The sequence below is a fragment of the Gaetbulibacter sp. M235 genome, assembly GCF_043876835.1.
Taxonomy (GTDB): Bacteria; Bacteroidota; Bacteroidia; order Flavobacteriales; family Flavobacteriaceae; genus Yeosuana.
The window spans coordinates 403,700-461,370 of record NZ_JBAWJZ010000003.1 but is presented as its reverse complement, the minus strand read 5'-3'; the positions used below and the strand labels follow the sequence as shown (position 1 = coordinate 461,370).

Sequence of the window (57,671 nt, the reverse complement as noted above, 5' to 3'; positions counted from 1 at the left end):
AATATAAGAACTTAAGTTTTCAGAATTCACTATATCAATCGGTAGCAGCTTTTGATTTGGAATGTCTTTATTAAAAAGAAAATGTTCAATTAAGTAGGTTAATCCAAGATAGGTTTGAGCTTTTGGACTTTGGTGTATTAAAAATGATATAATATTTTTTTTTAAGAAATTAATATTTTCGTTTAATAAATCGTAACCAATAACTTTAATGTTTTTATAGTTGCTTTCCTGAAGTATTTCTACTACATTAAATGCCTTAGAAGTTGTTACAAATATACCTGAAACATTATCTTTTGACTTTAAAAATTTGTTGAGTGATTTATTTAGATTTTCCTTATTAACATTAATGGTTAATATACTATATTCTAAATCACCTACCTCTTCAAAGTAATCCCTAAACCCTTTTTCTTTTCTCTGCATATGGATAGCATTATTAAATGTCTCATCAATATGGCAAATAATAATATCTGATTTCTTAGGTAAAATCATATGCATCAATCGAGCGGCAACTCTACCACTTTGGTGCAAATCTTGTCCAACAAAACTAACAATTTGTTCTAAATCTATTTGATTATTAAATGTACTTACAATAATACCGGCAGATTTATAATTATTGGCAACCAGAATACTTTCTTTATAGAAAAGAGGTGTTAATAAAACAGCATCAGGTGACAAATCTAATACTTTATTGTTTACATCTTGAAATGATTTTGTGCTATTAGGGCTATAAAAAAACAATTTTATATCAACCAAAAAAGATTTAAATTCTTGAATAGCCTGATTTACTCCATTAATACAAGGTTCCCAAAAGCTGTCCTCTTCGGGGTTTGGTAATACAACACAAATTTTGTATACTTTATTGTTTTTTAAGTTTCTAGCCATTGGATTTGGTTGGTAATCAATCTCCTCAAGCAGTTTTTTCACTTTATCTAAGGCTTTTTGTGATACCTTTCCTCTATTATGTATAACTCTATCAACAGTTCCTTTTGAAACTCCAGCGAGTTCGGCAATATCTTTAATTGTATACTTCTTCATAATAGGCAAATATATAAAAACTAAAGTTTAATATTAAAAAAATGTGCTCGAAAACATTTTTTTTGTGTGTTCGAGCACATTTTTTTGTGTTTTTCTTTTTTTATTAAAAATAAATAAATACATTCGCTAAAACACATGATATAAAATTGATGTTTTTTCAATAAATCAATAACACAAAATCAATTTTAATAAAACACTATTTGCACTTTAAATGAGAAAAATAATATCATTAGCACCGGGAAGAACATGTTTATTTGGCGATCATCAGGACTATTTAGGATTGCCTGTTATTGCATGTGCTATAAGCAGAAATATTAAACTTACAGCAATTGAAAATGGATTGCGAATTTTTAATATAAACAAACCGGATATAAACCAAAAGAGAGTTATTAATTTTGATGAAGAAGTTCATTCTATTGAAAAAGGAGATCATTTATTATATGCTCTTAAAGTATTAAAACGATATGGCTGTACACCAAATAAAGGTTATGATATTGAGATAAAAGGAAGCTTACCTATTAACGCTGGGACATCTAGTTCTTCAGCGGTTGTTGTATCATGGGTTAATTTTTTAATTGAAGCTTTTGGAATTAATATTGATGTATCTCCTGAAGTCATATCACAAATTGCATATGAATCTGAGGTTCTTGAACAAGGAGCACCAGGAGGTAAAATGGATCAGTATAGTATTGGATTAGGAAATATAGTATATATAGAGACTGGAGACGACTTTTCGTATCAGGTAATTAATACACCTTTATGTGGTGTTATAATTGGCGAATCAGGTATTCCAAAGGAAACAGTTGGTCTTTTAGGTGAATTAAGAGAAAAATCATGGTCAGCTATACTAAGTGTTAAAAAAGACATCAAAGATTTTGATATTAAGCACGCAAAAAAGGAAGACTTAAAAAAATACTTAAATTATGTCCCTGATGATTTGCAGTCTTATCTGTATGCAGCCATTATAAACCATGATATTACTCAAAAGGCCTTTTTGGAATTCACAAAAAAACAACCTGATTTTAAAAAGATTGGTCATTTAATGAATGAACATCATAAAATATTAAAAGATGTTTTGAAAATTACTGTGCCTCGAATTGACAATATGATAGATGGAGCTTTAAATGCGGGAGCGTTTGGAGCTAAAATTGTAGGCTCTGGAGGAGGAGGTAGTATTGTTGTTTTAGCTCCCAAAGGAAAAGAACAAAAAGTTATAGAAGGTATAAAAAATGCTGGAGCTAAAGATGCCTATCAAGTGACAGTAGATCCCGGTGCAAGAATACAAACGGAACAAGCAAAAATTAAGTTATAAATAAAAAACTACAAACAATTAATTACTAATACTAATAAAAAATGAAATATGGAACAACAATTCATGCTAAACAAAGCTTAAAAACCGAAAAATGTTGCAGCATTTTCCGGTTATAATAAGTGACTTAATTTAATCTCTAATTAATAAATCACCAACAAAAATATGAAAAAAAATATGAAACTACTCGGCAAAGAGAGTCCTAGGTCAAAATTTGAATTAAAAGTGAAACTAATTTTAATAATAGTGTTAGTCTTTTTATTCAAGACCAATGCGAATGCTTATTCGCTGAACTCCACTATTTCTTTAGATGCACTGAACGTCAAAACTCAAGAGAAAATAGTTACTGGCATGGTAACAGATGAAGCAGGAATTTCGCTTCCTGGTGCTACAGTCTTGATAAAAGGTACAACAACTGGAACCTCTACAGATTTTGATGGTAAATATAGCATATCGGTTAAAGAAGGTGCAACATTAATTTTTTCCTATTTAGGTTTTGTTGCTCAAGAAGTGTTAGTTGGTGGAAATTCAACTATCAATGTTTCTTTAATTACAGATAATACAAGTTTGGATGAAGTTGTTGTTGTTGGATATGGTACACAAAGAAAGAAGGATATCGCTGGTGCTATTTCTACAGTTAAAACAGAAGAATTGGTATTGTCGTCTTCGCCCTCAATTGGAGATGTACTTAGGGGCAAAGTCTCTGGCTTACAAATTACTCAAAATAGTGCACAACCAGGCGGAGGATTAGATATTCAAATTAGAGGAGCAGGATCAATTAACGCTTCAAACGCTCCTTTAATAGTTGTGGATGGTTTTCCTATCACAGATTTTCAACAACCTGGAACAGGAAACAGATATGATGGTGGAACACAAAGTATTTTAAATTCTTTCAACCCTAATGATATTGATTCAGTTTCAGTATTAAAAGATGCTAGTGCAACATCCATTTATGGTGCAAGAGCAGCAAATGGTGTTATTTTAATCACCACAAAAAAAGGTGCAGCTGGAAAAGTACAAGTTGCCTATTCAGCATCTTATTCATATCAGGCATATAACAATAGCTTTGATGTATTGAGTTTACAAGAATGGATGCAATTAAGAAATGATGCAGCGTATGAAAATTGGACCTTTCAAAATAGAGTGTACCCTTATAGTAATAAAACCTTAGAGGAAGCTATTGCAAATCCCGTAAATGGTGTTCCATTTAAAAGGTTTTATTCAGATGATCAAATAAATAATGCAGGTAAAGGAACCAATTGGCTGGATCTAGTAACAAGGGACGGTAGTACACAACAACACAACCTTTCTTTAACTGGAGGAACAGAAACAACAAAATACTACTTGTCAGGTAACCTGTATAAGCAAAATGGGGTTTTGAAAAATTCAGCTTTTGATAGAGCTTCCCTAAGATTTAATTTAGATCAAAAGCTAAACGACTTTTTAAGTGTTGGTATGAATCTTACTATGAGTAGAATCAATAATGAAAATAGCCAATTGGGTGGAGATCAATATGAAAATTCTGGAATCATCAGATCGGCGTTACAATATGGTCCACACATACAAGCTATTGATGAGTTTGGAAACTATCCCATTAATCCAGACAATGCACAGGAGCCTAATCCATATTCATTACTTACTATAACAGATCAAGGTGTTATTGATAGAACTTTAACAAACTTTTTTATGGAAATTAAACCTTTTTCAGGTTTAGTAGCTAGGTTACAAGCAGGTATAGATCAAGGTTATACAAGTAGAAACACTTATTTGCCAAGAACGACTTTGTGGGGTGCCTTAGAAAACGGTAAAGCAACAATTGCAAACCAGAAAAAGAATGATGCCTTGTTTGATTTTACATTAAATTATTCTAAAATTATTAATGACGACCATAATTTAAATTTTTTGGTTGGATATTCAAGACAAAAATATAGATCAGAGGGTGCTTCTTCAGGAAATAGTGATTTTATAACAGATGCTTTTTTATGGAATAATATTAATGCTGGTGCAGGTACAAAAGTTATAGCCTCTTCAAAAAATGAAGATAATTTAGTGTCTTATTTTGGTAGAATAAACTATGTTTATAAAGGCAGATATATTTTATCATCAACCATTCGTAGAGACGGTTCTAGTGTATTCTCTAAAAACAATAGGTTTGCCATTTTTCCTTCAGTAGCTGTTGGTTGGGATATTGCTGGGGAGCCTTTTATAAAAAACATAAGTGATAATATTTCGCAATTAAAACTAAGAGTGGGTTATGGTGAAACTGGAAATGCTGATATTGGTTCTAATGCTTATGCTGCTTATTACGCACAACCGGCATATTTAAACCCCGATGAATCTATACTAATTGGTGTATTTCCTTCAAGATTAGAGAATCCAGATTTAAAATGGGAAACAACAAAAGAAACTAACATTGGTCTTGATTTTGAATTCATCAAAGGAAGACTATCTGGATCTGTTGAAGTTTATAATAAAGAAATTTCAGATTTACTACAATTAAAACCAATCAATTCATATAATGAAATAAATACGGTTTGGGCTAATATTGGAAGCACCCAAAGTAGAGGAGTGGAACTTACTTTAAATACTGTTAACGTTGATACAGAAAATTTTAAATGGAAAAGTACTTTAACGTTTTCTAAATTTAAAGACAGATGGAAGGAAAGGGCCGCAGATTGGAAGCCTGCTATTTATCAAAATATAGATGATCCCATACGTGCTCAATACTCATATTTATCTGATGGTGTGATGCAAATAGGAGAGGTGGTTCCAGCACAACCAGATTTATTTCCTGGTCAAATAAAGATTAAAGATGTCAATGGTTTTTCAAGAGATGGTTCAGGAAATCCATTAGTTGACGAAAATGGAAGATTTATAGCAACTGGCGAGCCAGATGGAAAAATTGACGAAGCTGATATTGTACTATTAGGATCATCGGATCCAGATTTTATTGCAGGTTTTAGCAATAGTATTAGCTATAAGAACTTTGAACTTAACTTTCATTTTAATAGTATGTTTGGAAGACAGATAGCAGATCAGACAGATGTTGCTTTAGGTATTTCTGCTGATGGCGTTTGGCAAAATGGACGTAATGCCTTAAGAAGTATCTATGGTAGATGGACACCAGATAACCCAACAAACTCAAGGCCAGCTTCTCATTATGGATATACTCAATATAGTTCTGGAAATTTTTTCTTACAAGATGCTTGGTTTATAAGACTTCAAAATTTATCCTTAGCATATAATATACCATCCAAATGGATAGGGAAAGTTATAAATACTGCAACAATTAGACTTGATGCCCAAAACCTTTTCGTTATTACCCCATATGATGGTGTTGACCCAGAAACTGATGCTTATGTAGCTGCATATCCTAACGTTAAGACTTATACTATAGGTATTGATTTAAAATTTTAAAAAACTAATAATTATGAAAAAATTAAAATTGATAATACTAGGGTTATTAATGCCCTTAACATTTGGATGTAATCCAGAGCTGGAGTCTATTAATTACGATGAAATAAATCCTGCTATCTTTCCTGCATCAGAAGCTGATGTAGAAGCTTTAGTAGTAGCTGCATATTATCCTTTAAGAGGTTCTTGGTGGGATGGTATACATACTACATCGGAAAATGGAATTATGTTTATTAATGATGCCTCAACCGAAATTCTTCAAGGTAATTATGGCGTACAGCAACTAGCAACATTACATAGTTATAATCCAACAAATGAATCAGTCACAAGATATTATGACCGGTTTTATAATAGAATAAGTTCTAATACATTAAGTATAGATAGACTTGAAAAGTCTAGTGTTAATGACATTATAAAAAAGAAGGGTATTGCTGAACTTAAGTGCGCTAGAGGCTTTTTATGCTATGAACTTTTTGATATGTACGGTCCTTTGGTAGTAGCACCATTAGAAGTATTACAAAATCCATTGACAGAAACCCCATTGGCAAGACTTGGTTATGATGAAATGGTTAGCTTTATTGAAAAGGACTTATTGGATGCTGCTGCAGATTTACCATCGCCTGCTGATGCAGCGTATGGACGATTCAGTCAAGGGTTTGCGAGAATGTTATTAATTAGATTATATCTACATGAAAAAAGATGGGCAGATGTTGAAGCACAAGCAAATGCCATTATGGCCATGAATTATTATGAATTAAACCCTGATTATGTGGATATGTTTAGTACGGCATCACAAGAAGATAATAAAGAAGTCATGTTTGCTGTCCCTGCAGATTATGCTGGAACCAGCGAAAATCAATGGCAAATGATGGTTTTACCATCTAACTATCCAGAAAGAGGAGGTTGGGCAACCATTCAAAGTTCTTGGAAATTTTATGATTCATTTGAAAGTAATGATGTTAGAAAAACAAATTTGATAGCTGAATATACAGGAACAGATGGTGTTACTTATAACAGATCTAATCCAAGTAACGTAATGCAAATGGGACCTCTTCCATTAAAAATTGCTACCGATGCTGCCAGAAATACAGCGTTAACAACTGTTGACATTATTTTATACAGATATGCTGATGTAATTTTATCGAAGGCAGAGGCCATAGCTAATAAAAATGGTGCTCCAAACCAAGAGGCCATTGACTTAGTGAATTTGATAAGAGAAAGAGCAAATTTAGACCCAATTCTATTAGCTAATTATGCTAGCATAGATAGTTTTAACGAAATGATTTTGTTAGAAAGGTCTCATGAATATTGGTGCGAAAACGGACAGTACCGTGCAGATTTAATAAGACATGGTAAATTCAGTGAGCATAATATAGATTTAAATGGTGCTTCAAGCCAAACAGCTCCATACAAAGTTCTATATCCTTTTTCTCTTGAAAGAATAAGCGAAGGGAAAGGTGCTTTTCTACAAAACCCGGGTTATAATTAGTTTAGTTTAGTTGAAAGGGCTGAGTGGAATATTTTTTTCAGCCCTTTGATTAAATCATGTAATCAATAAATCATATAAAATATTATGGACTCTAGAAGAGACTTTATAAAAAAAGCAGCAATAGTCGGCACAGGTATCTCATTAATGCCAAATTTCACTTTTGGAATCAATAACAAATTAGATAAATTAAAAATTGGAATGATTGGGGTGGGTTTACGTGGTACAAACCACTTAGAAAATTTATTGTTAAGAGATGACATAAATATTACAGCAATTTGTGATATTGATCCAAGTAGAACAAAGCTAGCTGTTGAAAAAATCATAAACAAGGGACATAAGAAACCTTTAGTCTTTGGCAAAGATGAATATGATTACAAAAATCTTTTGAAATTAGATAATGTAGATGCTGTTATAATTTCCACACCTTGGCTTTGGCACACACGTATGTCAAAAGATTCAATGACAGCAGGTAAATATACTGCTGTTGAAGTTTCTGCTGCCAATACAATGGAGGAATGTTGGGATTTAGTAAATACCCATGAGCAAACAGGGTCACATTTGATGATTCTTGAAAATGTAAACTACCGTAGAGATATTATGGCGGTCCTAAATATGGTAAGACAAAATGTTTTTGGAGAATTAGTTCATTTTAGATGTGGATATCAACATGACCTCAGACATGTAAAATTTAATGACGGAAAAACCGCATATGGGCCAGGAGTAGAGTTTGGAGAAAAAGGCATATCAGAATCTGCTTGGAGAACAAACCATTCACTTCATAGAAATGCTGATATATATCCAACCCACGGTATAGGCCCTATTGCAACCATGTGCGATATTAACAGAGGTAACAGGTTTATGTCTTTAACCTCTAATGCTTCTAAAAGTGTTGGACTACACGACTATATTGTTAAAACAGCGGGTGAAAATCATCCTAATGCTAAACTAAAATTTAAACTAGGCGATATTGTAACTTCAACCATAGAAACTGCTAATGGAGAAACCATTATTGTAACCCACGATACAAACTTACCAAGACCTTATTCCTTAGGATTTAGGGTACAAGGAACAAACGGATTATGGGAAGTTGATGGAAACCGTTTATATATAGAAGGTGTTTCCAATTATGATGAATGGGATGTTGCGGATAAATGGTTGAAAAAATATGACCATCCTTTATGGCAAAAATATGGCGAACATGCTAATGGAGCAGGACACGGAGGTATGGATTTCTTTGTAATTCATGCATTTGTTGAGTCTGCCAAACTAAATGTTGCACCGCCATTGGATGCTTATGATGCAGCTGCTTGGAGTGCCATTACGCCATTGTCTGAAGCTTCTATTGAGAATAATGGAGAACCTCAAGATTTTCCAGATTTTACAAGAGGTAATTGGATGAAAAGAAAGCCTTATAACTGGATTAAAGGCGATTATTAATCGCTTTTAATCAAAAAAAATAAATTATGAAATACAATTTAATAACCTTATTCTTTTTAAGCGCAATTATAAGCTGCAGCAGTGGAGACAATGGAGAAGACCCCATAGATCCAATAGATGATACCGTAAATAATATTACTTATGATGCTTCAAGCGAGGTGATTTCAAATCCAGAACGTGGATTTATGCACTTATGGAGTGTTACTTCTGAGGGATCACCACTTAACTTGACAACATTGCAAAATTTAAAAAACGAAAATGTGACTATTATAAACCGTGTCTATTATTTAGAGGCGTTTAAAGATTCTGATCTAAGTACAGCTGAACTAGATTTGATCTCAACAGATTTTGAAATGTTAAGAACTACAGGTATAAAGTGTGTTTTGCGTTTTGCTTATAACAGCGATCCTAATGATACCGATGCTCCACTTAACATTATTGAAAGACATTTAGATCAGCTTAAGCCAATTTTTGTTGCTAATGCAGATGTTATTGCATTCGTTCAAGCTGGTCTAATAGGATCTTGGGGTGAGTGGTATTATACCACCAATAATTTAACTACACTTGAAAATAAAACCGCAGTGGCAAATAAATTGCTAGAAGTATTTCCAAAAGAAATTAAAATTCAAGTAAGAACACCACTTTATAAACAAGAAATATTTAACTATTCAACACCTATAGATGCAACGGTAGGCTATGGTACCAGTGATATTGCCCGAGTAGGGTTTCATAATGATTGCTTTTTAGCTAGTGCAAATGATTATGGCACTTATCAAAACGTAAGTGCTGAAAAAAGTTATATTAGCAATGAGGCTCTTTTTGTACCTACAGGTGGCGAAACCTGTCCCCCAACTGATGTTCCAATAGCTAGTTGCTCAACAGCTGAATCAGAAATGAAATTATTGAAATGGACCTATCTAAATCTTGATTATTATGGACCAGTACTTCAAGAATGGAGAAATAATAATTGTTTTACAGACTTCCAAAGAAAATTAGGATATAGGCTTTTACTAAAATCTGCTACGTTAAAAAAAGAAGCAACAACCAATAGTAACTATCTATTGAATGCTGTTTTACAAAACAAAGGCTTTGCACCTATATATAATGTCAAAAATTCATTTTTAGTATTTAAATCTGTTACCGATGCCACTATGTATAAGAAGGCTTTAAGTTTTGATGTAAGACGAATAGCGCCAAATACAGATTTTGAATTAAAAGAATCCATAAGCCTTTCTGGAATTCCAGCAGATAAATACGAGTTGTTTTTAAAAATAGAAGATAGTTACGAAACACTATCAGAAAGAGTGGAATATTCCATTCAATTGGCAAACTCCAGCACATGGGATGCTAATACAGGAATGAATAAACTATTGCACACATTAACAATTAATTAAAAAACTAATCTCTAAATTAATAAATCATGAAAAAATTAAGATTTTTCTATTATCTAATAGCTGTTTCACTACTTGCAGGTTGTGGATCAGACGACCCTACTAGCTCAGAGAGCAGTATAACGCCAGACTTCTCTTTTACAAATGATGGAAGTACTTTTACATTTACAAATTTATCACAAGGTGCAACAACCTACAGATGGGATTTTGGAAACTTAAGCTTTTATTGTGAAAAAGAAAACCCAACTTATACATATGTCACAGTAGGAGGAGAAATTGATGTTACGCTTACAGCCATTAATGACTCTGGAGAGGAGGCATATGTGACAAAAACCATAACTGCTCCAGAGGTTATAAACACAGAGATAGAAATTGATGGCAATTTTGATGATTGGGCGGAAGTTCCTGTTGTATATGAAGAAACGGATGGTGTATCAATACAAAAAATCAAAATTTGGGGTAAAGGGGATAATATAAATGTGTACTTAGAAGGAAACACGGCTATGCAAATGGAGTTAGTGGATATGTATATTAATTCAGATGGTAATTCATCTACTGGATTTTTAAGCTGGCAATGGCCAAATGGCTCTGGTGCAGATTTTCTATTTGAGGGACCTCTTTTAAGCAATTCTTGGGGAGCCTTTTATCAGCACGCCGATCCCAATGGCGGATGGGCCTGGAATTGGTTAGGAGCTAGCGAAAATATGATTTCCTCTGGTATTGTAAGCGTAGATGCACAGACAAATGCTATTGAGTTTAGTATTCCTAAAACACAATTAGGTTCACTTGGTAGCTCTATTGGTTTTGCCTTTTCTGAATTAACAAGTGGTTGGGCAGCTGTGGGCAACTTTCCAAAAGTAACGGCAACGAGCAGTTTTGTTACTTATGAGCTTCCAATAGAAACTGTAAGTCTGTGTGAATAGAATATTTTAAATTAATGTGTTCAGCTATTACTCCAATTAAGGATGAATAATAGTTGAATGCATTTAAGTTGCTAACACAAGAATTCTATTTTCAAAGCTTCAATCGATTTTAATGCAAATCAAATATTTTTATAAGCTAGCATTTGATATAAGTGAGCATTTTTGTTTAAAAATATTGTAGATAACAGAATAACTATAAAAGCTTTAAAATTAATAATTGGCAAGAAAATCCCTTAAATTTTTAATAAAACTTAAAGAACATGGACAAAATTAAAGTGGACAATCGCTTGCTTTCATTGGATTTTTACAGAGGGCTTACCATGTTTTTACTAATTGCTGAATTTTCAAGTCTGTTTGACTTTATGGTTTCTCCAGAACTTCATGTCAGTATTATTCATACTATTGGGGAGCAATTTCATCATGTAGATTGGAAAGGTTTGCATTTTTGGGATTTGATACAACCTTTTTTCATGTTTATTGTTGGGGTTTCAATGCCACTATCTTTTTCAAAAAGGTTAGCAAAAGGAGATTCATATAGACAACTTAAAAATCATGCAGTCAAGAGAGCACTTTTGATGTTGGTTTTGGGATGGGCGTTATATTGTATCGAACCTGGAAGAATTGTTTTTAGATTTCAAAATGTTCTATCCCAGCTTGCAGTAACCTATATTTTAGCCTTTTTTATTATTCGTAAAAAACCGATAATTCAAATAGGTTTTTCGGTATTACTAATTCTAATAAGCGAAAGTCTTTATAGATATTTTTCAGTTGAGGGTTTTAATCATGCCTTTGTGCCAGGTCAAAATTTTGGTGCATGGTTGAATATTTTGATTTCTGGTGAAGAAGATTCAGGTCATTGGGCAATGTTTGATGCTATTCCAACTGCTGCACATACCATTTGGGGAGTATTGGCAGGTCAGTTATTGGTAAGTGAAAGGACAAATAAGAAAAAGATTCAGGCTTTGGTTATTGCCGGAATTATAGGATTAGTCATTGGCTTTGGGTTTAGTTATTTCACTCCGATCATAAAACGGATTTCAACTAGTACATTTGTTTTTGCCAGTGGTGGTTGGTCTTTATTGGCACTAGCCTTTTGCTATTGGTTCATAGACGTTAAGAAATATCAGAAAGGAGTACTATTCTTTGCGATTGTCGGAATGAACCCATTATTTATTTATTTGTTAGCCCATGTAGGTGGTGCAGATCTTATTCGAAAAATATTTTTACCATTCACTAATGCTTTATTTAAATGGACTGGAGAGCTAGGTGCTAATATAACGTTGAGTATTATAGTACTTTTATTCATGTGGTACATTTGTTTTTGGATGTATAAAAAGAAATTATTCATAAGAATATAAAATATAATGTTAAACCAAATAGTCAAAATTAGAATGAAGAAAACAAATTTATTTATTATAATCACTTTGTTTCTTGGAATGATACATTGCTACAGCAATGATTTTGAATTAAAGAGTTCAGAGAAGACTAAAAATGATTTTCATGATTCTTTGACTTTTCATAAAAACATTAAAGAAAAGGATGGTATTTCTTTAATAATCAACAAGGATACAACCTCTATTTATGTTGAGTATGTTGAAATTGGCAAAACAAATAACACTTTTATTAGACTTCCAAAATATGATGTTAATATTACTGAAAACGCAAAAATCACACTATTTAAAAACGATCTTTATCAAGTTGTAATTAATGAAATTGATAGGGGAAGTTACACTGAAATCAATGGTGAATTGGAACACCTTTCTGGTGGAAATTCATGTATTACACTTCGAATTATTCTCCCTTTATACGGAAACAAATGGAAATGGTTTAGTGGGTTAGAAAAATCACATATAATGAGTAAAGATTCAATTTATTTAGATACCAAGGAAATTTCTACCATTCCACCTCCTGATGGTGCATTCAACGGACAGAAATTATCTGATGGTGGTTATGGAGATTCAGTAGGGATAGGCACTATGTCATTTTATCCTCTTGGTGCGGTGAGTATTGATAATACTGGAGAAGGTTTAGGTATTGATATGTCCCTCCCAATAATTTATCGTTTAGGTGGTGAAATAAATAAAGGATTAATAGCTGAATTTGATTTAGCAACTAGCCCGTTAACTGAGAAATTTCCAAACCGTGCTTTTTTCAAATTAAGCCGTTTTAATTTTAATTCCAATTGGGGGATGCGTGCAGCTCTAAAAAAATATTATTCCATATATCCTGAATTTTTTAAAAAGAGGGTTACAACAGAAGGTATTTGGCTTCCTTTTACGCCACTTAGGTCTATTAAAAATTGGAATGACTTTGGGTTCGCTTATCATGAATTGTCATGGAATAGTTTTGATATTAAAGATGGAAAGAGTGTACCCAGTATTGCATCAGATAAAGGTACGGGTGTCTTAAGTTTTCAATACACAGAACCTTGGGATATTCAATTGCCAATACTTACAAAGAATATTCCATATGATACAATTATTTCAAGCAAAATGGTGCCACTAGCACATCAGCTATACTTGAAAAATAGTGCAACAGATGATAAAAATGGGCTTTGGCAAACCCGTCGACTTGAAACACCATGGTTTACTTCTGGTTGGGCTGTTAGTATTACTACTAATTGTGATCCAGATTTAGAAGGCATTAACCGGTACCAATATGTAAAACAAACAGAAATAACACCTGCAATTAAAATGAATGTAGATGGGGTTTATTTTGATTCAATGGAATGGAACTGGCATCATGATTTGAATTACCGAAGTGAACATTTTAAATATACAGATTATCCATTATCATTTTCAAAAAATGTGATTGAACCTGCTATTTGGAATTTTGTTTCAGAATTTGAGTTTATGAAAAAAATTGCTGATGAGATGCATTCTCAGGGCAAACTGGTTATGGGCAATGGTCATGGCTGGAATCCGTTTGCAGCTGGTAATCTGGATTTGTTTGGGGCAGAATTAAGTTGGTATTCATCTGATGACCATAACTCAGAGGCTTTAGATTTTAAACGAGCTATTTCATTTCAAAAACCCATAGTTTTTCTTTTGAATGAAGGCTTGAATGATAAAGCTTTTACCGATTACCCTTTCGAAGGATACCAAATCTATTTTGAGAAACTTTTAGTTTATGGCTTTTTTCCATCGTTTTTTAGCACAGATGCATCTAGTGACCCCTATTGGATGGACTCGATTAAAATTGAAAATGGTCGCCCATTCTTTAAAAAATATATCCCAATAATAAAACAAATTTCAGGAGCTGGTTGGGAGCCTATTACCAATGCTGTATGTAATATTGAAACAGTACGAATAGAGCGTTTTGGTGAAAGTGGAGAACTCTTTTTTACGGTTAGGAATAATGGAAATAAGGATATTCAGTGTCAGGTATCAATTGATATAAATGAACTGAAAATCAACAATAATTTTTCAGCCTTAGAATTAGTGAACAAAAAACCAATAAAAGTTAATAAGAACAAGTTGTATCTTTCTATTCCTGCATTTCGAACTCTAGTTATAAAAATTATATAATTAGTAATAACAAAATAAAAATTTAATCTCTAAATAATCAAATTATGAAAAATCACTACAATTTTATTAAATACATTCTTAGGAGCAAGTTATTTAATGCTTTCAAAGAATTTAATATACCTCTGCAAAATAGGTTAAACATACTTGTTGTTATGCTACTATTGAGCGGAATTGGTCAATGCTTTTCACAGACACGTCCAACAGTATTATATGTTGATGCAAGCTATACTGGAACAACAACATCTGACGGTTCTGAAGAGTTTCCGTTTACAACTATACGTGCAGCACTCGATTATAGAGGGAATGTAATAGGGCTTACAGGAATGGTATCTGACGAAAAAATTATAGTTAAAGCAGGAACTTATATTCCGACAGATTCTGAAAGGATTTTTATAACCAGTACAAATGGTGGGAAGGAAGGCTTTTGGTTCACTCTTGAAGCTGAAGGCAATGTCTATATAGATGGAACTAATTTATATACTACCAAGTTTGCCTCTTTAATAGCAATTACATCGGCTGCTCTAAATGTTAAGGTTAAAGGTTTTAAGCTTAAAAGCTTACGTAATAATCAGAGTTTAGCATCCACTGTAAATGGAGTATTTGTAAAAGATGGAAAGTTTGGTATTCAGGTCGCAAACACTGTTAAAAATGTAGAAATTACAGATAATGAAATTTATGATTTTTCTTGGACTTTAAATGTAGACCCAATGAAAAACAGATTAGACTTTACTTCTAGCGAAATTGATACACTTAAAACAGCTCAAGGAGGAGATAATTGTGGTGCGATAAATGTTACAGGAACTGATACGATTCCAATTACAAATCTGGTTATCAAAAATAATTATATTCATAATATTATACCAGGTTGGACAGAGGGTATTCAAGTAAATGGTAATGTAGATGGTTTTGAAATTACAAATAACATTATAAATGAAGTTCAGAACATAGGTATTGTTGCTGCAGGTCACTACAATTGGGTTACAGAAATTGAAGGTGCTACTGTTACCGCTGCTTTAAATTATGCCCGTAATGGTATCATTAAGAACAATAAGGTTTCGAGTTGTCGTTCTCCAATAGCAGCCGCAGCAGGAATCTATTGTGACGGTTCACAAAACATCATTGTAGAAAATAATACATCGTCAGATGGACAGGTAGGATTTTCAATAGGCAATGAAAATAGTAATGTTAATTCAGGAGGGCATAAACTTAGAAATAATCTTTCCTATGATAACTCATGGGCTGGTATTATTTTAGGAGTACCTGGAGCCGCTTCTGGTAGTTATATTGATAATGTTATAGTTACAGGGAACACTGTTTTTAGAAATGGAGGTGTTACTGATACTTATTTAGGCTATATGGGTGCTTCAGAATGTGTTATTAATAAAAATATTCAAAATTTAATTGTAAAAAATAATATATTTTACGCTGCTAATCATAACACATTGGTGTCGTTTGCGATGCCTTTTGATACTGCTATGGCTTCATATGTAAACACAATCTCTTATGATTACAATCTTTATTATACTAATTCTACTGAAACCACCCCTTTAGGTGTTTTTGACTGGTCACAACTTGGAACAGGGTATGATTATTATGGTACATTCGATTGGTATAGAGTTAATCGTACAAATCAAGATGTAAACTCAAGTTTCACCAATCCTAATTTTGTAAATATTGCATCTTCTCCTCTAGATTTAAGCTTACAGGTTACTTCATCAGCTATAAATGCTGGTGATCCAAATTATGTAGTTGCTTCTGGTGAAACTGATTTTTATGGAAATAATAGAATCGATCAATCCATAGTAGATATTGGAGCTTATGAAGCTGGAGCAGTAGCTGCAGGTGACGAAGCTGCCTCCATTGATGGTGTTAATAGTGCAGGGGAAGATTATATAGCTTTACAAACAGGGGTAACCCAAGGTGTTTGGAAAAATATATATGCATATGATGATAATAATTTTATTTATGTATACGCAGAATATGATGGTAGTTTACCTGAGTATTCTATATTCGTAAATACTGATTCACAAACTGGCTTCCAAGAAACATGGACCGATAAGACTAATTATTATGTTGATGGCACTCTAAATTTGTTGAATCGTTATAAAGCTGACTCAAATAACCAAGAATGGCCTTACATGGCGGATAATAATGTAATGAATATTAGGTTCGTTCAGACAGCATCAACAATTGAAGGACGTATTCCGAAAGATGCACTTGGACTAGGAAATGCTGGAACTATCGGCTTAGGTATAACAGGTTATACAGCAAATTGGCCAACTTCAGTAGGCAGTATTCCATTAGAGTCAAACGCTATGGTTTACTTAACGCTTGATGGTGGTTCGGATGCAGGTAGTCTTTCTGTAGATGGATATAAAAGTCCAGTTGAAGATTATCAAGCTCTAATAACAGGTGTGACAGGTAGCTCTTTCAATAATATTTATGGCTATACAGATAGCGAATACATTTATTTGTATGCAGATATTGAAGCTACCAATTTATCAGAATATGAAGTTTATATAAACACAGATACTGCAACTGGTTTTCAATATTTATGGTCTGACAAAACAAACTATTTTATAGATGCTAACTATAATGTATTAAATTCGTACAACAATGACAGCTCGGGTTGGCCATTCTCAGAGGCTTCTAACTCTACTGGAATTGAATTTATTATGACACCGCTATCCATAGAAGGTAAAATTTTAAAATCACTTTTAGGATTAGGTAATTCTGGAACTATAGGGATTGGGTTAGAAGGTCATACTGCTAATTGGAATAGTAGCTTAGGTGGCATACCTGTAAGTGGAAATATGGTTTACCTTTCATTAGGAGGAGGTTCCAGTGCAAAGTCTACTGAATCAAAATCAACTTTAGAAATAGAAATGTTGGATGAATCTAGTGAGTTTAAACTAAAAACATACCCAAATCCAGCTTTAGACAAACTAACTATTGATTATTTATTAAAAGATAATGCTCCAGTTTCAATTCAATTAATAGGGTTAGATGGTAGAATATATTATTCTAAGGAAATACATCAAAAAGCGGGAAAACAAACCCAATCAATCCTTGTTCAAAATTTTAATAGAGGAATCTATATTTTAAAAATTAAAACTTTAGGTGGAGTAGAAACAAAAAAAATTATATTTAAATAATTTAAGTTCAACAAAAAAAGACATCCGTTTATTTAACGGATGTCTTATAAATTAAGAATTGGAGTTTAATATAAAAAAGTATTGTTTATATATTTAAACTTTAGGTTAATTTCTTACAACTTTTGAGGCAGGTAAATTATTGATTTTAAAGTTCATTTCAAGCTAAATTTAAAGCTACAAAATATGCTGAAATCAAAGAATCTTTAAAAGATAAAATGCCTTTTGAAAGATTATATGATGACAGGTTTGATAATTTCAAAAAATTTATTAATTGGTTAAGTGGGAATTTACTCTTTATATGCAAGATGACCATGATGGACTAGTGGTATTTTTTCCTTCCGGTTGGTTCTCTATAAAAGAATTATTTTCAAAAAATGATTTTGTAAAATTTAGTATAAAGACAAGAAGTAAATCTATAGCTGTTGGAAACCAAATTAATGATATTATTGAAGTTATTTTAAAACCAATATGCCTTCTTAAAAAATAGTTTTTATTTCTTCAATAAATCTTTCTGCTAAATCATCAGCTTTTTTTTGTGATGTACTTTCGGTATAAATTCTAATAATGGGTTCTGTGTTAGATTTTCTTAAGTGCACCCATTCACATTCAAAATCAATTTTTATACCGTCAATTTTTGATATATTTTCATTACGATAAGCTAAAGCTATTTTTTCTAAAATAGTATCAACGTTAATATTTGGAGTTAATTCAATTTTATTTTTACTCATAAAATAGTGTGGGTAACTCTCTCTTAATTGCTTGCATGATAACTTTGAATTTGCTAGGAGTGACAAAAACAAACCAACCCCAACCAATGAGTCCCTTCCATAATGTGATTCCGGATAGATAATTCCTCCGTTTCCTTCACCTCCAATTATTGCATTGGTTTGCTTCATTAAAGTTACCACATTAACTTCTCCGACAGCACTAGCTTGGTAGCTACCTCCGTGTTTTTCGGTTATATCTTTTAAAGTTCTTGATGATGATAAATTTGAAACTGTATTTCCTTTGGTTTTTCCTAACACATAATCGGCACAAGCAACCAATGTGTACTCTTCTCCAAACATAGAACCGTCTTCGCAGACTAACGCAAGTCTGTCCACATCTGGATCTACTACAATGCCTAAATCGGCTTGCTCTTTAACAACTAAATTTGAAATATCTGTTAAATGCTCTTTTAAGGGCTCTGGGTTATGAGGGAATTGCCCATTTGGCTCGCAATAAAGTTTAATGCATTCAACACCCAATTTTTCCAATAATGAAGGTATAGCTATACCTCCAGTTGAATTAACGGCATCGACAATAATTTTAAATTTTGCTTTTTTTATTGCTTTAATATCTACTAACTTTAATTCTAAAACTTCAGAAATATGCTTGTCTATATATCCTTTTTTTTCTATATAACTCCCTAAATCATCAACTTCTGCAAATTCATAGAAGTCATTTTCTGCTATTTTTAAAATCACTTCTCCTTCATTGGCATTTAAAAACTCTCCTTTGTTATTTAAAAGTTTTAATGCATTCCATTGTTTAGGATTATGACTTGCAGTTATAATAATACCTCCATCTGCGTCTTCCAAAGGAACTGCAATTTCAACAGTTGGTGTAGTAGATAAGCCAATATCGATAACATCAATACTTAAACCTATTAATGTTTTACTCACCAAACAACTTATCATATCTCCCGAGATTCTAGCATCTCTTCCTATAACAACTTTTAAACTTACTTTATTGTTTTGCTGTTTTAACCACATTCCATATGCAGCAGCAAATTTTACAGCATCAATAGGAGTTAAATTCTCGTCGACTTTGCCTCCAATAGTGCCCCTTATTCCTGAAATAGACTTGATTAATGTCATTTGTTGTTTATTCAATTCGTTATTAAGCGATTATAGCTAAGGCTCATTTTTAATGTTCTAGTAAAAGCACTATTTTAGTTGGAGAACTACCCTCCATGCATTAACAATTTGATAATACTGTAGAGTAGTGGTCCTAACTAAAAACAAACTAACTCAAAAACTCAATATTGTTTTTTAATATATCCACCTTACAAAAGCTTCCATAGCCGCATAATGAGATAAGCCTAACTCATGATAAATATCTGCTGTTTCTTTGTTTCTATCTTCCGCTCGTTGCCAAAACTCTCTGCTGTCAGCTCCCTGGAAAACAACACCATCCTTTTGTGATTGGTGCTTAAAAATTCCTTTTCGTTTTTCCAATACTTGGTCTGGACCCATTGGCACTGCCATCTCAATCTCGTCTATGCCCCATTCCTGCCATGCGCCACGGTACAGCCACAACCAGCAGTCATGCATAAACTTTTTAGGCTTTAATCTTTTTGCTGCTTCAAAAACGGCATCTAAACACACTTTATGGGTTCCATGTGGGTCTGCCAAATCACCAGCAGCATATATCTGATGGGGCTTGATCTTCTCAATCAAATCCATGGTTATCTGGATGTCTTCCTCACCTAAAGGTCTTTTTTCTATACTGCCTGTTTCATAAAAGGGCAGTTCCATAAAATGGATTTGATTGTCAGGAACACCAATATAATGACAGGTCGATTCTGCCTCTCCCTTTCTGATCAATCCTTTGATATACCTAACTTCAGGAATGTCGATTTCACTTGACTTCTTGTTCTTGAGGAATTCCTTGGCCTTCTTATAGATGTCTATAGCTTCCTTGTTCTCTATATCAAACTTTTCATTGTAATCACACACAAAACTTGCAAACCGTAAGGCTTCATCATCCGCTACTGCAATGTTCCCCGATGTTTGGTAACCAACATGTACTTCATGCCCTTGCTCCTGCAAGCGCTTGAACGTGCCTCCCATACTGATGATGTCGTCATCTGGATGCGGGCTAAAAATAAGCACTCGTTTTCTGGCTGGTTCTGCTCGCTCTGGCCGTTTGCTGTCATCGGCATTGGGCTTGCCTCCCGGCCAACCTGTAATAGTGTTCTGTAGCTTGTTGAATATCTTGATGTTGATATCGTAGGCTGGCCCTGAATCTGCCAACAGATCGCTCATGCCGTTTTCTATATAATCGGCATCGGTAAGCATTAAAATAGGTTTGTTCAAATGGAGTGCCAGTCCCAATACTGCTTTTCTGATAAGCTTATCTGACCAAGCTACTTTCTCGACCAACCACGGTGTATTGATCCTTGTAAGTTTTGAGGATGCTGCATGATCAAGTACAAAAGTAGCATTATTGTGCTCTTGTAAAAAGGATGCCGGTACTTGGTTTGTTACGGGACCTTCAACCGATGCCTTTATGATATTGGATTTTCTTTCTCCCCAGGCCAACAGTATGACTCGTTTGGCTTCCATGATTTTTTTTACGCCTAACGTAATGGCTGTCCTTGGCGTATTATTCAATCCTGAAAAATCATGGCTCGCTGCAACCCTTGTGATATGGTCCAAGGCCACCAACCTAGTCTTTGAGTTTTGTAACGACCCAGATTCATTGAAACCTATATGGCCATTGCCCCCAATGCCAAGAATTTGTAAATCGATACCTCCCAAGGCTTCTATTTTTGCTTCATAAGAATTGCAATAATCAGCTATTTCTTCTTTTAAAAGCAAACCATCTGGCACATGGTAATTCTCTGGCAATATATCTATATGGTTGAACAACTGTTCTTTCATAAAACGCACATAGCTATTAATGGAATCTGGTTCCATGGGGTAATACTCATCTAAATTGAATGACACCACGTTTTTAAAACTTAAGCCTTCTTCTTTATGCAAACGAACCAACTCAGCGTACAGGCCCTTTGGTGAGGACCCTGTTGCCAAACCCAATATACAGGGCTGTTTCTGGGCTTGTTTGACCCTGATTAGATCTGCTATTTCCTTGGCCACTGCCTTTGAAGCTGAAGACGAGTTCTCAAAAACGACGGTTCCTATATTTTCAAATCGCTTCTCGAATCCTGTTGCTTTATCTATTCCACTTTTTAACATTGTTCTTGATTGTTTATTCTTTTACAGATTAAATTTTAATTCTCTTTATTTAGTTTTTGTCCAACTTTTGTACTTATGTCCCTTTAATGCAAAAAACAGGATGATGGCATAACAGGGAATCAATATCCAATAACTGTGTGTTGCTGCAGTTCCCATAGCTTCTGCCTTATCTATACCACTTACAATGAGTTCATGCTTTCTGGAATCTACCATGCGTCCGTATAAAGGTGGAATAATTGCCCCTCCCGAAATGGCCATGATCAATAAGGCCGATGCTGTTTTTGTAAACTTGCCCAGCCCTTCAAGGGTTAAAGGCCAAATGGCTGGCCAAACCAAAGCATTGGCTATACCCAATGCCGCCACAAATAAAACGGACGTAAACCCTGTGGTCATTAAAATACATGTACTAAAAATGATTCCCAATGCCGCACTTATTTTAAGCGCTGTTCCTTGTTTCAAATATTTAGGGATTAAAATAACCCCTAGGGTATAGGTACATACCATTGCCAAAAGGGTGAACGTTGTAAAGAATTTTGCATCTGCAGCAGAAAAGCCCAAGGAAATCCCATAGGCAATGATGGTGTCACCTGCTATAACCTCGGCACCAACATATACAAACAAGGTTAATACGCCCAGCCATAAATGTGGAAACTGAAAGATACTTGACTTTTCGGAAGCACCTCCCTTTATGTCCTTAACTTCAGCGGCTTCTACATGGGGCAATGGTGCTTTTCTTATTAAGATTCCCAAAACAAATAATACGATTGCCATTATCAGGTAAGGTAAAAAGACGCTATCGGCCATGGTATCCAAAAGCACACCTTTTTCATCTATAGAAACATGCCCAAGTTTTTCTTTTACTTCATCTATTCCCGACAACAACAATGTCCCAAAGATCAACGACCCCATAGCACCTGCCGTTTTATTGGCGATTCCCATAATGGCAATCCGTTTTGCCCCACTATCAATAGGACCCAAAATGGTAATGTATGGGTTTGCTGCTGTCTGTAACAATGTCATTCCTATGCCTTGAATGAATATTCCCGATAAAAACACCCAATAGGTCCTTGCCTCAGCAGCTGGAATAAAAATCAAGGCTCCAATAGCCATAACTATCAACCCCAAGGACATCCCTTTTCTATAACCGATCCGGTTTAATATATAAGAGGCGGGTAGTGCCATAGTCACAAAGGAAATATAGGATGCAGTAGCTACTAAGTACGATTGCGCATCTGTCAGCTCATTGATGGTCTTCATAAAGGGGATCAAGGCACCGTTGATCCAGGTGACGAAACCGAAAATAAAAAATAAGCCCGCTATGATCAGGATTGGGACTAGATTGGTTTTGCTTTTCATACTTTTAATATTATTTAGTTGATATTTAATTAGTTAGAAATTTGTTAGTATAAAACTCAATGGTTTCATTTAAAGCTTCATTTATTGAATATTGTGGCTCAAACCCTAGTTGATTGAATTTTGAAGGATCTGCTTTTGAATGCCTTATATCTCCAGGCCTCTCTTCTAAAAATTGAATTTCTGATCTGGAATTGGTTATTTCTATAATTCTCTCTGCCATTTCCAAAATAGAAGTACTGTGCCCTAAAGCCACGTTATAGGTTTCATTTCCTTTTTTTGATGCTAATATGTTGGCTCTTACCACATCTTTCACATAAACAAAATCTCTAGTTTGCAAGCCATCTCCATAAATCGTAATGGGTTCATTTTTAAGAGCTTTATTTATGAAAATTGGCACAGCCGCAGCATAAGCCGATTTTGGGCTTTGTCGAGGCCCAAACACATTAAAATATCTTAATGAAACGGTTTCTAAATGATACTGATTGTAATACATTTTTAAATAGTATTCTCCATCTAATTTGGTAATAGCATAAGGAGTCATTGGTTCAGGAAACATCGTTTCAACTTTTGGTAAAACAGGATTATCGCCATAGTTGGCCGCAGAACTTGAAAGGATCACTTTACATTTTGGGTTCTTTTTGGCAGTATCCAATAAATTAATAGTTCCCAAAACATTGATATCGATGCATTCATTAAGTTTTAAAAGTGATTCTGGGACACTAACCAAAGCTGCTAAATGAAAAATAGCATCTGTGTTTTGAACCACTTCTTGAACAAGGTCTTTATCACGAATATCTCCATTAACAAATTCAACGTTTAATCCTTCAAGGTTTTTTTCAAAGCCTGTTCTTAAATTATCTAGAACAGTCACCTGATGTCCTTCTTCAGATAAATATTCAGCAATGTGACTTCCTATAAAACCTGCACCTCCTGTTATTAAGTATTTTTTCATAGATGTGAATCTTATTAAATGGTATTTAAATTATGCTTAGCGAATATTTTCAAATTAATTAACCTTTGTGAAAAATGGAATCCTGCTAATTGGGGCATCTATTTCAATGGTTTTATTTCCTCTAACTATTTTACCATCGTCTCCTTGCCATTTACCTTTAGGTAGTATTACAGTTCGTTTATAAATTCCTTTTTCAATAACAGGGGCAACCAATATATTGTCACCAAGCATAAACTGGTCTTTTATAGTTTCGTATCCATTGTCTGGAAAAGCTAAAGCCATTGGTTTTACAATAGGATTTCCTGTTATTGAAGCTTGTTTAGCCAATTCCAGAATGACATTTCCCATTTTAGTGTGTAATTTTGCTGCCTCAAAGCACAATCTTGCATTTTCTTCAGATAGAATCCTCCAAGGCGCCACAGAGAATTGCATCATTGGCATTAAGGCATGTACTTGTGCAGACCTAACAACAAGTTCTTCATCAATAGAAGAAAGATTTATAAATGATCCGTATTCACCACCACCTATCATATCAGGGCAAGTGTAGGCATATCCCATTAAACTTTGAGACATTTGGTCGGGAATCAGTTTTTGTAAATCGGCCCAATTATGTCCTTTATCTCTTAATCTTTGAGCTAAGGGCAAACCAGCCATTTTCCATGAGGCGCGGTATTCATTCAATGGATAATTTAAACCTATTTCTGCAAAAAAGGCAGTATGATCGTTTGGTATGACCGATTTATAAGAGACAACATCATTTACATAGAAGTCGGCATCTCCTGCATCAAATTTGAATCCATCCACGCCATATTCGTTTACTAAGTGGTCCAGCCTATCTTTAAACCATTTTTTAGAATTTGGATTGCTTAAATCCAAGCATGCGCTGGCTCCGTTCCACCAACGTATAATAGCGGCTTTATTTTGGGTATTAGCCCATAATACGTTTTGTGTTTCTTGAGGGTCTAATAAAAGCATGCCTTCTTTTGCCAAATAACGAAAAACCTCAGAATCTGGACTAATGAAAGGACATACCCAAAGCATGACCTGAAATCCCATATCATGCAATTTTTTAATCATTGCTTTTGGGTCTTTAAATCTACGTGATGAAAACTCCCATACACCATAATTTTCCTGCCAATTATCATCAATCATCAATACTCCAGGTGTATAACCATTGTTGATAATACCTTGTGCATATTTTAAAATATCTTCTTCGTTTTGGTTGTATATTAACTCAATCCATGTATTATACTGAGGATGTGTAAATAATTTTTCTTCAGGGATTTTTCCGTTGGGAGGGAAGAAGTTGGTTACGGCATATTGATATGCATTTTGTAGATTATTTCCAGCTTTCCCAAAAATAATTTTACTATTTCGAGAGGTAATTTTTATATGACCATTATTAAAGGAATATTTAATTGGATTGTCGCTCCATATATATCTGCCTTTACTTGAAAGAAGAATTGGTTGAGCTTGATTCCCCACATTATTACCCCACAAATCATGCGCTACATTTGATTTAGAATCATAAGGAGTATTGTATCCTTCAGTACTTAGTCCTCCCCACCAGTATTCTCCCTTAATTATCTCTATTATTAGGGAATCTGCTTCTTGAGAAAATATATTAATTGATGTTATGAATATTAATCCTATAATAATTATTTTTTTTTTCATTTTTTGTTTTGAATTAAATTCAACGTTTTACCAAAGCTTTGACGGATAAACTTTTTTCATTTTTAATTGTTCTATTGCCCTTTGCACAATTTCTTTATCTTCTTTATAGGTGACTCCAAACCATTTGGCATCAGATTTCAAAACTTTAACACTCGCCACACTTGATTTTAATATTTCATTAACAATATTTGGAATATAAAATTCAGCCTTTAAGTTTCCTTTATTGGTTTCTAAAAATTCTTCGAATAATTGATTTCCAAACTCAAAACATTTGGGTGTGAATCCAAAAAAATTCATTGATACAATTGTATTTTCATCTATGCCAACAAATTGCCCATCATCATCTTTTCTCATTAACTTCCCATTAATTTTTTCTATATGTGTACGTTCTTTAACATCAGTTAAATATCCTTCGTCACTAACTTGACACTCACCTCTAGACACATAGCCATAATCTGAAACCGTGTTCTTTAAAGTATAAGCCATCGTACTAAAATTATAAGATTCCTTTTCTGTCTTCATCAAGTATTTGGCCATTGTCTCAAAAGCCTCCGCTCCATAAAAATCGTCGGCATTTATTATGGCAAAATTTTCCTTTACGGCATCTTTGGCCATTAACAAGGCATGTCCAGTTCCCCAAGGCTTTGTCCTGTTAGGATTTATAAATTTCTTAGGAACATTTTCAAGTTCTTGGTACACATAATCCACTTCCGCTTTTCCTTCTAACTTTTTATTAAAAACCTCTTTGAATTCCTTTTCAAATTTTTTTCTAATAATAAAAACAATCTTACCAAATCCTGATCGAATAGCATCGTAAAGTGAAAAATCTATTATGGTATCTCCTTCTTTTGTGAAAGTATCTATTTGTTTTAAACTGCCGTAACGACTTCCCATACCGGCCGCTAATATAACTAGGGTTGGTTTTTTTTCTCTCATTGTTATTCTATTTTAATATATATTTAATATATCTGTAAATCAATTACTTAAATCAGTTTTACAATACATAAAATATTTGAATGAAAACAAATCTACATATTATTTAATCAACAAAAAAGAAAAACCAAATAAAATGTGCTCGAACACATTAAAATATTGTTATCGAGCACATTTTTTTATACTTTTAGTTTTTTGACGTATGATGATAATTTAAATTGATGAACAGGGTTTAAATTTGATTAACGGTTAGTGCACAAAATTTTTTTTTAAAAACCCCATAGATAATAAAATAATTGAAAAATTACCTAGAAAAGTTCGTAATATTTAAGAAAATATGTAATACGATTTTTAACTGTTTTTTGCAGGGATATTTATTGATTTGACTGGGATTTTTTATAAATAACTTGATTTATGTGGCCGTGGTCCCCAACCATAAAAACTTCAAAATTCTTTTAGTTCTCGTAATAATTAATTTACTAAATTTCATTAAATATTTAATAATCTGAAAACTAAAAAGCGCATACGTTTTTTGCAAACAGATATTTATAACCAAATGGGTGAGTAAATTTAGATTATGATTTACTCACCGAATCACTCACTTTTTATCTATAATTAATTGATATTTTTTGAAATTGAATAAAATCAAAAACCCCTATAAACACTATGTTCATAGGGGTTAATTAATTTGTAGTCTTTTTTCGTACTCAAGGTGGTAGTATAATGATGCAATATTAAAACAATTTATTTCTTCATATTTTGCGGTAATTCGCAATGTTTGTGTAATAAGTATAGTGTTTATAGGTGTTTTAGGTTGTTGTGATAAATTGTATAAAATTGCAATAGACTTCATTTTACCGTACAAAAAATTATATATTTGTACGGTAACTATTTTTATAAGTATGGCGACTGTTAAATTTCTATACCGTTCAACTAAAGAAAACGAACCCTTGACCGCAAGATTGTTATTTAGATATGATAAAACAGATTATGTTTTAGGAGCTAAAACCGAATTGCTAATTTATTCATTTGATGAATTATATGAAAATTCAAAACTAAGTGGGAAACTTTATTGGAAGAAGCTGCATGAGAAAAGGAACACTAAAGACATCGAGTTAGAAAATAAGCAGGCTGAAATAGGTGTTGAACTGAACAAAATAAAGAACCATGTTTTAAAAGCTTTTAATGGCACTAATATAGCAGAGATTATAAATGATAAGGATTGGTTAAAGAAGTCATTAGATATCTATTATAATCCGCAAGTAAAGACAAGGGAACTACCAAAAGAACTGATAGCTTACTTTGATTATTACTTAGATGAAAAAAAGAATAGTCTAGCCAATCAAACTGTAAAAAACTATGGGGTTATAAAAAAACTTTTAATTCGATACCAAACTAGTATAGGTTATAAAGTAAATATATCAGATGTAGATTTAAGTTTTAAAAATTCTTTTGAAAAGTATTGTCTAAAAGAAGGCTATGCAAATAATACTATATCTAGGGCAATTCATTCGGTCAAAACAATATGCTTGCATGCTAGATACAATGGACTAGATACAAGTTATCAATTAGAAAAATTAAAGCTTAAAGAGGTTAAGGTTGATAATATCTATCTGTCATTTGAAGATTTAGAAAAAATTGAAAAAGCGGAATTGAATAGTGATTATCTTGTAAACGCAAGAGATTGGCTTGTTATTAGCTGTTATGTGGGTCAAAGAGTTTCTGATTTAATGCGGTTTACTACTAGCCATATTAGAAAAGAAAACGGGAAATCTTTAATTGAATTTACCCAAAAGAAAACAGGAAAAATAATGACTGTTCCTTTGCATCCCAAAGTCATTGAAATTTTAGATAAAAGGAATGGACAATTTCCTCGTTCTATTTCAGAACAAAAATATAATAGCTACATCAAAACAGTTTGTGAAAAAGCTAAACTAAAAGAAAAAGTTAAAGGAAGTAAAAAGGTTGAAACATCTGAGGGTAGTAAAAAGTATAGAAAGGAAGAGGGTAAATACGAAAAATGGGAATTAGTTTCTTCTCATATTGGGCGTAGATCCTTTGCTACAAATTTTTATGGAAAAATACCCACTTCATATTTAATTTATGTTACAGGACACTCAACAGAGAAAATGTTTTTGAGTTATATTGGAAAAAGTAACAAGGATTTAGCAATGGAAATAACTAATTATTTTGAATAATGAAAACTTCTAAACTAGAAATAGACATAAAAGCTAAGACAGAAATTTACAATATTGGGACAGTAAACTCTACTTTATATGGTAGAGACAAAATTCGTAACATAAAAGCTTTAGTAGAAAAGGTTAATAAAGACTACCAATCAATTAGAAATAATTTTGAGAACAGTTTAACTATTGACTATTTAAAGAGTCAATGCCTTTTAATTGAAGAATTCATTCTAGAGGGTATTACTTATGCAAAATCAACAGCTCTGGAGGAAAAAAAAATTAGAGTATTGATATGGAATATAAAAAAAGCATTATCAATCCAAAAAGAATTCGAGAAAAGATTAATTGACTTAAATAAAGAAAGAGATTATGATAATGAAAATGAGATGTTTGCAGCCTTTGATTTTGAATTATATTCTGATAAACCTAATACTAGAAACTATCTTCCTAATGCACTTGAAGTAGAAAAAAGAATAATAAGAGAAACTGGATTTGAAAAAGAAAAACCTTTAAGCACCTACACCAAAGAATTAGTTAAAAAATCAGGAAGAAATAAAGCTCAAATTAAAGAAGCTAAGGCATATTTAAAAAATTTTTTCAGTGAAGAACAAAAGCTGAGATTTCTTTCTGAGTTAAAGGAGCAGTATCAGAACAGCACTCATAAAATTTTTAATCTTGTGATAAAAGTCTTAATAGACAAGGAGTATTTGCAAATGGCTGAGAGAAATGCTCTTAAAATTTCTTTTGAGAAAGCTTTAGAAAGAAGAGCACAAGCTCAACAAAATTTTAATATACAGTTTAATCAAGAATCAAAAAGCACTATAGAGTATAAAAGCATTTCAGAAAATATTCAATCTTTATTTGAAAAAAGTTTAACAAATTAATTATTTAAACAATTAGAGCAATTTTAAACAATTTAGTTAACGTGCATAAGATTTAAAACCTACATAGTTTTACTTATTATAAATTTAAAAATAAGTAAAAATGGGAACACTTCAATTTATTCAAACAACACCAGAGCAGCTTTCAGAACTAATTCAAATGGGTGTAAAAAAGGAGCTCCAAGCTTTAAAAAAGGAGCTACTTCACGAAAATGCTAACGATGAAATTTTAACAAGGGATGAGGTTTGTAAAATTTTATCAATTGACCCGAGTACTTTGTGGCATTGGCAAAATAAAAACAAGATTAAGGCTTATGGTATTTCTGGTTCAAGGAGATATTATAAGCGTAGTGAAATAATGGAGGCATTGAAATTGTTGAAAAAGTAAGTGTCATGAAAAAGAAAAGAAGACTTAAAAAAGTCTCTCAGTACAAAAAAAATCAAAAGCCAAAACATTCAGTTTTTTGGAAAACAGTCATAAAAAACAGTAAACAAACCTTTGTCTTTGACAGAGCTTTATTAAGTGATTATTTGGAGGGAAAGGGTTATAAAAAGTTAAATAATTTTGGAGAAATTCAAGTTGTCCAATTGGTTTACAACATTGTTTATATAAAAGCACCAATGGACGTTTACAATGATGTTCTAGAATATATTAAGTTGCAAAAAGATAATGTGTTACGAAGTTGTTTTATTGAACAAGGGGAGAACTTGCTAATTACAAGAAAGGCTATATTAGGTGGATTGCCTGAGATAGAATTAAATAAGTATGAAGACACAAAAAGTCTTGTTAAATTATTTTATTCAAATAAAATAGTAGCTATTAAGGCAGATAAAATAAAATTTCAATCTTACAATAAGTTCTGTAATTCTAATGACTATATATTTTCTGATCGGTTGATAAATCGTAGCTTTTTAGATTCTGACAATAAGCAATGTGATTTTGAAAGATTTCTAAGGTTATCAACAAATGGTGGAGAGCATTTTTTAGCAATTTGTACAGCTCTAGGGTATTTGATTTCTAGTTGCAAAAGCCCATCATTAACCAAAGCTGTAATTATTACGGACATTCAAAGCCAGCTTAAGAACGAAGCTTTTGGAAGGTCTGGAAAAGGTTTAATTGTTATGGCATTATCATATATTATTAATGTTGTGCAGTATAATGGAAAAGTTACAGATTTAACTAAAGATAAATTTGTTTTTCAAAATGTGAGTATAAGTACATCTTTAATTGTCTTACAGGATGTTAACAAAAGTTTTTTGTTCGAGAGTTTATTTAGTAGTCTAACAGATGTTTTAAGCATTGAAAAGAAGCATCGTGATAAAGTCACTATTCCTTACAAATACAGTCCAAAAATTGCCATTACAACTAATTACACAATTCCTCAAGAAACAGACAGTTTCAAAGACAGAAAGTATCTATTAACTCTAAACAATTTCTTCAGTGCTAATAATAAACCAGAGCAACATTTTGATAAACTATTATTTGATTGGACAGAATCAGAATGGGCAAGATTTGACAAATTCATTATCAAATGTATTCAATTGTTTTTAACTAAGGGTTTGATTCAATATGATAGCCCCGAATTAAAATTAAGAAAACTGATGAATATGACTTCCGATGAGTTTGTTGAAATTATGGATGCTGAATACAATGTGCTAAATGAATATTGGAACATTAAAGATATAGCAGTAAGATTTGAACTAAAATCTAATGACAAAAATATAAAAAGCAAGATTGTTTCAGAGTGGATGGAATTTTATGCATTGTTTAGAGGCTATAAGATTAATAGAAGAAAAAGTGGCGGAATAACTAAAATATGTTTTACTTCATGATTGAAAACGAAATTAGTTCTCTTGATTGTAGAGTAAGTAGAGTTAATTAAAATTTAAAGTGTAAAGAAAAAATTATGTATAAATATAAAAGTGATAAATAACTCTACAAACACTACATAGAAATTTGGGTTAATTTAAAGAATTATAAAAATGAAAATAAAAATATTAGACAGTAGTACAGTTCGTAATTTTGAAAAAACAATAAATAAGCATCTAAAAAACGGTTGGAAAATAAAGGGGAATGTCTTTAGAGGGATAGATTGTTTAAATGTTGTTTTATTTAAAGATTTATAGGTAATAGCAAAAAAATGTTGTTATGAACTTGTTATTTTCTTCTTATACCATTGAAATTAAACTTTTCAAGTATTTTGTTTTTTTTAAATTGAAAATTTTAAAAATATAACAAGGTTTAAAAATGTGTTATATAGTTCTAAAGTGGCGTGCGTAACATATAGCTTTATAAATATAAACCGAGCAAAGTAACTTTAATTCCTTTTAATCAATCCACTTAATTATATCAATAATATTTCCAAGGGTGTCGATTGAAACAATAACCTCTTTTCTTAAAGTACCACCAAATGCATTTTTAGCTGTAAACTTTTGCGTGACTGTTATTGTTGAGTCTTGGTCAACATAAAACACTTCTATATTTCCCATACTGTTGGGGTCATTTAGATCCCTTTTAACTAGTTGAATAAGTTTAATGTTAACCGAATTTTCACCATTACCACCAAGCAACTTACTGATTTTTTTATCTCGAATTTCTTGTTTTGTTAGAGGTTTCTCTTGTTTACTTTCACAAGTAATAGCGGCAATTGAAACTACTATTACCAATAAAAAGACTAGAAATAAACAGCCTTTTTTAATGTCTTTTGGGCTTGATTTTTTATCCATTGTATTTTTTTGATAACAAATATACAAAAAGGTTGTAAATAACAGGTTGTATACAATTGGTTAAAAACAACTGATTGTTTGCAGTTTTGGTATATGTCAAAACGTATTCGAAAAAAAGAGGTTCCTGAATTCTGCATCGAATTGGGAAAACATATAAGAACCATTAGGTTGAAAAAAGGATTAAGCATTGAAGAAATTGCTTATAAGGCGGAAATAGATAGCCAAAACCTAAGAAAATATGAATTAGGCAAACAAGAAATGAAAGTTTCAATGCTTAAAAGAATAGCCAATGCTTTTGGTATATCCACTTCAAAATTAATGTCTTTTGACGAATAATCAATTTTATTAGTAAAAAAAATCCTATATTAGAAGTTTAATAATCCTCCCTAAAGAATAATTATAGTTTTTTGAGATATTTTCGCTAATGAGCGGATTGTTTATACAACAATAGGATAATTATGATTTCAATAAAATTTCTAAAAGCAATCAATGGAGATTCTATTTTTATTTCTTTTCTAGATGATAAAGATAAGACTAGAAATATATTAATAGATGGAGGTTTAGATGGAACTTATTATGATCCATCTAATAATACCTATGGTGATTTAAGAGCTACTATCAATTCTCTAAGAAAAAAAGGAGAAAAAATTGATTTGTTAGTTTTAAGCCATATCGACAATGACCATATAAATGGTATTTTGAGATGGTTTGAGAATGATGAGAAAGCTTATGAAATTATTGAAAAGGTATGGTTCAACTCAGGCAAACTCATTGCTCAATACATTAAACAACCAGAAAATAATGACTTGAAACTAAATCTTAAGGCAAAAGATTACACAAATACTGGTGTTGTAGAAGGATTACAGTTCGAAAATTACTTGTTAGAACATAAAATTTGGGATAGAAGAATTATTGAGCAAGGCTCTTTTTCTATAATGAATGGATTAGAAATAAGAGTATTATCCCCGAACAAGAAGCAACTTATAAAGTTGCTCAAGGAATATAAAGAGAAAACAAAAGATGATGCTTATACTATAGGTGGAGCAAAAGATTGGAATATTGATTTAAAAATACTTATTGAAGAAGAAAAGGAGTCTAAATTCAACCAAGATTCAAGCCCCAAAAATGGTAGTTCTATTGCTTTACTTGTCACATATAAAGAAAATAATTTTTTATTCTTAGCAGACTCACATCCCAAACAAATTGTGAATGCTTTAAAAAAATTAGGCTATACTAAAGAAAATCCGTTAGAGCTTGAATTATTTCAAATTTCTCACCACGGAAGCAAGGCTAACAATAATAAAGAGCTATTTGAAATTACCAAAACAGAAAATTATGTTATAAGCACGAATAGTTTAACTCATAATCATCCACATAAAAGAACATTGGCAAGAATAATTTCAGTAAATCCAAAAGCAACATTTAATTTTAACTATGAATATGTTTTGGATAATATTTTCACGAATAATGATTTTAAAGAGTTCACTGAATTTAAAGCCAAACCAATTTCAGTTTATACAGTTGAATAAAAATGGGTCAAGATAAATTAAAACTATATTCTGTTAAGGTAGAGGAAGGTAGTGGTTGTTTTTTTCAACCAATGACGGATAAATATACTTACATACTTACAGCAAAACATTTGTTTTATGAAGTAAATGATCAAGGTAAGATAACAAATGAATATGAAGATGGACGAGAAATAGAAATTTTAAAACACCAAAAAAATCATGATGGTTGGGAATTACAAAAAATACCTTTTGTAATAGAAAAAGGCGTTAATTACTTCCCTCATAAAGATGCAGATGTTGCCATTTTAAAGATTGAATATGAGCCATATTTCAATTCCATTTTTGTAAAAAATACCGAGAATGATATGGTTGGTTTTCAATTATGCGGATTTCCAGTTTCCAAAAAAAACAATTTAGATGCTGAAAAATATGGAAACCAAAATATATATGGATTTGGAGCTACTGGTCAATATTGTAAAGGAGCTCAATTATTTGGCACACTTCAACAAAGTGATATTGAGGGGTACTCAGGTTGTGGAATTTTAAAGATAATCAATGAAAATATTTATATAGCGGGTATTCAAAGTAAAATGGCAAGTAACTATATTAATCAAGCTGGTCAGATTGGTTTTGTACAGATAGCATATTTTGATGGTATTGTTGATGAGTATGAGGAACAGCTAGAAAAATTGTTTCCAGATTACATGGGTAATTTTTCTTTCTTAGAGGATGAGGCATTTAAATTAGAAGTTGATGCACTTGATGAAGAAAGAATTGCATCTACTAGAACAATGTTAAAAAATAAAGCCTTAGATATTATCAAATCAGATATTACACCATATGGAATTAAAATGTTATTTAATGAAAGAATTCTGCTTAATGACCAGTATTCAGAACACCTGTCGGTTAAAAATGTTTGGATTTCTTGGCTTGAGTTCTTGACTATAATGAATATTGCAAAAGGTTACAATGTAAATAAAGAGATGCTTTCAGAAATATTTAATACTGTTCGTTTGAAATATTCAAACGAAGATGACTGGACTAAATTATTATCAACAGATTTATTAAACTCTGATTATAAAGGGTTAAAGCCCGATTCTACCGTGATTGTATCTACTAACAAACCTCCAATTGGAAATTTAATTTTGAAAAAAGAGACGATATTAAGTCACATAGGTATTGTTCCTAAAAAAGGATTGCGAATTGATAATGGCGTAAAGAGTCCATATGAAGATTTTGATTTTGTCCACTTAGAGTTTTTTAAAAAAGGATGTATTGCTGATCAACTAGAGCAATATGATAAAATTAATGATGAAAATAAGTTGCTACAAATTTTAAAACAGCAGTATAATGAGTTATTCAGTTGAAGATACAATTAAGATTTTAGAAGGTAAATTTCAAAACATTAAGTTCAATTTTAAAGAATTTGAATTTGGTGGCTATATTCCTATTTTTTTTATTTCCCCAAAAGATTCAAAAAGTTTAGAAAAATATTGGGTTGAAATTTCAAATACAATAGCTATTGATTACCAAGCAAGATTGCAAGATGAATTTAGGGCATGGAACATTTATCTCTTTTTTATAACAAATTTTCCTATAAAAAAAGAATTAAAGTATAAAATTGAAAATGATACATTCTCTAGCAGAAAAATAGTTGTTGAAAATAATGTCGACGAAAATTTGATGATAAATGAGCATATTATTAATATAATAACTGTTTCTAATAATCAAAATGAGGTCAGAGATAAAAAATTTACTCCTAACAAAATATTAAACACTTCATTAAAAGACAAAATATTAAAAAAAGAAAGAGTTACCAAAACAGCAGGTGAAGCATATCAAGAGCTTTTAGAAGAATTAAAAACGAGTGAGAATGAAATTTAAACAAGTAGAGGTTTCAGCCTTTAGAATATATAATAAGCCAGAAGACGCAACATTTGATTTTACCACAAATGGTGATGATGTAGCAAATTTTGTTTCTCTTTACGCCCCCAACGGATTTGGAAAAACATCATTTTATGATGCTATTGAGTGGGGTATTACCAACAATGTTCAAAGATTTTGGACAAACAAGAATACTCTTGAGTCGATTGATGCATTAAGGGCATCAATAAATGGACAAGTAAAGTTACTGAGAAATACCAACTCAAATAGAAATACAGAAACCTTTGTAAAGATTACAACTGATAAAGTAGAACTCGAACCAAGATATCTTAGAGTGCATGGTTCGAGGAAAACAGATATTAATTGGAGCAGCGAAATTGAAAGCTCAAGTTTTCGACAAGTCATTTTATCACAGGAGTGGATTTCTGCTTTTTTAAAGGAGGTTAATGGAGAAAGAAGATATCAATTATTTATGCAAAATCCCGATTTGGTAGAAATTGACAATTACTTTAAAGGAGTTAAAGCTCTATGTGGAGAAAATGAGAAAAAGATTCAGTCTATTAAGAAAGAAATAGATGACATAAAACATCTCATACAACCCGAAAGTGATTTTAATCCACTTGAAACAATTAATGGTGAAATAAACAGTATAAATAAAGAATTGTTAGATAAAGAGCCGCTTCAATTAATTACTCTTAATCTGACTAGAGAACAACTAAAAGAATTTAAAGATTTTGTTTCAGAAAAAATAATTGATTATAGTAGGGAATCATCTATCCAAGAAAGACTATCTCAAATTAAAACAGCAAAAATTGGGAGTGACTCAATTATAGGAGCTGATCGATTTTATGCCTTAAATAAAGATTTGAAAGGCATAAATGAAAAGCTTAATGAAATCAGTGCAAATCTCAATAAATTTAGAGAAATAGAAAAAAAACGTACAGAGATTGAGAATCTTAAAAAGAATCTTATAGAATCAAATAAGCAAGAGCTAGAACACACAGATATTTTAAACGATTATGATTATTACAATTCTCGAAAAGAAGCTCATGAAAAAAAAATAAATACACTCAATTCTTTAGAGAAAGAACAATTGGAGAATAACAGACAAGTTGAAAAACTAACTAGAGAAGAATCAGTTATTTCAAATCTAAATGAAAGTCTAATTAAACAAAAACTTGAAATAGAAAAACTGGTAAATGAACTTCCTAAAATAAAAGACAGAAAACTTTACTTGAAAGAAGAGCTTGAAAAACAAAATAAGTTCATAGATGAAAATAAACTAGAGATTATAAAAAAGGATTCTAAAATAAACTCGTTAAATGATGAAATAAAAGAACTTGAACAAGTAAAAAAAGAAACTAAAAATAATGATTATTCTTTGATGCAACTTAATGAAAATTTAGAATTAATTAGGTTAGTTGAGTCTCTTGAAAAGTTAAATGAAAGAAAGCATGAATTAAATAAAGAAGTTAGGGATTTAGACGAGACGATAAAACATCAAAGATCATTCAACTCCACACTTGAAGAGTTTATTAAATCGGGGCTTACAATAGCTAACAATTTACAAAAATCAACTTGTCCATTGTGTGAATACCAATATAACTCTTATAGAGAATTAGCTGATAGTATTTCAAAAAATAAAGCTTTGAATTTAACGCTTCAGGAACTTTTATCTCGGAAGAATAAACTGAATGAAAATATTGAAAATAACACAAAGGAAATCAATAAAGGTATTAATAAATTAATAATCTTTTATAATGAAAAAATTGATGTATTAGTTAAGGAAAGAAAAAATATTGAAGAACAAAAAGAATTGCTGAATAAATCTGGAAAAGAACTAACCACAACATTAGAAAAATTAAAAGAAGAAGAAAGGGAAGTTAGTGTTAAACTCAATGGATTGACTGTTGATGAATTTAAGTTACAGCTTGACACTTTAAAATTAAAAAACACTAAAGACTTAGATGAAGTAAATAAGAATTTGTCTGAAGTGAAGAAGAATCTTATAGTCGTTAACGAGAAACATAAAAATATCAATTCTCAAATAGAATTAATAGGGAAAGAGAGTAAGTATCTTGAAGATGACAAAAAGTATTTGAAAATTTCTAATTGGTTGGTTCAAAATTTAACCTCAAACGATAAATCAAAAATCGGACTTGAGAATAAAATTCAGCAAATATCATCTAAGATAAAAGAGATAAAAGATGAAATATCTAAGAGTGAAAACTTAATTCAAAAGTATCAAAAAGAATTAAGCCAATTAACGCAAGAAAAATTAGTAAAAAGTGAGACTGACTTTCAAAATAGTAAAAGAAGTATTGAACTAAAAATTGAAGAATATGCCTATTTTTTAAAGGATAAATTTGATGTAGACATTTTTAATTTTGATAATAAATCTTTGAATCAGTTTTTAAATGAGAAAGAGACCAACTTAAAATTTGAGCTACAAAAATGTACTGCATTAAAAGAAAGTTTCTCCAAATTAGAAAAGTATGCTGAAAACATATATCCCTTTTTACAGTCGGAAATAGCAAAAGAAGGATTGATAAAAAAAGAGAAAGAGTTAAGTTTTATAGAAAAAAAGGTCACTCCTTTTTTAATTAATGAAAAAAGGAAAACAAAAGAAGAAATAGATGAACGGATTAGAGATTTTTTCTATGAGAATTTGACAAACGAAATTTATAGAAAAATAGACCCTCACCCTGATTTTAAAGAAGTGCAATTTAAGGCAGATTTTGAGTCTAATAGCCCAAGATTAGATGTCTTTGTTACTGACTTGAGCAATAAGACAAATTTGATTCCAAACTTATATTTTAGTACTGCTCAAGTTAATATTCTCAGTTTAAGTATTTTCTTAGCTTCTGCGCTAAATTCGAAGGAATATGATTGCATATTTATTGACGACCCTATTCAATCTATGGATAGTATAAATGTTCTGTCAACTATTGATTTATTAAGAGGCATCATAGTTAACCAAAATAAACAAATCATTCTTTCAACTCATGATGAAAACTTCTTCAATCTTTTAAAGAAAAAGATTCCTAATAACATTTATAAATCTAAATTTTTAGAATTAGAATCTTTTGGGAAATTAAGAAAAGGAAATAGTAAAAATTAAATAGTATAGACATATCTAATTAAAACATAATGTAAAAAAACTCAGTACCAATAATTATGACAATAAACAAATTTATTAAAGCTTGTGCTTCTTACGACAGTCCAATTGGAGATTTAGCAAATGACATTTTAGGTGACAAAAATTTTCCGTCAAGAAAATCTGAAAGAGAGATTTTAGAATATTTAGATACACAAACTATAAGAGGAGGAACAAATGATGTGTTTCAGCAATTTCTTGCTGAATATAGAAAGAAAAATAATATTAAGCCTATCAAAATTACTAGGAGAAAAAAATAGCAATACTTTATGTTGAGACTTGAGAATATTTGATTAAAATCCTCATAAATGATTTTCTATAAAACCGTCATTAAAGATTTCAGAGAACTTGAAAAAATGAATGAAATTATGTGGAGATTTCGCAAGGAAAAGAGGTTCTGAGCTATTTACTGTCAAACCTAATATAAATGGTGGAATGAGTATAACATTTTGCTCTCAAGAAGTTCAATTTGAATTTCTATTATCAATTAATGAAGAAATATAAACAATAGCTAATTAACTGAACCAATGTTTTAATCGATTAAAAAAATAGATATTTGACTGATAAGTATAAAATATTGTCATTAGATGGTGGTGGAAGTTGGTCATTACTTCAAGTATTAGCTTTGCAAGATATATTTAAAGGAAAATACCCCAATAAGGAAATAAAAGGGCATGAAGTATTAAGGCATTTTGATTTAGTAATTGCCAATTCTGGAGGTAGCCTGGTTTTAGCTGCATTAGCATGTAATTGGTCTTTCGAGCAGATACTAAGCTTATTTGATGATGAGACAATTAGGAATAGAATCTTCGAAAAACTCAAGTTTAGACAAAGATATTTTCCTGCTAATTTCATGAGATTATTTGGAATAAAATCTATTGGAACTCGTTACTCAACAACATCTAAAAAAGAAGCTCTTGAAAGCATATTAAAAGTTGATAACAAAAAGAAACTTAGTAATGTTACACTCTCAGAACTCCCAAATCTAATAGGAAAAGAGTCTCTTGAAATTATCGTTACTACATTTGATATTATAAATAAAAGAGCTAAACTTTTTAGGTCAAATAAACAAAGTAAAGCAAGAGCAGAAGTAATAGCAGGGGTTAATCATTTCGATGAAATTAATTTAGTTGAAGCTATTCATGGTGCTTCAAATGCACCAGTAAATTATTTTGACTTTCCTGCAATTTTTAGCTCAGAGGGGAATAAAAGAAGATTTTACCTTTGGGATGGAGCTTTAGGAGGATTTAATAATCCCGTTATGGCCGGTATTACAGAAGCTTTGGCAAATAATATAGACAGAGACAAGATTTGTGTGCTTTCAATAGGAACAGGAGGGAAAATAGTCTCCGATGAAGATTCAGATAATTTCAGAGATCAATATTATGGCACTTTATTAGGTAAGAAAGTTATTAGAACAGAAGATGGCGAAAAAATTGATTTTGAAAGAACTCTTAATTGGAAGTTATTGGGTTTTAAAATTAAAAAACCTAGAGTATTTTTCCGTTTATTTAAAGGGGCAAACTTTTATTCATCTACAATTTCAAATTTATCTCAGTCAATTTTATTTGAGCCTCAAACATGGGCATCATATAGTGCATATATAAGTTTATTCTCAGGAACGAATAGCCCTAATAACAACAAAAGATTTTTAAGATTATCCCCTCAAATTGTGAAAAGTGACAATTCAAATGAACTGATTAATAAGTTATACGATTTGGATATGGATGTCACCAAACAGGAAGAAATAGAGTTGTTGAAATCCTGCTATAGTGAATGGAAAAAGGGAAATATAAGAAATGAACCAGTTCAATGGACAAGGACTATAGAAGGTGATTATATTTTTGCAAAAGGGCATCAAACTTTTAAAAGTGCTTTTGATAATTTAGATTGGATTTAGTATTAATTAAAGGATGGAGGAAAAGCAGTTATCTTTTGATTTTGATGTAAAATATCGGCCTTTGAATAGATGGCCATTAAATGAAGAATTTCCGCTAAACATTAAAGATTATCAGACTGTAGAAGAAGTAGTTTTAGAAGACTTAGAATATTCAAAATCTTTTACCGTAATAACTGGATATACTTCACTTTCATATCTTATTGATACTTTTGGAAGTATTGATTATCCCAACCTTAAAAAAATTAGAATTGTTTTAGGATTTGAACCTAACAGTAGGGGAAGGAAAAATTATAGCTCAAAGTCTTTAGATAAAGAAATAAAAGAGTACTGGCTGAACCAAGAGCTATCAATTTTGCAAGGAGGAAGTATAATTAATCTTATTGAAAAGATAAAGAATGATGAAATTGTTTTTAAGTTTAAAAACAGACTTCACGCAAAGATTTATGTAAGTGATAGATTTGCCACTTTAGGATCTTCAAACTTTAGTAATAATGGGTTGAAAATTCAAACAGAAGCTAATATTCGAATAAGTAAAAATGTAGACTTAAACAAATATGAGAATATTGAATTAATAGCAGATAATTTCTTTAATCAGGCTACAAGTTATGACAAGATTATTGATTTGTTAAAGGAGTTAATACAAAAAGTAAGTTGGCAAGAAGCCTTGGCTAGAGCAATATCTGAAGTCATTGAAGGCGATTGGCTGAATGATTATAAAGAGCTTTTTAGCAAACTTGAAAAAACTAAATTATGGTCAACTCAATGGAATGGTCTTGCTCAAGCTATGAGGATTCTTCAAGAAAACTCAAATGTACTCATTGCTGATCCCACAGGATCTGGGAAAACTAAACTTTGTTCTGCTATTATTCTATGTTTAAAACATTGGTTATGGGAAAGTGGTAGGAGATTCAAAGATAATTCAGTAATTGTTTGCCCTCCTTTGGTAATGAAAAAGTGGGGCAGAGAGTTCAGAGAGTTATCAAATAATTCGAATCACCAAATATCTATGGGAATATTGAGTTCAAGTGAGACTATAAACAAAAAAGAAGCAATTGAAGATCTTAGAATTGCTAACATTTTAGCAATTGATGAAGCTCATAATTATTTAAATACAAGTACTAAAAGAAGTATATCTTTAAGAAAAAACAATGCAGATTTTAAAATTTTAATAACAGCAACTCCAATTAGTAAAAAAGTAGATGATCTTTTAAAACTTGTAGAGCTATTAGATTTAGATAATTTAGATGATAAAAGCTTCAAATCATATCAAGAATTAATTCAAAAGCCTTACCTACAACAGGAATCAAATTTAGAAACTTTAAAAAAGTTTATAAGTAAATTTACTGTTAGACGAACAAAAAGAGAAATGAATAGGCTAATAGATAAATCACCTGAAAGCTATATAAACAAATTAGGCCTTACATGCAGATTCCCAGAACAGAATCCACGTTACTATGACACTAATGAGACAGATGAAGATAAGGTTATAGTTGAGTCTATTGGAGAACTATCTAAAGAATTAAAAGGTATTACCTATTTGACCTCATTAGTAGCTCCTAGCTATGAGTTTTCAAACGCGGAAAAAATTCAAGAATACATAGATCGTCGTTTTTTTTCAGCCCAAGGTCTTTGTAAGTATAATATTAGAAAATGTTTGAGGTCTTCAAATGTTGCTCTTTATGAGCATATTTATGGAACAGAAAGGGCTAAACAGCAATATAAGTTTAAAACTTCGAAGAATGAAAACAAAGCTCGTGTTAATTCAATTGAAGCAATTATAGAAAAAAATCGATTACCAATTATAAGTAAAACATTTAAAGATTGTAAAATACCTGATTGGTATCAAGATAAATTGAAATTTATAGAAGCATGTAAAAAGGAAGTTCAAATATATAAAGATATTGCAGATTTGACACTCAAATTATCAGGTGAAAGAGAATTAGGAAAAATAAATTTACTAGCAGATATTTCTAAGAAACACAATAAGATTGTTGCATTTGATAGTACCGTGATTACTTTAAATTATTTTGAACATTTATTTAAAATATTTTATCCTAAGCAAAATGTTCTGGTTGCTTCTGGAGCAAATAAAAAAGATAGCGAAAGGGTTCTTTATAAGTTCGAATTAACCTCTGATGATAATATGGATACTATTGCTTTATGTTCAGATAAAATGGCTGAAGGGGTAGATTTACAGAAAGCTTCCGTTACTGTTTTATTAGATATGCCGAGTGTTTTGAGGGTAGTTGAACAACGCTTGGGCAGAATTGATAGGATGGACTCAACACATAAAAAAATATTAACCTATTGGCCTAATGACAGCGAAATTTATTCTCTTAAAGGAGACAAAAGACTAGTGGAAATTAATGATTTAGTTGAAAATACAATAGGGTCTAATATTAAAATACCTGATGAGCTAAACTACAAGCATTTTCAAAAAACAGATAGCATACAAGACATGGTTCAAGAACTTAAAGAATACTCTGAAAAGGATGGAACATGGGAAGGTGTCCATAATAGCTTTCAACCAATAATAAATCTCAAGGAAGGAAAAACCGCGATTATTAAAGAAAGTGAGTATAATCAAATTAGAAATACAAAAGCAACTATAAAGACAAGAGTTAGCTTTTTAAATAGTAAAAATAATTGGTGCTTTTTTGCTCTTAGGGGAAGTGAAACAAAAAGCTCTCGATGGTATTTTATAGAATTGAATAAAAGAAACAATATTTATACAGAATATCCAGAGGTTAGTGAAAAACTTAGAGAGTATATTGTTGGAGTTAGTGAAAGAAAAGAATGGGAAGATGAATACTTAAAGAAGTATATTAATATACTCAAGGAAAAAGAGATTGAATTGCTTGCCCCTAAGAAAAGGAGAGCGCTTATCGTGGCTAAAAATCTTTTGGAGAAGAAAATTAGAGGGAGGAAAGATGATGAGGTAAAAAAAAGAGTTATGAGAAAATTATTGAAGTTATTTGATTCTAAATTTGAAAGTGTTGATTTTGAAGCATTTGCTGAATTATGGATAGGTGTATTACAGCCTAGATTAGAAGAAAGAAAAGAAAGAAATAATATAAAAAGAAAAGTTTTTAACTTAAATAGCTTAATAAAAGGCACCGCTTCTAATTATGTTAACTTTACAATAGATGAACTATCTGAGATTCTAGAAAAATGCCCTGTATCTGAAAATATAAACACTAAAATTGCTTCTTGTATTATAAGTATTAAGGGGTAGAAGTAGTACTTACTAGAATATAAAAGACAAATTAGTCGTACAAAAATCGTACAAATTAAAAATCAAAAAATCCGTAAATAATTAATAATCAGTTATATTACGGATTTTATATGTACTCAAGGTGGGAATCGAACCCACACTCCGAAGAACCGGATTTTGAATCCGGCGCGTCTACCAATTCCGCCACTTGAGCATTTTGGATAGCAAAAATAAATATATTTTTTGTATTTCCTTTAAAAATAGCATAGAATATGTTATTCAGGTTAAAATAAATTTCTAAATTTGCACCTCGTTTAAAATCAGGTAGTCTTTTGTGCTAACTAACAATGTTTTAACTATGTCTTACATTATTACCGAAGCAAAAATTTTTAGTTGTACCCAAAGTACTGCTCTTGCTCAGAAAATCGCAAGTGCTTATGGCACAGAGCTAGGTAATGTCATTACATCAACTTATAGTGATGGAGAATTTCAACCATCATATGAGGAGTCAATTAGAGGAACAAGAATTTTTATCATAGGATCCACAAACCCTGGCCCTGAAAATTTAATGGAAATGTTGTTAATGATTGATGCTGCAAAACGAGCATCAGCAAGACATGTAACAGCAGTAATACCATATTTTGGCTGGGCAAGACAAGATAGAAAAGATAAACCAAGAGTACCTATTGCTGCAAAATTAGTGGCTAAAATGCTGGAAACAGCAGGAGCTACTAGAATTATTACTATGGATTTACATGCTGACCAAATTCAAGGATTTTTCGAAAAACCAGTAGACCATTTATTTGCATCAACTATTTTTCTTCCTTATTTGCAAAGTTTGAATCTTGATAATTTAATGATTGCTTCTCCAGATATGGGAGGTTCTAAAAGAGCATATGCTTATTCTAAAGCTTTAGAATGTGATGTAGTAATATGTTACAAGCAAAGAGCAAAAGCAAATATTATTTCACATATGGAGTTGATTGGCGATGTTAAAGGTAAAAATGTAGTGCTTGTTGATGATATGGTTGATACTGCTGGAACTTTAACAAAAGCGGCAGATTTAATGATGGAACGAGGAGCTTTAAGTGTAAGAGCAATTTGTACACACCCTATTTTATCAGGGAATGCGTACAAAAATATTGAAAGCTCTCAATTACAAGAATTAATAGTTACAGATTCTATTCCACTTAAACAAAAAAGTGATAAAATTAGAGTTTTAACTTGTGCTGATTTATTTGCAAGTGTGATGCACAATGTGCAATATAACAGATCAATAAGTTCAAAATTTATCATGTAAAAACTCCTTAAAATTTAAGGATTAAAAAGAGTATTAATAAACAATTATAAATAAAATGAAATCAATTACAATTAACGGATCTCAAAGAGAAAGCGTGGGTAAAAAAGCAACAAAAGCCTTACGTAATGCTGGTCAGGTTCCTTGCGTATTATACGGAGGAGATAAGCCACTTCATTTCTTTGCAGAAGAAATCGCTTTTAAAAATCTTGTATACACGCCTAATGCGCATACAGTTGTGATTACCTTAGAAAACGGTAAAACTTTCAATGCTATTTTACAAGATATTCAGTTCAATCCTGTTACTGATAAAATCATGCATGTGGATTTTTATCAGTTATACGAAGACAAAGAAATCACTATGAATATTCCATTAAACTTTGTTGGAAATTCTCGTGGTGTAAAAAATGGCGGTGTGTTACGTAAAAACCAAAGAAACTTACGTATTAAAGCATTACCAGCTAATTTACCAGACTTTATCGAGGTAGATATTACGCCTCTTAAAATTGGTGGTAAACTTTATATTACAGCTTTACAGAATGATGCTTATAAATTTATGCATCCAGATAACACGGTTGTTTGTCAAGTAAGACGTTCAAGAGCATCAGTAGATGTTAGTGACGATGAAGAAGAAGCAGTTGAAACTGCCGAAGCTTCAACACCAGAAGCTGCTCAAGAATAATTATTCTCAAATTAAATATTAAAAAGCATTCTGTAATATTCAGGATGCTTTTTTATTTTTACACAAACTAAACTTTTATGTATAAGTTTTTAATTAATTTTTTTAAAAGAAATCAACACATAGAAGCAACAGATATTATGAAGAAATATTTAATTGTTGGGCTGGGAAATATTGGCGAAAAATATGCCAACACACGCCACAACATAGGGTTTAAAGTTTTAGATGCATTGGCAGCTGAAGAAAATGTAGTATTTGAAACTCAAAAGTTAGGTGATATTGCTATTTGTAAAATAAAAGGGAAATCGCTGTTACTCTTAAAACCAAGTACCTATATGAATTTAAGCGGAAAGGCTGTTTTGTATTGGTTAACAAAAGAAAATATACCTTTAGAAAACGTTTTAATTATTACCGATGATTTAAACTTGGCTTTTGGAAGTATTAGACTTAAAACCAAAGGAAGTGATGGAGGACATAATGGATTAAAAGACATCCAAGACAAATTAAAAACCACAAATTATAATAGATTTAGATTTGGTATCAGTGATGATTTTAGTAAAGGAAAACAAATAGATTATGTTTTGAGTGAATGGAATTCAGAAGAGTCTGAAAAACTTAAAGAGAGACTTGATAAATCTATTGAATTAATAAAATCGTTTGTGCTATCTGGAGTAAATATTACTATGAATAGTTTCAATGGAAAATAAAAAAGGAAAGAATCAATCTTTCCTTTTTTACTATTCAATAATAAGCTTTTTAGTTGATTTTCTTAAACCATCACTTACATTCAAGATATACAAACCAGCTTGAACGTTGTTTAGTTTTATTTCTTGGTTAAAATCACCTGTATTTTGATAAGTATTCTTATAAATTTTTCTTCCTCTAATATCAAATAGTTCAACGTTTATTGTTTGTTTCAAAGCGTCATTAAACTTTACTGTAAATGAACCATTATTTGGGTTAGGATAGACGTTAAAATTAGTTAGTCCAAAATCATCAATGTTTAAGGGTGTGACATTATCGTAACATACTTCAATAGACCAACTATTTAAAGTGCCAACATCTCCAATACCACCATCACCTAGTTTTAATATCCAGTTACCTAAAGCATTTTCACCTTTCCAGTCACTGAGTGATGATATAGGCGATTTAAAAGTTAAACCATTACCAATAGTACCACAATCAATAGTTGCTCCATTATCGTCAAAGGTTGCAATAATATTGACGTCTTCATCTTGACAAGGACTGTAAGGTTCAAGAATATTCAAGAGTGTACCGTTTGGACTTTGCAAACCTAATAATACATCTCCAGGATATGGATGTGTTATATTAACTGTTAATTTTAAATTGGTAACAGAAACGGAAACAGGAACATTAACAAATGATGATTCTGTATAAACATTAGCATTATCAGTAATTGTTAAAGGCAAACTAGAATCTGTTGAAGCAAAAACATCGCAAGTAGGGGAAATTGAAAAGTCAATAGCAAAGTCTTTAGAGTTTATTGCAAAGAATTTATTATTAGTGGGTTCAATCATAACTCTGCAATATGCAGCAGGAATATTTGGGACAGTTATATTTTCACTTCCATCATTAGGAGTGTTTGATTTTAATACTGTGGGATAGGTTAATCCACCGTCAGTGGAAAGCAAAATATTTACATTTGAAGCTCCTGTCATTGTATTGGTATTATTAACATTCCAGGTTATTGTTTCGGTTGAACCACTAACCCAAGAGATTCCTGTAACAGATTGAGAAGTTACTTCAAAAGGGCCTTTGGTACCATCCCAATTTACAGTAACATTACCATAATTGTTGCTTCCTCCACCTGCTTTATTATCTCTAACAGTTAATCTAAAAACAGCACTTCTGGAAACCAATGGTATTTTTTCCCATTTTGTTCCGTTAACACCGCTATTTATTAAATCTGTTAATCTTGGAAAAAATCTAGTAGGTGAAGTAGTTGGTGAATATGACCTGAATAAAGGTTTATTGTTACTTGTAGAATTTGGGTCTGGATATGGATTTAAGGCATCATCTTCATTAAATTGTTCCCAACAGTAAGTAAGAATATCTGTTGCATCGGCATCTGTAGCAGAACCAACTAATTTAAAAGGTGTTCCTTTTGGAAGTGTTAAATTTGAACCAGCTGAAACTGTTGGTATATTATTTCCTGTTGCTGTCTCTATATCACAAGTTCTTGTCGAAACATGGCCCGTAACTTGTTGAATGGATATTGCGTGAAAATATGGATCGCTATGAGATTGTACATCAGTGTCAATTCCAGTAACTCCAGTATATCCCATAATTGTAGTACCACTTCCAGGTTCCATTTGGGCAATACCTGAACCTTCTGATGAATGACTAAATGTATGATTGGCTCCAAATTGATGGCCCATTTCGTGAGCTACAAAATCTATGTCAAAAGTATCTCCTTCTGGAATACCATCTGCTGCAGACGAATAGCCACTGCCTTTACCACCAATATGGGCAGCAGTTACACAAATACAACCAATACATCCTGCATTACTAGTGTCACCATCAACTGAGAATAAATGCCCAATGTCATAATTAGCTTCACCTATAATTGGGGTTAAAACATCATCTTGAAGTTCAATATTCCAGTATGTACCATTATAAACAGGATGATCTGTTGTTCCAATTGAACTTGGTGAATAAGGATCTGTGTTCGGGTCAGTATATACAATGTTATCGTTGTTTGCTATAAGAACCATTGTTACATTAAAGTCAGTCTCAAAAATACCGTTGACTCTTGTCAAAGTAGCCACCATTGCCGCATTGGCAGCAGCTTTAGTACCGCCATGAAACTGTGTGTATTCTCCTGTAACTGATAATGCTAAATCAAAGGTGTGAAGAGTTGCATTTGCTGACGTAGTTTTACTAGATAGATTTGATTTTGTTGTTTTAAAAGTATCTCCCATTTCATCTATGGTTTTACAGAACGAGGAATAATCTTTATTTAAGCTGTTTGTTTTTTTACCAATAACAATTTTTGAAATGTCTCCTTGTAATGGATTAATCATCATACTTTCGTCTGTTTCACCAGAAATTACAATACCGGTCAATCCTTTATAAGGAGATAAACTAAATCGCAGATATGAAGTAGGTGAATCAACACCATAACCTACATAAGATCTAATTTCTGGATATTTTGCTTGTAAATCTGGGTGCATTACAGAGGCTTCAAACACTTGGTAGTTTTCAAATTTACCCTTCAAATTAGGAAAACTCATAATTAAACTTGAAGATTTGGAGGTGTTTTTAAATCTTGCAGGTGCTTTTGATAGAGTTCTACTTAAATCTAAATAATCAAATTTGAATATTTTTTCTTTCTTTATTTTGTTAGAAGATGCTTTTGCATTTATACCACTATTACTTTCAATAAAGTATTTGTTTTGAGCAAAACTTGAAAAGGCAAATAAAAATATTGCTATTGAGAAAACATAATGTAGTTTTGCTTTCATATTTTTTATTAGGGCATCTTTTTTTAAAGATAATAACAAATCTAGCTTTTTTTAATGAAATTAGCAATTGAGTTTTTTTTATGAGGAAAATCAATAAAATAGAATCTTATAAACCAGTTAATGATACCGTAGTAACCATTGGGACTTTTGATGGTGTGCATCTTGGACATCAAAAAATCATTAAACGTTTAATTAATTCTGCTAAGCAAAACAATTTAAAATCTGTTATTCTAACATTCTTTCCACACCCAAGAATGGTATTGCAAAAAGATTCTGGGATTAAACTAATCAATACAATAGATGAGCGTACTAAAATAATTGACAAATTGGGTGTTGATTATCTGTTAGTTAAAAAATTCACAAATGAATTTTCACGTCTTTCGGCTGAAGATTTTGTAAATAAAATTTTAGTAAAAAAACTGCACGCAAAAAAAGTGATTATTGGATATGATCACAGATTTGGAAGAAACAGAAACGCCAATTTAGAAGACTTAAAGAAATTTGGAGAACTTTATAATTTTGAAGTTGAAGAAATAGCTGTTCAAGATATTGATGATGTAGCTGTTAGTTCTACCAAAATAAGAAAGGCATTAAATGAAGGAAATATAGAAAAGGCCAATAAGTATTTGGGTTATTGTTTTATGCTAACAGGAAAAGTTATTAAAGGTAAAGGGTTAGGTAGGCAATTAGGATTTCCAACGGCCAATATAGACATAAAAGAAGATTACAAATTAATACCAAAACAAGGATCTTACATAATTAGTGCTTCAATTAAAAACAAGGATGTTTATGGCATGATGAACATAGGAATAAATCCAACCGTTAGTGGCGATAAAGAAAGTATTGAGGTTCATTTTTTTAATTTTGATAAAGATATTTATAACAAAAAAATTCAAATTAATATGTTACATCGCCTTCGAGACGAAGTTAAATTTGAATCGGTTGAGGCTTTAAAAGCACAGTTGTTTAAAGATAAAGAAACCTCACTTGCCTATATAAAAACCAAGCTTTAATTAATTGGATTTTACCTTTAAAAACCAAGCTGAATTTCTTAGTAATTCCCTAAATTTGTCACTTAAATTTTAAAACATGTTACAAGTACCTTTTATTAGAGAAAATAAAAATTTGGTAATTGCTGGATTGGCAAAGCGAAATATTGATGCTACAAAATTAATTGAAGAAGTTATTTCTGTTGATGAAGAAAGAAGACGTATTCAAACAGAATTAGATGGTTTATTAGCAGAATCAAATTCTCTCTCAAAAGAAATTGGTAATTTGTTTAAATCTGGCGAAACTCAAAAGGCAAATATCTTAAAAGAAAAAACCAGTCAAATTAAAGAGGTCACAAAAGAGCTTAATGAAGCCTTAAATGCAAAAGCAGAAGCATTAAGTCAATTGTTATACAAAATACCTAATATTCCGAATGCAATTGTTCCTTTAGGAAATTCTGCTGAAGATAATGAAGAAGTTTATAAAGAAGGAGATATACCAGTTTTGCATGAGGGAGCTTTACCTCATTGGGAATTAGCCAAGAAATATGATATTATAGATTTTGAATTAGGCAATAAAATTACAGGTGCTGGTTTTCCGGTTTATAAAGGAAAAGGAGCAAAACTTCAACGTGCTTTAATTACATATTTTCTTGATAAAAATACTGAAGCAGGTTATACAGAATATCAATTACCTCTTTTAGTAAATGAAGCATCAGGATTTGGAACCGGGCAATTGCCAGACAAAGAAGGGCAAATGTATCATGTTACAGAAGATAATTTGTATTTAATTCCAACTGCTGAGGTTCCTGGAACCAATATATTTAGGGATGTTTTACTAAACGAAAGCGATTTACCAATTGGCATTACTGGATATACGCCATGTTTCCGTAGAGAAGCTGGAAGTTACGGCGCACATGTAAGAGGTTTAAATAGATTGCATCAATTTGATAAAGTTGAAATCATTCGTATTGAGCATCCAAATAAATCTTACCAAGCTCTTGATGGTATGGTGAATCATGTAAAAACCATTTTACAGGAATTAAAATTACCATATAGAATTTTAAGACTTTGTGGGGGTGATATGGGTTTCACATCTGCTTTAACGTATGATTTTGAAGTATTTTCTACGGCCCAAAACAGATGGTTAGAAATTTCATCTGTATCAAATTTTGAAACTTTTCAAGCCAACAGGTTAAAACTACGCTTTAAAAATAGTGAAGGTAAAAACGAATTGCCACATACACTAAATGGTAGCTCATTGGCATTGCCAAGAGTACTTGCGGGAATATTAGAAAATTATCAAACGGAGAAAGGAATTGTTATACCAGAAGTATTACAAAAATATACAGGTTTTTCAATTATTGATTAATCATAAAAAGCAATCTTTATATTACAAAATAGCAATATAAAAAATTAATAATCGATTAAGTGTTAAAAAAATCAGGTTATTCAACGATTTTTTATCATTTTCTTTTGAATTTTCATATTTATTTTAGAAGTTAGCGCAACCAAATCTAGTTAACCTAAAAACCATGAAAAACCTTAAAAGAATCTTTCTGCTTTTATTACTTGTGTTTTTTGCCAGTAAGGTTTTATTTTCAGATTTCGAATTGTCAAAATCTGAAAATAAAACTGCATCTGTGGTAATAAATAAATAGGGATTAAATTCAATTTAAGAATGTCCCCAATCTAGTAATTTTTTCGTTTTTTAAAATTAGCGGAAATTAATAGGTATTTATTTAGGTTGGTAAATGCCCGAATTCTATTCGGGCATTTTTTATAATAATATTTACAGTATCTACAAAGCACATTCCTTATATTTACCTTATGAGATTCATTTTTATAATATTAGTCTTTGTAAGTGTAAATGTGTTTTCGCAAGACGACATTTTTGCAAAAGATTATTTTGAAAATGGTGAATATGAAAAAGCATTGGTAGAATACAAAAAGCTCTATGCAAAATCGCCTACAAACACCATCTATATTTTTCAATTAATAAACACATATCAGCAATTAGAAAAGTATGACGATGCGGAGCAATTTTTAACGAAGCTTTTAGAAAAGAATAATTACCCAGCTTTTTTAGTAGAATTAGGGTACAATTATCAGTTAAAAAACAATTTAGAAAAGGCAAATGAATATTACTCTAAAGCACTGGCAAGTTTAGATATAAATGTGAATAATGTGTTTAATGTTGCTAGAAGTTTTCAAAGCCATTCCCTGCTAAATGAAACATTAGCTGCCTATGAAAAAGCATCAACTCTTAAGCCAGATTTAAACTTTAATCTTCAAATGGCCCAAATTTATGGCGAACAAGGAGACATTGAAAAAATGTTTAATAGTTATATTGATTTTGTTCAGAATAACGAGGTTGCCTTAAACAATATTAAACGTGCCATAAACGATTTTATAAGTGAAGATGCTTCTAATGAAAATAATGTCCTATTAAAAAAAATCATACTAAAAAAAGACCAGCAAGAACCAAATGTTCTTTGGAACGATATGCTTAGTTGGTTATTTATTCAGCAAAGAGAATTTGGTAAAGCATTTATTCAAGAAAAAGCTATTTTCAACAGAAAACCAGAAAGTTTATTAAGAATTGTAGAGCTTTATGGTATTGCAATGAATGAAGGGGATGATGAAGTTGCGAAAGAAATACTTAATTATTTAATTAATACCGCTCAAGATTTAGAAACTTTAATAAGCGCTCATTACAATTTACTTCAAATAGAAACCAAAGAAAGTTTAGCTAAAGATTACCAAAAAATAAACTCAGAATATTTAGCCTTGTTTAATGAGTTCGGAACCTTTTCACAAACTTTAGATTTGCAAATTGCTTATGCACACTTTTTGGCTTTTTATTTGAATCAAACAGAACAGGCAACCACCTTTTTAGAGAAATCGCTTAACCTGCCTATAAATGATTTACAAAAAGCACAAATTAAATTAGAACTTGGTGATATTTATGTTTTAAAGGAAGAATTTAATACGGCTTTATTATATTACACCCAAATTCAGCGAAGCTTAAAAAACAGTACTATTTCTCAAGAAGCAAGATTTAAAGTTGCTAAAACAAGCTATTATAAAGGCGATTTTAATTGGGCGGAATCTCAGCTTAAAATTTTAAAGGCTTCAACCTCGCAACTTATTGCAAATGATGCCTTAGATTTAAAACTTATTATTTCAGATAATAAGTATGAAGATTCTCTTCATGTCGCATTAAAATTATTTGCAAAGGCCGATTTAATGTCGTTTCAAAATAAAAATGATGAAGCCATTTCGTTATTGGACACTATTTTAAAAAACCATAAAACAGAAAGTATTGTGCCACAAGCCTTATATAAACAAGCGAAATTATTCGAAAAGAAAAAAGAATACGTCAAAGCTGAAGCAAACTATTCAAACATTCTAACCAATTATAAAGATGGAATATTAGTTGATGATGCAAGTTTTGCTTTGGCTAATTTATATTCTACCTACTTGTCTGAACCAGAAAAAGCTAAAGCATTATACGAAGATATTGTGTTTAATCACGCCGACAGCATTTACTTTATAGAAGCCAGAAAAAAATATAGAGCTTTACGCGGTGACGCCATAAATTAAAATTATGATTATTGCAGAAACCAATCGTCTTGTAATATCAAAAATATCTCTTGAAGACGCTCCTTTCTTTTTAAAATTGGTCAATACACCAAACTGGATTAAGTATATTGGTGATAGAAATTTAAAAACTATTAAAGATGCTGAAGTTTATTTAACCAATGGCATATTAAAAAGTTATAAAGAGCTAGGGTTTGGTTTTTACAAATTGCAAAACAAATTTGATAATGAATCCATTGGGATTTGTGGTTTAGTTAAAAGAGAACAATTAGAAGAAGTGGATTTTGGCTTTGCTTTTTTACCGGAATTTGAAGGACAGGGTTTTGGCTTTGAGGCATCAACTGCAATTTTAAAATTAGCTCAAGAAAAATTTCAGTTAAAAAAACTTTTGGCAATTACATTACCAATTAATTCTAATTCAGTAAAATTACTTGAGAAGTTAGGCTTCACTTACGAAAAAAAGGTAAAACCTTTTGAAGATGATGAAGAACTCCTGTTATTTGCAAAACAATTATAGAGATAGTAAAAATAAATCATGATAATTTATAATGTCACATCAAACATTGATGAAAGTATTCATCAACAATGGTTAGAATGGGTTAAAAACCATATTCCGCAAGTGCTTTCCACTGGCCATTTTACTGAGGCTAAACTTACGCGGGTTTTAGTTAAAGAAGATTTAGGAGGAGTTACATATTCAATACAATATAGAGCAAAATCAAGAGAAGCTTTAGAATTATACTATAAAAATGATGCCGATAGATTAAGACAAGATGCTTTAAAAAATTTTGGAGATCGCGTGTTGTCTTTTAGGACAGAACTTGAAATTATTGATGAATATACAGTAACCTAATAGTTACTTAAAAAAACACCTTAATTATGACCGTAAAAGCAAAAAAGCATTTAGGACAGCATTTCTTGACCGATGAAGGTATCGCCCAAAAAATTGCAGATACACTTACTTTAAACGGCTACAAATCTGTTTTAGAAATTGGTCCGGGAATGGGTGTTTTAACCAAGTATCTTCTTAAAAAAGAATTAACGACCTACGTTATTGAAATAGATACAGAATCTGTTGACTACTTAAAAGCAAATTTTTTAAACCTTGCTCCAAGGGTTATTGAAAAAGATTTTTTAAAGTATGATTTAAATGAAATTTTTAAAGGAGAATCATTCGCTATCATAGGCAACTTTCCATACAATATTTCAACACAAATCGTTTTTAAAATGTTGGAAATGAGAAACCAAATTCCAGAGTTTTCTGGTATGTTTCAAAAGGAAGTTGCACAACGAATTTGCTCAAAAGAAGGAAGTAAGGTATATGGAATTTTATCTGTTTTAACCCAAGCATTTTATAACGCAGAGTATTTATTTACCGTGCCACCATCAGTTTTCAATCCACCACCAAAAGTTGATTCAGGCGTTTTAAGACTAACAAGAAAAGAAAATTATACATTGCCTTGTGATGAGGCATTATTATTTAAAGTTGTAAAAACAGCTTTTCAACAACGCCGAAAAACGCTTCGTAACAGTTTAAAAACATTCAATTTAAGCGAAAGTTTAAGAGAAGATGTTATCTTTGACAAACGTCCGGAACAATTAAGTGTTCAGCAATTTATTTTGTTGACACAGAAGATTGAAAAAGACATTTAAAACCAATAATTTTTTCAATTTGTTAGAAGAAAACGAGAACATACAGTTTCAACTTAGCGATGAACTTATTGAGCAGGTCGAATTTTTAGTCGAACAAAAAAACGACAAAGAATTACAAAAGCTTTTAAACGGGTTTCACTATGCTGATATTGCCGAAATTCTAGATGAGTTAAATCTAGATGAGGCTATGTATGTTATAAAGCTTCTAGATTCTGAAACCACATCTGATGTCCTGATGGAATTAGATGAGGACAATAGAGAAAAAGTATTAAGAAACTTATCAGCAAAGGAAATTGCTGAAGAAATTGAAGAGCTTGATACAGATGATGCCGCCGATATTATTGCAGAACTTCCTGAAGAACGTCAGCAAGAAGTTATTTCCAACATTGAAGATGAAGACCACAAAGCTGAAATTAGAGAACTTTTAGCCTATGATGAAGATACAGCTGGTGGGCTTATGGCAAAAGAATTGGTTAAAGTTTATGAAACTTGGACGGTTGCCGGTTGTTTGCGTCGAATTAGAGGTCAAGCTAAAGAAGTGACTCGGGTTCATTCCATTTATGTTGTAAACAAACAGAACAGACTTATAGGCAGACTTTCTTTAAAGGATTTAATTGTTGCAAAAAGCGATCAAAAAATATCAGACATTTATATTAAAAGTGTTGATAGTGTAAATGTTCATGATGATGCAGAAGACGTTGCAAAAGTGATGCAAAAATATGATTTGGAAGCCATTCCTGTGGTTGATAATCATCAACGCCTTTTAGGAAGAATCACTATCGATGACATTGTAGATGTCATGAAAGAAGAAGCTGAAAAAGATTATCAATTAGCAGCGGGTATCACCAGTGATGTAGAAGCAGATGATAGTATTTGGGAACTTACAAAAGCACGTTTACCATGGTTATTAATAGGCATGTTTGGAGGTATAGGTGCCGCAACCATAATCACCAATTTTCAAGTAGTCATGAAAAGCTATAGTATTCTTTTAATTTTTGTTCCTTTAATTCAAGCAACTGCCGGAAATGTAGGGGTGCAGTCTTCAGCTATAGTAGTACAAGGTTTGGCTAATGATACTATAAAAGGCGAAATACTAAAACGCTTGTTTAAAGAGTTTTTGCTAGGATTAGTTAATGGTATAGCTATTGCATTTGTAGCAATTATAATCAGCCATTTCTTTTTCAGAACAGATTATTTGGTTTCTTTAACCCTTGGAGCAGCGTTAATCACTGTAATTATTATTGCAGCGTTAATAGGAACATTCATTCCTATTTTTTTAGATAAACGCGGGATTGACCCAGCAGTAGCAACAGGACCTTTTATCACAACAAGTAATGATATTTTTGGAATCCTGCTTTACTTCCTAATAGCAAAACTTATTCTAGGGTTTTAAATAAGTTGGGCGTTACCCTATGGGTCGCGCTTTTCGTTACAATCTTTTGCAAAAGCAAAAAGATTTTCTCTTCAAATACGTAGCATTCACAATTTTATTAATTTGAAATAGTTTGATGAGTAATCGCTAACGCAAAACTTTGTAAATTTGCTGGATATTTACTGTACATGAAAATACTTCATCTAGATACTAACCATCCACTATTGATAAGCCAACTCAATGATTTAGGTTTTACAAATCATGAAGATTACACGTCTTCAAAAGAAGTTATTGAATCAAAAATTTCAGACTACGATGGTATCATTTTAAGAAGCAGATTCACTATTGATAAACAATTTCTTGATGCAGCCACTAACTTAAAATTTATTGGTCGTGTTGGTGCCGGACTAGAAAACATAGATTGTGATTATGCCGAAAAAAAAGGAGTCTCTCTTATTGCAGCACCCGAAGGAAATAGAAATGCAGTAGGTGAGCATGCTTTAGGAATGTTACTTTCTTTATTCAATAAGCTAAACAAAGCAGATGTCGAGGTTAGATTAGGCAAGTGGTTACGTGAAG

Annotated in this window: 42 protein-coding genes and 1 tRNA gene (2 of these 43 running past the window's edge); 33 read left to right on the top strand and 10 right to left on the bottom strand. The window is 31.5% G+C overall.

Features of this window, described 5'->3' with window-relative positions:
* Positions 1 to 1,035, bottom strand: the 5' portion of a protein-coding gene (locus V8G69_RS07245) for a substrate-binding domain-containing protein (protein WP_394881162.1). It extends 9 nt beyond the left edge of the window; only the first 1,035 of its 1,044 coding nucleotides appear in the window; it begins with the start codon at positions 1,033 to 1,035; its stop codon lies off the left edge, out of view.
* Between the two features lie 211 nt (positions 1,036 to 1,246).
* Between V8G69_RS07245 and V8G69_RS07240 the strand changes: the two genes are divergently transcribed.
* From V8G69_RS07240 to V8G69_RS07195, 10 genes are all read left to right on the top strand, one after another.
* Entirely contained in the window at positions 1,247 to 2,347 is a 1,101-nt protein-coding gene (locus V8G69_RS07240) for a mevalonate kinase (protein ID WP_394881161.1), read from the top strand.
* Between the two features lie 222 nt (positions 2,348 to 2,569).
* On the top strand, positions 2,570 to 5,761 hold the full coding sequence (locus V8G69_RS07235) for a SusC/RagA family TonB-linked outer membrane protein (protein WP_394881160.1): 3,192 nt from the start codon (positions 2,570 to 2,572) through the stop codon (positions 5,759 to 5,761).
* Positions 5,762 to 5,774: 13 nt separating this feature from the next.
* Positions 5,775 to 7,247 (top strand): RagB/SusD family nutrient uptake outer membrane protein, encoded by a 1,473-nt coding sequence (locus V8G69_RS07230; RefSeq protein ID WP_394881159.1) that lies wholly within the window; start codon positions 5,775 to 5,777, stop codon positions 7,245 to 7,247.
* A gap of 84 nt (positions 7,248 to 7,331) precedes the next feature.
* Positions 7,332 to 8,684, top strand: coding sequence for a Gfo/Idh/MocA family protein (locus V8G69_RS07225; RefSeq protein ID WP_394881158.1), 1,353 nt, complete (start codon positions 7,332 to 7,334; stop codon positions 8,682 to 8,684).
* 26 nt (positions 8,685 to 8,710) lie between these two features.
* Complete coding sequence (locus V8G69_RS07220; protein WP_394881157.1) at positions 8,711 to 10,078, top strand: DUF4832 domain-containing protein; 1,368 nt, start codon at positions 8,711 to 8,713, stop codon at positions 10,076 to 10,078.
* Positions 10,079 to 10,104: 26 nt separating this feature from the next.
* On the top strand, positions 10,105 to 10,998 hold the full coding sequence (locus V8G69_RS07215; RefSeq protein ID WP_394881156.1) for a PKD domain-containing protein: 894 nt from the start codon (positions 10,105 to 10,107) through the stop codon (positions 10,996 to 10,998).
* A 260-nt stretch (positions 10,999 to 11,258) separates the two neighbouring features.
* The gene (locus V8G69_RS07210) at positions 11,259 to 12,356 is read left to right on the top strand and encodes an acyltransferase family protein (RefSeq protein ID WP_394881155.1); all 1,098 of its coding nucleotides are present in this window, start codon (positions 11,259 to 11,261) and stop codon (positions 12,354 to 12,356) included.
* A gap of 33 nt (positions 12,357 to 12,389) precedes the next feature.
* A complete protein-coding gene (locus V8G69_RS07205; RefSeq protein ID WP_394881154.1) occupies positions 12,390 to 14,525 on the top strand; it encodes a hypothetical protein in 2,136 nt (711 codons plus the stop codon).
* A 152-nt stretch (positions 14,526 to 14,677) separates the two neighbouring features.
* On the top strand, positions 14,678 to 17,680 hold the full coding sequence (locus tag V8G69_RS07200) for a T9SS type A sorting domain-containing protein (protein ID WP_394881153.1): 3,003 nt from the start codon (positions 14,678 to 14,680) through the stop codon (positions 17,678 to 17,680).
* Positions 17,681 to 17,951: 271 nt separating this feature from the next.
* The gene (locus tag V8G69_RS07195) at positions 17,952 to 18,167 is read left to right on the top strand and encodes a hypothetical protein (RefSeq protein WP_394881152.1); all 216 of its coding nucleotides are present in this window, start codon (positions 17,952 to 17,954) and stop codon (positions 18,165 to 18,167) included.
* On the opposite strand, the gene glmM is transcribed toward V8G69_RS07195, so the two are convergent.
* The 6 genes from glmM to V8G69_RS07165 all read right to left on the bottom strand — a co-directional run bounded on the left by glmM (position 18,157) and on the right by V8G69_RS07165 (position 26,560).
* The gene (gene glmM / locus V8G69_RS07190; RefSeq protein ID WP_394881151.1) at positions 18,157 to 19,539 is read right to left on the bottom strand and encodes a phosphoglucosamine mutase; all 1,383 of its coding nucleotides are present in this window, start codon (positions 19,537 to 19,539) and stop codon (positions 18,157 to 18,159) included. The two genes, V8G69_RS07195 and glmM, sit on opposite strands and share 11 nt — an antisense overlap.
* 174 nt (positions 19,540 to 19,713) lie before the next feature.
* Positions 19,714 to 21,642 carry a glucosamine-6-phosphate deaminase gene (nagB, locus tag V8G69_RS07185; protein WP_394881150.1) on the bottom strand — a complete coding sequence of 643 codons (1,929 nt, stop codon included), beginning with the start codon at positions 21,640 to 21,642 and terminating at the stop codon, positions 19,714 to 19,716.
* A gap of 45 nt (positions 21,643 to 21,687) precedes the next feature.
* Positions 21,688 to 22,998, bottom strand: coding sequence for a sugar MFS transporter (locus tag V8G69_RS07180; RefSeq protein ID WP_394881149.1), 1,311 nt, complete (start codon positions 22,996 to 22,998; stop codon positions 21,688 to 21,690).
* A 25-nt stretch (positions 22,999 to 23,023) separates the two neighbouring features.
* On the bottom strand, positions 23,024 to 23,950 hold the full coding sequence (locus V8G69_RS07175; RefSeq protein ID WP_394881148.1) for an SDR family oxidoreductase: 927 nt from the start codon (positions 23,948 to 23,950) through the stop codon (positions 23,024 to 23,026).
* Between the two features lie 54 nt (positions 23,951 to 24,004).
* On the bottom strand, positions 24,005 to 25,624 hold the full coding sequence (locus V8G69_RS07170) for a glycoside hydrolase family 31 protein (protein ID WP_394881147.1): 1,620 nt from the start codon (positions 25,622 to 25,624) through the stop codon (positions 24,005 to 24,007).
* Positions 25,625 to 25,651: 27 nt separating this feature from the next.
* Positions 25,652 to 26,560 carry a sugar phosphate nucleotidyltransferase gene (locus V8G69_RS07165; RefSeq protein WP_394881146.1) on the bottom strand — a complete coding sequence of 303 codons (909 nt, stop codon included), beginning with the start codon at positions 26,558 to 26,560 and terminating at the stop codon, positions 25,652 to 25,654.
* 899 nt (positions 26,561 to 27,459) lie between these two features.
* On the opposite strand from V8G69_RS07165, the gene V8G69_RS07160 reads away from it, so the two are divergent.
* The 4 genes from V8G69_RS07160 (at position 27,460) to V8G69_RS07145 (ending at position 31,457) form a co-directional block, all read left to right on the top strand.
* Positions 27,460 to 28,755, top strand: a complete 1,296-nt coding sequence (locus tag V8G69_RS07160; RefSeq protein WP_394881145.1) for a phage integrase SAM-like domain-containing protein — start codon at positions 27,460 to 27,462, stop codon at positions 28,753 to 28,755.
* Positions 28,755 to 29,627, top strand: coding sequence for a hypothetical protein (locus tag V8G69_RS07155; protein ID WP_394881144.1), 873 nt, complete (start codon positions 28,755 to 28,757; stop codon positions 29,625 to 29,627). Before V8G69_RS07160 ends, V8G69_RS07155 begins: the two co-directional genes overlap by 1 nt.
* 100 nt (positions 29,628 to 29,727) lie before the next feature.
* Positions 29,728 to 30,012 carry a helix-turn-helix transcriptional regulator gene (locus V8G69_RS07150; protein WP_394881143.1) on the top strand — a complete coding sequence of 95 codons (285 nt, stop codon included), beginning with the start codon at positions 29,728 to 29,730 and terminating at the stop codon, positions 30,010 to 30,012.
* Positions 30,013 to 30,017: 5 nt separating this feature from the next.
* Entirely contained in the window at positions 30,018 to 31,457 is a 1,440-nt protein-coding gene (locus tag V8G69_RS07145; RefSeq protein WP_394881142.1) for a hypothetical protein, read from the top strand.
* Between the two features lie 495 nt (positions 31,458 to 31,952).
* Here V8G69_RS07145 and V8G69_RS07140 read toward each other — a convergent pair whose 3' ends face one another.
* Positions 31,953 to 32,351 carry a hypothetical protein gene (locus V8G69_RS07140; protein WP_394881141.1) on the bottom strand — a complete coding sequence of 133 codons (399 nt, stop codon included), beginning with the start codon at positions 32,349 to 32,351 and terminating at the stop codon, positions 31,953 to 31,955.
* Between the two features lie 93 nt (positions 32,352 to 32,444).
* Here V8G69_RS07140 and V8G69_RS07135 point away from each other — a divergent pair, with 93 nt between their 5' ends.
* The 8 genes from V8G69_RS07135 (at position 32,445) to V8G69_RS07100 (ending at position 44,035) form a co-directional block, all read left to right on the top strand.
* Positions 32,445 to 32,687, top strand: coding sequence for a helix-turn-helix domain-containing protein (locus V8G69_RS07135; RefSeq protein ID WP_394881140.1), 243 nt, complete (start codon positions 32,445 to 32,447; stop codon positions 32,685 to 32,687).
* Between the two features lie 122 nt (positions 32,688 to 32,809).
* Complete coding sequence (locus tag V8G69_RS07130) at positions 32,810 to 33,880, top strand: ComEC/Rec2 family competence protein (protein ID WP_394881139.1); 1,071 nt, start codon at positions 32,810 to 32,812, stop codon at positions 33,878 to 33,880.
* A 2-nt stretch (positions 33,881 to 33,882) separates the two neighbouring features.
* Entirely contained in the window at positions 33,883 to 35,226 is a 1,344-nt protein-coding gene (locus tag V8G69_RS07125) for an ABC-three component system protein (RefSeq protein ID WP_394881138.1), read from the top strand.
* Entirely contained in the window at positions 35,210 to 35,743 is a 534-nt protein-coding gene (locus tag V8G69_RS07120; protein ID WP_394881137.1) for an ABC-three component system middle component 1, read from the top strand. Before V8G69_RS07125 ends, V8G69_RS07120 begins: the two co-directional genes overlap by 17 nt.
* On the top strand, positions 35,733 to 38,864 hold the full coding sequence (locus tag V8G69_RS07115) for a hypothetical protein (RefSeq protein ID WP_394881136.1): 3,132 nt from the start codon (positions 35,733 to 35,735) through the stop codon (positions 38,862 to 38,864). Before V8G69_RS07120 ends, V8G69_RS07115 begins: the two co-directional genes overlap by 11 nt.
* 56 nt (positions 38,865 to 38,920) lie before the next feature.
* Positions 38,921 to 39,160 (top strand): YozE family protein, encoded by a 240-nt coding sequence (locus tag V8G69_RS07110; protein ID WP_394881135.1) that lies wholly within the window; start codon positions 38,921 to 38,923, stop codon positions 39,158 to 39,160.
* 296 nt (positions 39,161 to 39,456) lie between these two features.
* A complete protein-coding gene (locus V8G69_RS07105) occupies positions 39,457 to 40,800 on the top strand; it encodes a patatin-like phospholipase family protein (RefSeq protein WP_394881134.1) in 1,344 nt (447 codons plus the stop codon).
* Positions 40,801 to 40,813: 13 nt separating this feature from the next.
* Complete coding sequence (locus V8G69_RS07100; RefSeq protein WP_394881133.1) at positions 40,814 to 44,035, top strand: SNF2-related protein; 3,222 nt, start codon at positions 40,814 to 40,816, stop codon at positions 44,033 to 44,035.
* A 113-nt stretch (positions 44,036 to 44,148) separates the two neighbouring features.
* Here V8G69_RS07100 and V8G69_RS07095 read toward each other — a convergent pair.
* Positions 44,149 to 44,228 (bottom strand) — tRNA-Leu (locus tag V8G69_RS07095).
* 144 nt (positions 44,229 to 44,372) lie between these two features.
* Between V8G69_RS07095 and V8G69_RS07090 the strand changes: the two genes are divergently transcribed.
* The 3 genes from V8G69_RS07090 (at position 44,373) to pth (ending at position 46,697) form a co-directional block, all read left to right on the top strand.
* Positions 44,373 to 45,314, top strand: a complete 942-nt coding sequence (locus tag V8G69_RS07090) for a ribose-phosphate pyrophosphokinase (RefSeq protein WP_394881132.1) — start codon at positions 44,373 to 44,375, stop codon at positions 45,312 to 45,314.
* A 55-nt stretch (positions 45,315 to 45,369) separates the two neighbouring features.
* On the top strand, positions 45,370 to 45,993 hold the full coding sequence (locus V8G69_RS07085) for a 50S ribosomal protein L25/general stress protein Ctc (RefSeq protein ID WP_394881131.1): 624 nt from the start codon (positions 45,370 to 45,372) through the stop codon (positions 45,991 to 45,993).
* 77 nt (positions 45,994 to 46,070) lie between these two features.
* Positions 46,071 to 46,697, top strand: a complete 627-nt coding sequence (gene pth, locus V8G69_RS07080) for an aminoacyl-tRNA hydrolase (RefSeq protein WP_394881130.1) — start codon at positions 46,071 to 46,073, stop codon at positions 46,695 to 46,697.
* 30 nt (positions 46,698 to 46,727) lie between these two features.
* On the opposite strand, the gene V8G69_RS07075 is transcribed toward pth, so the two are convergent.
* Positions 46,728 to 49,475 carry a reprolysin-like metallopeptidase gene (locus V8G69_RS07075; RefSeq protein ID WP_394881129.1) on the bottom strand — a complete coding sequence of 916 codons (2,748 nt, stop codon included), beginning with the start codon at positions 49,473 to 49,475 and terminating at the stop codon, positions 46,728 to 46,730.
* 80 nt (positions 49,476 to 49,555) lie between these two features.
* On the opposite strand from V8G69_RS07075, the gene V8G69_RS07070 reads away from it, so the two are divergent.
* The 8 genes from V8G69_RS07070 to V8G69_RS07035 all read left to right on the top strand — a co-directional run.
* Complete coding sequence (locus tag V8G69_RS07070; protein WP_394881128.1) at positions 49,556 to 50,488, top strand: bifunctional riboflavin kinase/FAD synthetase; 933 nt, start codon at positions 49,556 to 49,558, stop codon at positions 50,486 to 50,488.
* 76 nt (positions 50,489 to 50,564) lie between these two features.
* Entirely contained in the window at positions 50,565 to 51,836 is a 1,272-nt protein-coding gene (gene serS, locus V8G69_RS07065) for a serine--tRNA ligase (protein WP_394881127.1), read from the top strand.
* A gap of 458 nt (positions 51,837 to 52,294) precedes the next feature.
* A complete protein-coding gene (locus tag V8G69_RS07060) occupies positions 52,295 to 54,070 on the top strand; it encodes a tetratricopeptide repeat protein (RefSeq protein ID WP_394881126.1) in 1,776 nt (591 codons plus the stop codon).
* 4 nt (positions 54,071 to 54,074) lie between these two features.
* Entirely contained in the window at positions 54,075 to 54,584 is a 510-nt protein-coding gene (locus tag V8G69_RS07055) for a GNAT family N-acetyltransferase (protein WP_394881125.1), read from the top strand.
* 18 nt (positions 54,585 to 54,602) lie between these two features.
* The gene (locus V8G69_RS07050; protein ID WP_394881124.1) at positions 54,603 to 54,920 is read left to right on the top strand and encodes a DUF4286 family protein; all 318 of its coding nucleotides are present in this window, start codon (positions 54,603 to 54,605) and stop codon (positions 54,918 to 54,920) included.
* 26 nt (positions 54,921 to 54,946) lie between these two features.
* Positions 54,947 to 55,720: a 16S rRNA (adenine(1518)-N(6)/adenine(1519)-N(6))-dimethyltransferase RsmA gene (rsmA, locus tag V8G69_RS07045; RefSeq protein ID WP_394881123.1), complete on the top strand. Its 774-nt coding sequence runs from the start codon at positions 54,947 to 54,949 to the stop codon at positions 55,718 to 55,720.
* A gap of 19 nt (positions 55,721 to 55,739) precedes the next feature.
* Positions 55,740 to 57,113, top strand: a complete 1,374-nt coding sequence (gene mgtE, locus V8G69_RS07040) for a magnesium transporter (protein WP_394881198.1) — start codon at positions 55,740 to 55,742, stop codon at positions 57,111 to 57,113.
* 167 nt (positions 57,114 to 57,280) lie between these two features.
* On the top strand, positions 57,281 to 57,671 hold the 5' portion of the coding sequence (locus V8G69_RS07035) for a 2-hydroxyacid dehydrogenase (protein WP_394881122.1). 545 nt of this gene lie beyond the right edge of the window; 391 of the gene's 936 nt are visible here — the first part of the coding sequence; it begins with the start codon at positions 57,281 to 57,283; its stop codon lies off the right edge, out of view.

Bases quoted from the DNA above. Each gene is read 5' to 3' on its own strand.
- V8G69_RS07175 (WP_394881148.1), bottom strand. From the start codon at position 23,950: ATGAAAAAATACTTAATAACAGGAGGTGCAGGTTTTATAGGAAGTCAC.
- V8G69_RS07050 (WP_394881124.1), top strand. From the start codon at position 54,603: ATGATAATTTATAATGTCACATCAAACATTGATGAAAGTATTCATCAA.
- V8G69_RS07220 (WP_394881157.1), top strand. From the start codon at position 8,711: ATGAAATACAATTTAATAACCTTATTCTTTTTAAGCGCAATTATAAGC.
- V8G69_RS07130 (WP_394881139.1), top strand. From the start codon at position 32,810: ATGATTTCAATAAAATTTCTAAAAGCAATCAATGGAGATTCTATTTTT.
- V8G69_RS07145 (WP_394881142.1), top strand. From the start codon at position 30,018: ATGAAAAAGAAAAGAAGACTTAAAAAAGTCTCTCAGTACAAAAAAAAT.
- nagB (WP_394881150.1), bottom strand. From the start codon at position 21,642: ATGTTAAAAAGTGGAATAGATAAAGCAACAGGATTCGAGAAGCGATTT.
- V8G69_RS07125 (WP_394881138.1), top strand. From the start codon at position 33,883: ATGGGTCAAGATAAATTAAAACTATATTCTGTTAAGGTAGAGGAAGGT.
- V8G69_RS07225 (WP_394881158.1), top strand. From the start codon at position 7,332: ATGGACTCTAGAAGAGACTTTATAAAAAAAGCAGCAATAGTCGGCACA.
- V8G69_RS07090 (WP_394881132.1), top strand. From the start codon at position 44,373: ATGTCTTACATTATTACCGAAGCAAAAATTTTTAGTTGTACCCAAAGT.
- V8G69_RS07210 (WP_394881155.1), top strand. From the start codon at position 11,259: ATGGACAAAATTAAAGTGGACAATCGCTTGCTTTCATTGGATTTTTAC.
- V8G69_RS07135 (WP_394881140.1), top strand. From the start codon at position 32,445: ATGTCAAAACGTATTCGAAAAAAAGAGGTTCCTGAATTCTGCATCGAA.
- glmM (WP_394881151.1), bottom strand. From the start codon at position 19,539: ATGACATTAATCAAGTCTATTTCAGGAATAAGGGGCACTATTGGAGGC.
- V8G69_RS07155 (WP_394881144.1), top strand. From the start codon at position 28,755: ATGAAAACTTCTAAACTAGAAATAGACATAAAAGCTAAGACAGAAATT.
- rsmA (WP_394881123.1), top strand. From the start codon at position 54,947: ATGACCGTAAAAGCAAAAAAGCATTTAGGACAGCATTTCTTGACCGAT.
- V8G69_RS07170 (WP_394881147.1), bottom strand. From the start codon at position 25,624: ATGAAAAAAAAAATAATTATTATAGGATTAATATTCATAACATCAATT.
- V8G69_RS07205 (WP_394881154.1), top strand. From the start codon at position 12,390: ATGAAGAAAACAAATTTATTTATTATAATCACTTTGTTTCTTGGAATG.
- V8G69_RS07075 (WP_394881129.1), bottom strand. From the start codon at position 49,475: ATGAAAGCAAAACTACATTATGTTTTCTCAATAGCAATATTTTTATTT.
- V8G69_RS07180 (WP_394881149.1), bottom strand. From the start codon at position 22,998: ATGAAAAGCAAAACCAATCTAGTCCCAATCCTGATCATAGCGGGCTTA.
- V8G69_RS07060 (WP_394881126.1), top strand. From the start codon at position 52,295: ATGAGATTCATTTTTATAATATTAGTCTTTGTAAGTGTAAATGTGTTT.
- serS (WP_394881127.1), top strand. From the start codon at position 50,565: ATGTTACAAGTACCTTTTATTAGAGAAAATAAAAATTTGGTAATTGCT.
- V8G69_RS07055 (WP_394881125.1), top strand. From the start codon at position 54,075: ATGATTATTGCAGAAACCAATCGTCTTGTAATATCAAAAATATCTCTT.
- V8G69_RS07240 (WP_394881161.1), top strand. From the start codon at position 1,247: ATGAGAAAAATAATATCATTAGCACCGGGAAGAACATGTTTATTTGGC.
- V8G69_RS07160 (WP_394881145.1), top strand. From the start codon at position 27,460: ATGGCGACTGTTAAATTTCTATACCGTTCAACTAAAGAAAACGAACCC.
- V8G69_RS07215 (WP_394881156.1), top strand. From the start codon at position 10,105: ATGAAAAAATTAAGATTTTTCTATTATCTAATAGCTGTTTCACTACTT.
- V8G69_RS07100 (WP_394881133.1), top strand. From the start codon at position 40,814: ATGGAGGAAAAGCAGTTATCTTTTGATTTTGATGTAAAATATCGGCCT.
- V8G69_RS07110 (WP_394881135.1), top strand. From the start codon at position 38,921: ATGACAATAAACAAATTTATTAAAGCTTGTGCTTCTTACGACAGTCCA.
- V8G69_RS07230 (WP_394881159.1), top strand. From the start codon at position 5,775: ATGAAAAAATTAAAATTGATAATACTAGGGTTATTAATGCCCTTAACA.
- V8G69_RS07070 (WP_394881128.1), top strand. From the start codon at position 49,556: ATGAGGAAAATCAATAAAATAGAATCTTATAAACCAGTTAATGATACC.
- V8G69_RS07165 (WP_394881146.1), bottom strand. From the start codon at position 26,560: ATGAGAGAAAAAAAACCAACCCTAGTTATATTAGCGGCCGGTATGGGA.
- V8G69_RS07085 (WP_394881131.1), top strand. From the start codon at position 45,370: ATGAAATCAATTACAATTAACGGATCTCAAAGAGAAAGCGTGGGTAAA.
- pth (WP_394881130.1), top strand. From the start codon at position 46,071: ATGTATAAGTTTTTAATTAATTTTTTTAAAAGAAATCAACACATAGAA.
- V8G69_RS07200 (WP_394881153.1), top strand. From the start codon at position 14,678: ATGCTACTATTGAGCGGAATTGGTCAATGCTTTTCACAGACACGTCCA.
- V8G69_RS07140 (WP_394881141.1), bottom strand. From the start codon at position 32,351: ATGGATAAAAAATCAAGCCCAAAAGACATTAAAAAAGGCTGTTTATTT.
- V8G69_RS07115 (WP_394881136.1), top strand. From the start codon at position 35,733: ATGAAATTTAAACAAGTAGAGGTTTCAGCCTTTAGAATATATAATAAG.
- V8G69_RS07120 (WP_394881137.1), top strand. From the start codon at position 35,210: ATGAGTTATTCAGTTGAAGATACAATTAAGATTTTAGAAGGTAAATTT.
- V8G69_RS07150 (WP_394881143.1), top strand. From the start codon at position 29,728: ATGGGAACACTTCAATTTATTCAAACAACACCAGAGCAGCTTTCAGAA.